Here is a 40,436-nt window from a genome sequence, read left to right as displayed (position 1 = left end):
GGGGTGGGGGTGCCAGACGTAAAGCGAAGCAGTCTGGCACCCCCACCCCGCAGGCCCGTCACCGCACCCCGACAGCCCCGCGCAGCGGCTCCGCACCGCGCAGCGGACCAAGCCAGCCCGCGCCGCGGGCGCAAAGACAGCAACCCCCACGGCGGGAAAGCCGACAACGTGGGAAGCAATCCGCTACGCGGACGGGCGCCCAAGCGCCCGATACGTCCATCCCGCCTTGCGCCACAAGGTCGGATCGAGGGCGTTGCGTCCGTCCAGGATGCTCCGTTCGGCGACGACCTCGCCGAGTACCGCGGGGTCGAGTTCCCGGAACTCGCGCCACTCGGTGAGGTGGAGGACGACGTGCGCGCCGCGCACCGCTTCCAGGGCGCTGTCCGCGTAGCCGAGGGTCGGGAAGACCCGCTGCGCGTTGGCCATGCCCTTCGGGTCGTAGACGGTGACCTGGCCGCCCTGGAGGTGGATCTGGCCGGCGACGTTGAGCGCGGGGGAGTCGCGGACGTCGTCGGAGTCGGGCTTGAAGGTGGCGCCGAGGACGGCGACCCGGGTGCCGAGGAAGCTGCCGCCGACCGCTTCGCGGGCCAGCTCGACCATGTGGGCGCGGCGCCGCATGTTGATCGAGTCGACCTCGCGGAGGAAGGTCAGCGCCTGGTCGGCGCCGAGCTCGCCGGCGCGGGCCATGAAGGCCCGGATGTCCTTGGGCAGGCAGCCGCCGCCGAAGCCGATGCCGGCGCGCAGGAACTTCTTGCCGATCCGCTCGTCGTGGCCGATGGCCTCGGCCAGCTTCACCACGTCGCCGCCGGCCGCCTCGCAGACCTCGGCCATCGCGTTGATGAACGAGATCTTGGTGGCGAGGAAGGAGTTGGCGGAGGTCTTCACCAGCTCGGCGGTCGGGTAGTCCATGACGACGAAGGGCGAGCCCTCGGCGAGCGGGGTGGCGTAGACCTCGCGCAGCAGCGCCTCGGCGCGCTCGCTGGTGACGCCGGCGACGATGCGGTCGGGGTGCAGGGTGTCCTTGACGGCGAAGCCCTCGCGCAGGAACTCCGGGTTCCAGGCCAGTTCGACGTCCGAGCCGGCGGGCGCGGCGTCCTTCAGGCGCCGCGCGAGCCGGGCCGCGCTGCCCACCGGCACCGTCGACTTGCCGACCACCAGCGCGGGCCGGGTCAACCGCGGTGCCAGCGCGTCGAAGGCGGCCTCGACGTAGGACATGTCGCAGGCGTACTCGCCGTGCTTCTGCGGGGTGTTGACGCAGACGAAGTGGACGTCGCCGAAGGCGCCGACCTCCTCGTAGGAGGTGGTGAAGCGCAGCCGGCCGGTGGAGCCCTCGATGCCGGCGACGTGGCGGCGGAGCAGCTCTTCCAGGCCCGGCTCGTACATCGGGACCTCGCCGCGGCGGAGCATCTCGATCTTCTCCGGCTGCACGTCCAGGCCGAGCACCTCGAAGCCCAACTCGGCCATGGCGGCGGCGTGGGTGGCGCCGAGGTAGCCGGTGCCGATCACGGTGATCTTGAGGGCCATGTGGGGCTCCAGACGTCGGGCGGAAAAAGCTGCCGACCGAGCATATCCGCGCACCGCGCGCCCCCTTCCCGCCAGCCGTGCGCACCAGGGCGGACTGTCGGCAACCTCACCTATCCGCGGCCCGGCATCGGCCCTAGAATCCCTTCTCAGTAAGGGTTACTTAACGGTAGTTAGCGCTGCCGACAGCTCACAGGGGAGTGAGAGACCTTGGCGTCAGTGGGAAAGAACGCAGCCGCTGATTTCGATCTGTACCGGCCGTCCGAGGAGCACGACATGCTCCGCGAGTCGGTGCGCTCGCTCGCCGAGGCGAAGATCGCACCGTTCGCCGCCGCGGTGGACGAGGAGGCGCGCTTCCCACAGGAGGCGCTGGACGCGCTGGTCGCCAACGACCTGCACGCGGTGCACGTGCCGGAGGCGTACGGCGGTGCCGGTGCCGACGCGCTGGCGACCGTGATCGTCATCGAGGAGGTCGCCCGGGTCTGCGCCTCCTCGTCGTTGATCCCGGCCGTCAACAAGCTCGGTTCGCTCCCGGTGATCCTCTCCGGCGGCGAGGAGTTGAAGAAGAAGTACCTGGCGCCGCTCGCCCAGGGCGACGCGATGTTCTCGTACTGCCTGAGCGAGCCGGACGCCGGTTCCGACGCGGCGGGGATGAAGACCAAGGCGGTGCGGGACGGCGACTTCTACGTCCTCAACGGCGTCAAGCGCTGGATCACCAACGCCGGGGAGTCGGAGTTCTACACCGTCATGGCGGTGACCGACCCCGAGAAGCGGTCCAAGGGCATATCGGCGTTCGTCGTCGAGAAGGGCGACGAGGGCGTCTCCTTCGGCGCCCCGGAGAAGAAGCTGGGCATCAAGGGCTCCCCGACCCGCGAGGTCTACCTCGACAACGTCCGGATCCCCGCCGACCGCATGATCGGCGAGGAGGGCACCGGCTTCGCCACCGCGATGAAGACCCTGGACCACACCCGCATCACCATCGCGGCCCAGGCGCTCGGCATCGCCCAGGGCGCGCTGGACTACGCCAAGGGCTACGTCCAGGAGCGCAAGCAGTTCGGCAAGCCGATCGGCGACTTCCAGGGCGTCCAGTTCATGCTCGCCGACATGGCGATGAAGCTGGAGGCGGCCCGGCAGCTCACCTACGCCGCGGCGGCCCGCTCCGAGCGCGTCTCGGCCGGCGCCAAGGGCGAGGACCTGACGTTCTTCGGCGCCGCCGCCAAGTGCTACGCCTCCGACGCCGCCATGGAGATCACCACCGACGCCGTCCAGTTGCTCGGCGGCTACGGCTACACCCGCGACTACCCGCTGGAGCGGATGATGCGGGACGCCAAGATCACGCAGATTTATGAAGGCACGAACCAGGTGCAGCGGATCGTGATGGCGCGCAACCTCCCGTAGCGGAGTCGTCGCCGCCCAACGGGACGGGCCCCGGCCGCAGTTGCGGTCGGGGCCCGTCTTTCGTCGTCCGTCCGGTCAGTTGCCGGTGACGGTGACCGGCTCGTCGTTGTTGAGCTGCTGGACGAGCTGCTTGAGCTTGGCCTGGTCCCAGACCAGGTTGCCGCCCACGCTGCCGGAGATCGGCATGTTCATCGACTTGCCGTCGCCGCCGGTGACGCCCTTCATCGCGAAGAACATCTGGCCCAGGTCCCACAGGCTCATGTCCTTGTCCACCTTCAGGGTGTCCAGGCCGGCGCCGAGCGTCGGATAGAACGTGAAGGGGTTGAGCAGGGTGCCCGGCGTGGCGGCCTGCTTGGCGACGGCGGCCAGGAACTTCTGCTGGTTCTTGGTGCGTTGGAGGTCCTGGGAGGCGAACGCGTGCCGGGTCCGGACGAAGGCGAGCGCCTGCGCGCCGGTGAGGGTCTGGGTGCCGGCCTTGAAGTCGGCGCCGGAGTCCTTGTCCTTGAACGCCTGGGGGATGTCCATCTCCACGCCGCCGAGCGCGTCGACGATGTTGGCGAAGCCGGCGAACCCGATCTCGACGTAGTGGTCGATGTGCAGGTGGGTGTTGTACTCGATGGTGCGCACCAGCAGGCTGGGACCGTCCTCGGCGTAGGTCGCGTTCAGCTTGGTGTGCCGCCCGGTCGCCGGGAACTTCTTGCCGGAGGTCGAGCCGACGTACGAGGGGATCTCGACGTTGGAGTCGCGCGGCAGGGAGATCAGCGTCGGGCCGTTGCTGCCGTCGTGCAGGATCAGCATCGAGTCGGTGCGCCCGCCGTCGGTGGGGCCGCCGGTGTGCAGCTTCTGCTTCATCTCGTCGGTCATGCCCTCGCGGCTGTCCGTGCCGACGATGAGGTAGTTGGTGCCGTCGCCGGTCGCGGGCCGGTCGATGACCTTGCTCAGGTCGACCTCGCGGCGCAGCTTGCCGTCCGCCCAGAAGTAGGTGCCGACCGAGGCGACCAGCACCACCACGACCACGGTGATCAGCGTCCACTTGATGCGGCGGCCCCAGCGCGGGCGCGGTCGGGCGCCCGGCCCGTCGCCGTACCCGTCACCGCCCCGGCCGCGGCCGCCGCCCCCGCCGTAGACCTGGCCGGTGTTGTAGCCGTCGTAGTCGTGCTGGCCCTGGGACTGCTGCGGCGGGACGCTCGCGCGGCCGCGCGGCGAGAGCGAGGGCGGGAGCGGGGGCTCGTTCCGGGGGTGGCCGGGGCCTGCGTCGCGCCGCACGTGGGGCATGGCGCGCGCACCCTCCGGCTCGGCGCTGCCACTGCCGCTGCCGTACCGGTTGCCGCCCGGCTCGCCGGACCGTCCTTGGGGCCACTCATTCATACGGGGAAGTGTGCATCCCCGTGGGGTCCGCCCCATAGGGCGGGTACGGGATCGGGCCGGGGCTGTTGCAGAGCTGATGCAAAGCGGCCGCGTGCTACCGGGCCATACCGCACGGGGCCCGACGATTCCGGCGCGACCAGCGGAATCAGCCATTCCGGATGGTTTCCGGCACCGCGGGGAGACCCCGCTCACACCGCCGGTGAGACCGGGGTCACGCCGCCGTGGGCCCGCCCCGCCGCCGCGCCGTACGGTCCCGTACGGCGCCGGCTTACGCTGTTCTCCATGACCGACCTCGTCACCACCAGCCCGGAGGACGGCCCTGCGGGCAAGGCCACCTCCGTCTCCCGCACCACGCTGTCGCACATCATGACCGCGGCCGACACCAACCTCCTGGGGACGGTGCACGGCGGGGTGATCATGAAACTGGTCGACGACGCCGCCGGCGCGGTCGCGGGCCGGCACTCCGGCGGCCCGGCGGTGACGGCCTCCATGGACGAGATGGCCTTCCTGGAGCCGGTGCGGGTCGGGGACCTCGTGCATGTGAAGGCCCAGGTGAACTGGACCGGCCGGTCCTCCATGGAGGTCGGCGTCCGGGTCCTGGCCGAGCGCTGGAACGAGTCCACCCCCGCCCAGCAGGTCGGCTCCGCCTACCTCGTCTTCGCCGCCGTCGACGAGCACGGCAAGCCCCGCCCGGTGCCGCCGGTGCTCCCCGAGACCGAGCGCGACAAGCGGCGCTACCAGGAGGCCCAGATCCGCCGGACGCACCGGCTGGCCCGCCGCCGCGCCATCAAGGAGCTGCGCGAGCGGCGCGCCGCCGAGGGCCTCGACGACGCCTGACCGGCCCCCCGCGCCACGGCCCGGGACCGGCCCTACGCCTCCTCGGGCGCGGGTGCCGGCGCGGCACCGACCGCCCGCGGGGGCAGCGCCCGACGGCACACCGCCGCCGCCAGCTTCGCCAGGAGGGCCAGCAGCGCGCCGGCCACCGTCCCCGCCGCCGCGCACAGCACGTCGTCGATGTCGGCCACCCGGCCCGCCCGCATCAGCAACTGCGCCAGCTCGATGACGAGGCTCAGCCCCACCCCGAACAGGAACGTGCCGGCCACCGACCACCGGGGCGCGGCGAACCGCAGCAGCAGCGACACCGGGACGAACAGCGCGGTGCCGGCGATCTGCCGCCGCACCACCATCGCCACCTCGCCCGGCTCCAACTGGGCGCCCAGCTCGAACATCCCCTCCCCGGGGCGCCACCAGAACGTCGCGTCGGAGCTGCCGACCGGCTGGGTGGGGACGAGCGTGACCACCAGGATCAGCAGCAGCCAGGCTGCCAGCAGGGCGCGGGCCGTGGTCCGCGGGGCGGGCCGGTGCGGGGCCCGCGCCGACCACAGCGCCAGCCCCAGGGCCAGGGCCAACGCCCCGAGCAGGAAGAGTGTCACCGTGGTGGGGGTGACGGCCAGCACGACCTGCCACATGGTTCGCACACACCTTTCCGGGCGCCGGACCCGCCGGCGTCAGCCGCAGCTCCACTTGGTGACGAAGACCGTCGCGGTGTGCTCCATGACGCCGCGGATGCACTCGTCGGGCAGCATCTCCACCCGCCCGCTCAGCCGCAGCGCCCCGCCCCGCGTCCGCCCGCTGCCGAACCAGCCGGGGAACGCGGTGATCTGGGCGTTCTTGCGCTGGTAGCCGAGCCGGACGGTGATCTCGCCGGGTACCGGGACGTCCCGCTGGTAGACGGCGGTGTAGACGCCGGTGGTGCCGACCGGGCCGCGCAGGCACAGCCGGCCGCGGACCAGCACCCCGCAGCCGGCCGGCTCGGCCGGCGCCGCCGGGGCCGCCGCCGCGGTGGCCGCGAGCAGCGCCAGCACCGCGGCCGCGGCGGCGGCCCGGGCCAGGTGCCGTCGCCGGTCCGGCCCGGCCGGCGACGGCCCCGCGGCGGTGCGACGGGGTGCGGGCACGGTCATCGGCACACCGCCTGGTCGCCGGTGATCGCCCCGAGGGCGCCGGGGGCCGGCGTCGGCTCCTCGGCCCGCACCGCCCGCACCCCACGGAAGTCCGTCCCGACGGTCACCCGCAGCACCGGCCCCTGCCCGTTCGCCGGGCGCAGCGCGGCGCCCGGCAGCGCGGCCGCCAGCGACCGCGCCGAGCGGTCCCAGCGCGGGTCGTAGGAGACCACCGTGCGTGGCGCGGCGCCGAGCGCGGAGTCGCCGGGGGCGTCGGCGGTGGCGAAGCCGGTGGCGTGCAGCTCCCGGGTGACCCGGGCGGCCAGCCCGCGCCGCCCGGTGCCGTTGTCGACCCGCACCCGGACCCGCTCGGGCGGCACCTCCACGACGGTGGCCGGCGTCGCGCGGTCCGGATGGACGGCGATCGGCCGGTCCTCGCGCAGCGCCCGGAACAGCCGCGGCGCCCGCACCGGGTCCCAGCGCACCGTCGACCCCAGCCCCGGCACGTTCTCCGCCTCGCCGCGCAGCGGCACCGAGGCGAACTCCGAGGACGCCGGACCGAAGCCGCGCATCGCCTGCGCCAGGTCGGTCAGGTCGCCCGCGCCGAAGCCCGCGTCGGCCCGTACGGAGGTCAGCACGGCGTCCGCGACCTCCTTGAAGCGGACCGGGTTCATCAGCACCCCGGACGAGGCGATCCGGTGCAACAGCGCGGCCAGGAAGCGCTGTTGGCGCTGCATCCGGCCCAGGTCGGCCGAGGCGTCGACGTGCCGGGTGCGGACGTACTGCAACGCCTGGCCGCCGTTGAGCCGTGACGTCCCGGCCGGTAGGTCCAGCCCTGAGTACGGGTCCTTCAGGGGGCGCACGGTGCACAGGTCCACCCCGCCGACCGCGTCCACGGTCCGCATGAAGCTGGTGAAGTCGACCTCCAGGTAGTGGTCGATGTGCACCCCCGTCATGTGCTCGACGGTGCGCACGGTCAGGCTCGGGCCGCCCTCGGCGTAGGCGGCGTTCAGCTTGAGCGCGTGCCGGGGGCGGCGCCGCCCCTCGGCGTCCTCGTGGGCGGGCACCTCGGCGTAGGAGTCGCGGGGGAGGCTGACGACGCTGGCGCGGCGCCGGTCGGCGGCCAGGTGCACCAGCATCAGGGTGTCGGTGCAGTGGCAGGGGTCGCCGCCCAGGTGGTACTTCCGCTTCTCCTCGTCGGTCAGCTTGTCCCGGCCGTCGGTGCCGACGACCAGGAACGTCAGCCCCGCGCCGGCGCCGGGCCGGTCGCTCATCCCCTGGAAGGCGTCGACCCGGCCGATGCCGGTCTCCACCCCGGTGACCATGGCGTGCCCCACCCCGCTCGCGGACAGCAGCAGCGCGGTCGCCGCGGCGCTGACCCGCAGCCCCCAACGGGGCCGGCCTGGGGAACGCCGACGCCCGCGCCGCCGCCGGGGACGCCGGCCCGGCACGGTGCGGGTGGTGGGGGACGGCGCGGTCACGGGCCACCTCCGCGGTGGACGGGGACGAGGGCAGCGGGGCCGGGCCACCGTAAGCCGGTACGATCTGCTGCAAAACGCCACACACCGGGCGGGCGTCGTGCGGCCACCCGGTTGCCGTCCGAGCCGGTCGCCCGTTCGCGGTACCGTGAAGCGGAATACCGCAGTCTCCCGGCGGGCGCCGCCGCCCTCTTCAAGGCGGTTCACCGCGGGCCGTACCCCCGAGGAACCATGCCCCAGCAGCAGCTTCCGGCCGTCTCCGTGATCATGCCGGTGCTCAACGAGGAACGTCACCTGCGCAATGCGGTCCGGCACATCCTGGCTCAGGAGTACGCCGGCGAGATGGAGGTGGTGATCGCCCTCGGCCCGTCCGCGGACCGCACCGACGAGATCGCCGCGGAACTGGTCGCCGAGGACCCCCGGGTGCACACCGTGCCCAACCCCACGGGCCGCACCCCCGCCGCGCTGAACGCCGCGATCAAGGCGTCCCGGCACCCCGTCGTCGTCCGCGTCGACGGTCACGGCATGCTCTCGCCGAACTACATCGCCACCGCGGTGCGGCTGTTGGAGGAGACCGGTGCCGCCAACGTCGGCGGCATCATGCACGCCGAGGGCGAGAACGCCTGGGAGGAGGCCGTGGCCGCCGCGATGACCTCCCGGATCGGGGTGGGCAACGCCGCCTTCCACACCGGCGGCGCGGCCGGCCCCGCCGACACGGTCTACCTCGGCGTCTTCCGGCGCGACGTGCTGGAGCAACAGGGCGGCTACAACGAGGAGTTCATCCGCGCCCAGGACTGGGAGCTGAACTTCCGGATCCGCGAGGCCGGCGGGAAGGTCTGGTTCTCGCCGGAGTTGAAGGTCCAGTACCGGCCGCGGCCCAGCGTCCGGGCGCTGGCCAAGCAGTACAAGGACTACGGGAAGTGGCGGCACGTCGTGGCCCGTTACCACTCCGGGTCGATCAACCTGCGCTACCTCGCCCCGCCGACCGCGGTCTGCGCCATCGCGGCCGGCGTGGTGGTCGGCGTGGCCGTCACGCCCTGGGGCCTCGTCGTCCCGGCCGGCTACCTGGCCGCGATCGCCGCCGGTTCGCTGCCGGCCGGCAAGGGGCTGTCGCTGAAGGCCCGGGCGCAGATCCCGCTGGCCCTGGCGACCATGCACATGTCCTGGGGCACCGGCTTCCTCACCAGCCCGCGCGCGCTGGCCAGGAAGGTCATCGCCAGCCGGCGGCCGGCCGTCCAGGCGCCCGTGACGGCCGCGGAGTAGCGACGGCGGAGCGGTGACCGCGGGACGGGTGCGCGCCCCGACAGGGCGCGCGCCCGTCGCGTCAGAAGGTGTACCGGGTGTTGACCTGCATGCAGGCCGAGGAGTCCTTCTCGGCGTTCAGCGGGTCGGCGCTCTTCGGGGCCCGGTGCGCGGCGGCCGTGCCGTCACCGCCGGCGCCGCCGGACGCGGCGGGGTGGTCCGCGCCGGTCCGCCAGTCGTTGCCGACCACCAGGCGCAGCGCGGTCGTTGACGACGACGGGCGCACCGCGCCCTTGGGCAGCCCCAGCGCCTTGGCCAGCGCCAGGGCGTCGCCGCGTTGGGAGGCGTCCTTGTAGAGCAGGGCGGTGTCGGCCTGGCTGGTCAGCCGGGAGTCCGTGCGGGCGGCGGCGTAGCCGAGCGCGGTCAGCCGGCCGTGCACGACGTTGGCGCGGCCGGGGGCCGGGCCGCGGGTGCCGTCGGTGCCGTTCTGGACGACAACGTCCAGCTTGTCCTTGGGAGTTGACGGCTTCGGGTCCGGCTCGGGCTGCTGCTTCGGGCCGCCGGCGTCCCTGCCGTCCAGCGCGGCGTCGTTCCGCAGCATCGCGAAGGTCGCCTCCGCGTCGCCGGGCCTGGGCAGCACGTACCGCTCCCCGCGCCCGTACTGCCAGGGCATGGTGACCATCGTGACGCGCCCGGTCGGCACCCGCTGGAGGTCGCCGCCCAGGTCGTAGAGCTTCTTGACCGAGCCCAGCCCCTCGTCGACGGTGAGCGCGCTGGTCGCGGCCTCCGCCAGGTCCCGCAGTTGCACCGGGTCGGTGAGCCTGGTGCCCCGCTTGAGCTGGCGGATCATCGAGTTCATGTACATGTGCTGGGCCCTGGCCCGGCCGATGTCGGTGTTGTCCTCGAAGCCGTAGCGGGTGCGCAGCCACTGGAGCGCCTGGACGCCCTTGACCGCGTGGGTGCCCTTGGTCAGCCGCAGGCCGCTGCCGTGGCCCCGGCTGTCGTGCGAGTAGACGTTCCGGTCGACGCAGACCGGCACCCCGCCGACCGCGTCGGCCATGTCCACCACCCCGGAGAAGTCGACCATCATGAAGTGGTCGACGTAGATGCCGGTCAGTGCCTTCCAGGTGGCCACGGTGCAGCCCGGGCCGCCGTGTTGGAGCGACTCGTTGATGGCCCCGGTGGTCTGCGGGTAGACGTGTCCGTCCTTGGGGTCGGTGCACTGCGGGATGGTCACCCGGGTGTCCCGCGGGATGGAGATCACCGACATGTTGCTGCGGTCGGCGCTGACGTGCAGCAGCATCTGGACGTCGGCCAGCGGCTTGCGGTCCGCGTCCTGACGGGCCCCGCCCAGCTCGATGTTCTTCTCGGTGTTCCGGCCGTCCGACCCCAACAGCAGGATGTTCAGCGGGGTTTGGCCGAACGCGTTGGGCTCGGGCTTCTTCAGCCCGCCCGGGCCGAGGTCCAGCGCCTCCTTGCGGAGGTTGGCGTTCAGGTGCTGGTAGTAGAGGTAGCCGCCGACGGCCCCCGCCACCAGGAACAGGCCGAGGGCGAGCGCCGTCCAGCGCAGTGCCCGGCGACGCGGGCGGCGCCCGGCGCGGTGCCCGCCGGGCGGGTTCTGGGGCGCCGCGCCCCTGCCCGGGTCCCACCCGGGCGCGTCCGGCGGCAGCCCCTTGTCCTCGTAGCCGCCGTCCGCCCAGCCCAGCCGCTGTGGCGCCGGTTCCCCGTCCCGTACTCCGCTCTGCCGCATGCGGCATCCCCCGTGTTCTTCCGGTGCGCCCGGGGGTCCTCGGCGGGCCGCCCGGCTACTTCGCGCAGATGTTCTTGTCACCTGCACTGACGTGCTGCACCCCGTCCGGGGTTTCGGTCGGCGCCTCGATCGGTGAACCCGGCGCGGTGAAGTCCTTGCCCAGTACCAGCTTCATCGGGACCCGCGGGCCGGCGTCCGTGGCGGTCTTCTTCAACGCGCTCTTGGGCAGCCCCATCCACTCCGCCAACGTGGCGGCCTGGTCGGCCTGGTTGGGCGCGTACTCCAGCCGCGTCGCGGCCAACTTCTCCGGCGCGTTGCCGGCGTTGGTGGACAGCCGCGCCGCCTTGGAGTTCTGCAGCCAGTCCACGGTCTCCTGGGCCGCGCCGAACGGCCCGCCCCCGTTGGACACATCGACCCGCACCAGCTCCGGCGGCGCCTTCTTCACCGGCGCCGCGTCCTTCTTCGCGCCGCCGCCCTTCCCGGCGCCCTTGGCCAACGGGTGGTCCTGCTGCACCATCTTGAACAGCGGATCGGCCTTGGCGGTGTCCAGCACGACGGTCGCCTTGTCCCGCGGGTTGTCCAGCACCGGGACGGTGGCGAAGGTGATCTTCTCCAGGTCCACCCGCTTCAGGTCGTTGCCGAAGTCCAGCAGCTTCGACGCGCTGCCGATGCCGGTGTCCACCGTCAACGCCTTGGTCGCCGCCTGCGCCACGTCCAGCAGCTTCCCCGGGCTGCTGAACGCGCTCGACTTCAGCTTCCGGATCAGCGACCCGACGAACTGCTGCTGCAACTCGATGCGGCTCAGGTCGCTTCCGGTGCCCACCGCGTGCCGGGTCCGCACGAACGCCAGCGCCTGCTCGCCCTTGACCACGTGCCGACCGGCCGTCAGCTTCAGGTGCGACTTGGGGTCGTTTATGTCCTTGCCCGCGCACACCTCGACGCCGTCCACCGCGTCCGAGAGGTCCTTGACGGCGTTGAAGTCCGCCATCATGAAGTGGTTGACCTGCAGCCCGGTCAGCTTCTCCACGGTGCGCCAGGTGCAGCCCGGGTCCCGACCCTCCTGACCCAGGCTGGTGTTGAACCGCACCTGCTGCTGCCCGGGGATGACCTTGGTCGAGCCGTCCGGCTGCTTCGTCGGGCAGTCCGGGATGTCGGTGATCAGGTCGCGCGGGATGCTCAACGCCGAGGCGTTGGAACGGTCCTTGGAGACGTGGATCAGGATCGTGGTGTCCGCGTGCCCCAGGCTGCCGCTGTCGCCGTAACCGGTGTCGCCCTTGCCGGTGCGCGCGTCGGTGCCGATGACCAGGAGGTTCACCGGACCGTCGGTGACCGCCGAGTTCTCCTCGCCGACGTCGACCTTCTTGATGTTGCCGTCCAGTTGCTCGAAGACGATGTACGCGGTGCCGCAGCCGGCGACGAGGACGAACCCCACCACCCCGGCCGTCCAGTACAGCGCCTTCCGCTTCGCCGACTTCTTCGGCTTGGGCCGCCGCCGGCCCGCGGCGGCGCCGGCCACCGCCGCGCTCCCGGACCGGCCCGCGGCCCGGCGCGCCGCCCGTCCGCCCTTCGGGGCCTCGTCGTCGCCGTCGGCCTTCTGGCCGGCGCGTTGGACCGGCAGCGGACGGGTGTCGGTGTCACCGCCCGCCGTGCCGGGATCCGCCTCGGCACGTCTGCCGGGCGCCTTGCGGTCGTCGGGCCGAGCCGGGCCCCGACCCGACGGGTCGAGCCGCAACTCGTAGTTGCCGGTGTTCGGGTCGAACACCCACTGATCAGCGGGGTCGACGTTGTTGTCGCCCGCCTGCCCACGGCCTTGCGCGTCCACGGTGCCTTGAGTCCTCCGTCGGTACCACGCGGCGCCGTCCCCTCAAGGCGCTCGGTCGATCGTGCGATACGTGGTTCGGTACTTGGGTCTTTTCGGTACTTGGTGCTCGGTCATCGGCCAGCTGGTGGGGCGGACCGGATCGCTCACACTATCCGCCCAGTTCAGCGTCGGGCGACGCGCGTGACACATTCCACGTTCCTACAACTGGGCAATCCGCCCATTCCCTTCGCCGCCGGCGCGGTTATTCGCAGCCGCCGCGTTCCGCGGTACTCCCGGGAAAGGACGGCACCGAACTCGACTCCGGCGCGGGCCGTGTGCCGCGCCCGGACGGCTTGTCGTCCGCGGCGGCACGGGCGGGATCCGGCGCCACCGCCACCGGTCGATCCTTGCGCAATTGCGCGAACAGCCGGTCCGCGTCGGGCTGCACCAGTTGATCGCGATTCGGGTCCTCGGGGTACACGGTGCGCGGCACGGTCAGAAACTGCACCCGCGAGGTGGGAATGGAACGCACGCTCCGGACCAATTCGTACATCCCCCGAAGCGAAGCCAGTCCGGAGTCGGTCGTCAACGAACTCGTCGCGGCATCCATCACCGGATACAGCCGCATCGGATTGAGCAGCACGCCATTGCTCTGCACTTTCTTCACCAATGCGGCCAGGAACTGCTGTTGCCGCGCCATCCGCTGGGTGTCGCTGCCGTTGCCCAGACTCTTACGGGCCCGCACGTAACCGAGCGCCGCCTCCCCGCCCAACGTCTGCCGACCGGCCGGCAACGACACGTGCGCCTCCTCGTCCCGGACGGGCCGCGCCAAGCACACCTGGACGCCGTGTACCGCGTCCACCATGTTCTTGAAGCCGACGAAGTCCACGATGATGTGGTGGTCGATCCGGATCGACGTCATCCGCTCCACCGTGCGGATCGCGCAGGCCGCCCCGCCGTAGGCGAACGCCCAGTTGAACTGCACCACTTGGGGCGCCGACTCCGTCCCGTCGGACCGCCGGCAGTGCGGCACCTGGGTCATCAGGTCGCGCGGGATGCTCACCGCGGTGGCGCTGCGCCGGTTCGCCGCCAGGTGCAGCAGGATCGTGGTGTCCGAGCGCTGGGTGCCGGTGTCCTCCCCGTACGCGCCGTTCCCGCCGCCCCGGTTGTCGGAGCCGATCAGCAGGATGTTCTGCGCGTTCTTCGGGCCCGCCGGCGGCCGCTCCGACTCGTACTTCTGCAACTCCCGTTCGGTCGCGCTGTCGGCCCGGATGTTGTTGTTGAGGCGGGTCCAGATCGCCCAGCCCAACCCGGCCGAGGCGAGCACCGCGACGACCAGCGCCAGCGCCGCGGCCCGCAGCCAACGGCGGTGCCGCGGTGGCGGGGTGCGCGGCGGTCCCGGCCGGTCGGTCGCCAGCTGGCCGACCGGCCGCGCGGGCCACCCGGGGAACCGCGCCGGCCGCCCGGCGCCCGGCGCCCCGCGCCCGCCGCCCCCGCGACGGCGACGGCGTTCGGGCGGGATGTCGGGGCTCTCGGTCACGTGGGCGTCTCCCTCGCGGAAGTCGGCGGGACGCTCCGCGCCGGGCACCGCCGGGGAGGAGACCGCCGGACCCCGCGTCGGGGAGTGACGCACGCACAGCGCGTACGTACACCGAGCATGGCCCCCGCCGGGCGGACCGGCCCGCCCGGCGGGAATCCGCCTGCGCCGGACGGGGGAGCGGGCGGCCCGGCCGCCCTTTTCAGGAACGCGGCGCGGTGAAGGTGACCTTCTCGGTGGCCGCCCGGGCCGCCAGCGCCTCGTCGGCCGCCCGCTCCGGGTGCCGGCAGAGCACCACCGAACCGCCCGTCGCCAGCGGCGCGTACAGCCCGAACGACAGCCCCCGCCAGGTGTCGTACGCCAGCCCCGACAGCACCCGGGGCGCCGCCGGCAACCCGGCCGCCGTGGCGTCGGCCAGCGCCCGCCGACCGATCCCGGCACCGGTCAGCTCCCCGCCGTCGACGACCAGCGCCGGCGCCCCCGGATCCACCGGCACGAACGGGGCGAACCGGTCGCCCTGGCCCGGGACTTCCACCGCGTAGTCCGCGAAGCCCGCCGGCGGCTGCGGGAACCGGCCGCCCAACGGGCGCAGCGCCAGCGCCACCCGCTCCCCGGAACAGGCCCGCGCCGCATCGAGGGTGTCGGGGCCGCTGACGACCAGGTCGGCCGCGCCCGGGTCGCCGCCGACGTCCGCGACCACCCCCACCGAGGCGCAGGCCAGCAGCCACACGGCGGTCTGCCAGTGCGCGGGCAGCAGCAGCGCGAGCCGGTCGCCGGGCTCGGCGGCCAGATCGCCCTGGAGGTAGTTGGCGGTCTTCGCCACCCAATTGGCGAAGGTCGCGACGGACAGTTCCACCCGCTCGCCGGTGGCGTCGTCGTAGAAGGTCAGCAGCGGGCGGCCCGGGTCCGCGGCCAGCGCGGAACCCAGCAGGTCGGCAGGGGTGCGATCGGTGGCGTTCATCGGCGCCAGGGTACGCGCGGCGGCCGCCGACGGTCAGTCCGGTGGCGGCGCGGCCGGGCCACCGGTTCGGCCGATGCCCCGTCAGACCAGCGTTGGCGGGCGGCCCTCGGCCGTGCCCAGGATTTCCCATGCGCCCCTTCTTCGCGACCTGCCTCGGCGCCGCGTGCACGGCCGCCCTCGCCCTGCCCCCCACCCCGGCCGCCGCGCGCCCCGCGCATCCCGCCGCCGGGCCCGGCAGGGCGCGCGTCGGCAACCTGCCGGGCGCCACCCAGTCACTCCCGCTGGACGCCCTCGGCCGGGCCGCCCCGCGCGCCCCCGCCGCCCCACGGCGCTCCGTCGTCCGGGAACTGACGGCCCGCACGGTACGCCCGTTCTCCCTCGTCGGCGTCGTCTGGGACGACGCCTCGGTGGCGCTCCGGGGCCGGGCCCAGGTCCGCACCCGGGCCCGCGGCAGCGGCACCTGGTCCGGCTGGCAGGAGCTGACCAACGCCAGCGACGACGCCCCCGACCCGGGCGCCGAGAAGGCCCGCGACGGCAGCGCGGCGCGCGGCAGCACCGCCCCGCTGTGGGTCGGCGCCAGCGACGCGGTCCAACTGCGCCTCACCCTCACCCCGGGCGCGGGCACCGACCCGGCCAAGGGCGCCGACGCCGCGTCCGTCGCCGTGCGCGCCCCCGTCGTCCTGCCGCACGGCCTGCGGCTCGAACTCGTCGACCCCGGCCCCAACACCTCGGCCCTGCGCGGCGGACCGCCCGTCAGCCCCGAGGCCGCCGCCAGCGCCGCCGCCAACGCGCCGCTGGCCGCACCGGGCGCCACCGAGATCCCGGCCGCCGACCAGGCCGCCGCCCGGGCCGACATCGCCGCCGCCGGCGAGCCCGCCCCCAACGGGCCGGCGCACATCGGCGCCCGCCCCCGCATCGTCACCCGGGCCGGCTGGGGCGCCGACGAACGGCTCCGCGAGGCCCGCTTCGTCTACACCCACGCCGTCCGCGCCGCCTTCGTCCACCACAGCGCCACCGGCAACAACTACACCTGCGCGCAGGCCCCTTTGGTGATCCGCGCGCTGTACCGCTTCCACGTCAAGAGCAGCCACTGGCGCGACATCGGCTACAACTTCCTGATCGACAAGTGCGGCACCGTCTACGAGGGCCGCGCCGGCGGCGTCGCCAAGCCGGTCCTCGGCGCGCACACCCTCGGCTTCAACAACGACAGCACCGGTATCGCTCTGCTGGGCAGCTTCCAGAAGACCGCGCCGCCGCCGCCCGCCGTCGAGGCGCTCGGCCGGCTGGCGGCCTGGAAACTGGGCCTGCACAACGCCGATCCGCGCGGCCGCACCCCGATGACGTCCACCGGCGGCAACCTCTACCGCAAGGGCGCGGTCGTCCGACAGCACGTCATCTCCGGCCACCGGGACGGCTTCAAGACCGAATGTCCCGGCGCCCTGCTCTACGCCGACCTCCCGGCGATCCGCCAGACCGCGGCCCGCCTCCAGGGCCGCTGACCACCGCGCACCGGACCGTCGACAACGCCCCGCCACCGGGCCCCGTTCGCCGTGAAACTCGTCACCCGCTGGTCACTTCGCCGTCATCCGCGGCACTGAACCGATCGCCGCCCCGGCCCGTCCTAGGGACCGCAAACGCCCCGCCGGCCCCCGTCGCCCGGCTCCCGTCCCGGCGTCCCGCCGAGGGCGGCCGGCGGACCGTCTGCCTACACTGGTCCGCCCACCGGCCGACCACCCCACAGCGAACTGAGGACACAGTGACCGAAGCGATCCTCCTGGTCGGCGGCAAGGGCACCCGGCTGCGCCCGCTGACGGTGCACACGCCCAAGCCCATGGTCCCGGCCGCCGGCGTGCCCTTCCTCACCCACCAGCTCGCGCGCGCCCGCGCCGCCGGCGTCGAGCACGTCGTGATGGCCACGTCCTACCTCGCCGAGGTCTTCGAGCCGTACTTCGGCGACGGCTCCGCGCTCGGCCTGCACCTCGAATACGTCACCGAGGTCGAGCCCCTGGGCACCGGCGGCGCCATCCGCAACGTCGCCTCGCGGCTGCACTCGGCCCCCGACGACCCGGTGCTGATCTTCAACGGCGACATCCTCACCGGCCTCGACATCCGCGCCCTGGTCGACACCCACCGCACCGCCGGCGCCGACGTCTCCCTGCACCTCACCCGCGTCGAGGACCCGCGCGCCTTCGGGCTGGTCCCCACCGACGCCACCGGCCGGGTCACCGCCTTCCTGGAGAAGCCGCAGACCCCCGAGGAGATCGTCACCGACCAGATCAACGCCGGCGCCTACGTCTTCAACCGGTCGGTCATCGACACCATCCCCACCGGCCGCCCGGTCTCCGTCGAGCGCGAGACCTTCCCCGGCCTGCTCGCCGAGGGCGCCCACCTCCAGGGCATGGTCGACTCCACCTACTGGCTGGACCTCGGCACCCCGCAGGCGTTCGTCCGCGGCTCCGCCGACCTGGTCCAGGGGCGCGCCCCGTCCCCGGCCGTCCCCGGCCGCTGCGGCGACCGCCTGGTCCTGGAGGGCGCCGAGGTCGCCCCGGACGCCAAGCTGACCGGCGGCACCGCCGTCGGCCCCACCGCCCGGATCGGGGCCGGCGCCCAGGTGGACGGCAGCACCGTCCTGGACGGCGCGGTGATCGAGGAGGGCGCCCGGATCCACGACTCGCTGATCGGCGCCGGGGCCCGGATCGGGGCCCGTACCGTCCTGGACGGCGCGGTGATCGGCGACGGCGCGGTGGTCGGCGCCGACAACGAGCTGCGCGGCGGCATCCGCATCTGGTGCGGCGCCGAGATCCCGGCCGGCGCGGTCCGCTTCTCCTCCGACCAGTGACGACGGGCCGTCGCCCGGCGGCCCGTCCACAGCCGCGACCGGGCCCGCGCCCGATCGCCTAACCTGGCCCCATGCCCGCCCGCACCTGGGTACCGCCCGGCCCGTACGACCTGCACCGCACCCTCGGGGTGCTGCGCCGCGGCCCCGGCGACCCCGCGTTCGCGGTCCGCGGCGACGAGGTCTGGCGCGCCTCCCGCACCCCCGCCGGCCCCGGCACGCTGCGCTTGGTCGCCCGCCCCGCCGAGGGGACGGTCGCGGCGACGGCCTTTGGCCCGGGCGCGCAGTGGCTGCTGGAGAAGGTGCCGGAGCTGCTGGGGGAGTGCGACGAGCCGGAGCAACTGACCGCCCGGCACCGGGTGGTGCACGAGGCGCGCCGCCGCCACCCCGGCGTCCGGCTCGCCCGCACCGGCCTGGTCCTGGAGTCGCTGATCCCCTCGGTGCTGGAGCAGAAGGTCACCAGCGACGAGGCGTACCGCGCCTGGCGGTTGCTGCTCCAGCGGCACGGCACGCCCGCCCCCGGCCCCTGGGACCGGCTGCGGGTGATGCCCGACCCGCGCGCCTGGGCGCTGATCCCGTCCTGGGAGTGGCACCGCGCGGGCGTCGACGCCAAGCGGTCGTCGGCGATCCTGCGCGCCGTCCGGGCCGCGGCGCGGATGGAACAGGCCGCGGGCATGGAGCTCGCCGACGCCACCCGCCGGCTGACCGCGATCCCCGGCATCGGCCCCTGGACGGCCGCCGAGACCCTCCAGCGCGCCCTGGGCGCCCCCGACGCGATCACCGTCGGCGACCTGCACCTGCCGCACATCATCGGCTATGCGCTGACCGGCCGCCGCGGCACCACCGACGAGGAGATGCTCGACCTCCTCGCGCCCTACGAGGGCCAACGGCACCGCGCGGCCCGGCTGATCCTGCTCTCCGGCCTCGTTCCGCCGCGCCGCGCCCCGCGCTTCCCGGTGGGCGACATCGCCCGGCTGTGACCGGGGCGACGCCGCCCACCGCGCGGCGTCGGCGGACGGTGACGCGTCAGCGGACGGTGACGAAGTCGTCCACCGGCCGCGCCGGCCGCTCCCGGGGCGGCGCCGCCGGCCGTCCGATCGCCACCGCCCCCATCGGCTCCCACTCCGCGGGCAGTTCCAGCACCTCCCGGACCACGTCCCGACAGAACATCGTCGAGGAGATCCACGCCGACCCCAGCCGCTCACCGGCCAGCGCCACCAGGAAGTTCTGGATACCGGCGCCCTGCGCGACGACGAACATCTCGCGCTCGGCGGCGCCGCGCCGCGCGTCCGGGTAGACGTGCGACCCGTCCAGCACCATGCACGGCACCGCCAGGTACGGCGCGTCGCGCAGCACGTCGCCGCGGCGCACCCGCCTGGCGATGGCCTCCTCCGACCTCCCGTCCGCGCCCAGGTCCGCCACCCAGGCGTCCCGCATCGCGTCCAGCAGCCGGGTCCGGGATTCCGCCGACTCCAGCAGGACGAACCGCCACGGCGCGGTGTGGTGCGGCGCCGGCGCGGTCAGCGCGGCCGCCACCGCGCGCCGCACCGCGCCCGGGTCCACCGGACCGTCGGTGAACTCCCGCACCGTGCGCCGCAGCGTCACCGCCTCCCGCACGGCCTCGGAGGTGCCCAGCCGGAACATGTCGTTCGCCGGGTTGCGCACCAGCGCCCGGGCCCCCGGCACCTCCCCCTCGTCGGTCTCCGGCTCCTCGCCCACGACGTGCGGCAGCCCGCGCACCACCGCCACCGGCAGCGCGGTCGCCTTGCCCTTCACCAGGTCGCCCGCGGCGGTCAGTTCGTCGGCGGTGGCCACGATGGTGGCGCTGAGCGGATTGCCGTACGCGTCGGTGCCGCCGCGCAGGTCGTCCAGGACCCGCACCCCGGCCGCCCCGATGGCGACGTCGGTGAGCCCGCTGCGCCACGGCCGCCCGAAGGTGTCGCTGATCAGCACCCCGACGTCCACGCCGAGCGTCTCGCGCAGCCCGGCGCGCAGCGCACGGGCCGAGGCGTCGGAGTCCACGGGCAGCAACAGCACCGTGCCGGCAGGGGTGTTGGAGGCGTCCACGCCGGCCGCGGCCATCACCAGGCCCTGGGGGTTCTCCACGATCCGCAGGGTGCCGCGGCGGGCCACCACCCGTACCGTCTCGGAGTCGATCGCCGCCTCGCGGTCGGCGGCCTCGACGATCCGCCCCTCGGCCTTGCTGACGATCTTCGAGGTGACCACCACCACGTCGCCGTCGGCGAGTTGGGTCGCGCCCTCGGCCGTCGTGGCGGCCGCGATCAGCTTGACGAGGTCGTCGCCCGGCCGCACCTCGGGGATCCCCGGCAGTGCCCACACCCGGTAGCCGGGCTCCGTACCCGCCCCGGTCATGCCCGCACCTCCGCGGCCAGCGCCAGCGCCTCACGGGCCATCGCCGCGGTCGCGTCCAGGTCGGTCATCATCAACGGCACCGCCCGGCAACGGATCCCCGCCGCCTTGACCTCGGCCACCGCGCCGGCGTCCACGTCGTCCACGAGCCAGCCGTCCAACAGGCCCGCGCCGTAGTGCTGGGCCACCGCCGCCGCGGTGGACCGGACGCCGACCGCCTCCAGCACCTTGTCGGCCATCCCGCGCACCGGCGCGTCCCCGACGATCGGCGACAGCCCGACCACCGGCGCCCCGGACGCCGCGACGGCCTCCCGGACGCCCGGCACGGCCAGGATCGTGCCGACGCTGACGACCGGGTTGGACGGCGGGAAGAGGATCACGTCGGCCTCGGCGAGCGCCTCCAGCACGCCGGGCGCCGGCTTGGCCTCCTCGGCGCCGACCGGCACCACGGCCAGCGCCGGCACCGAGGCCCGCATCCGCACCCAGTACTCCTGGAAGTGCACCGCCTTGCGCTCGCCGTTCTCGTCCTCGACGGCCACATGGGTCTCGACCCGGTCGTCGGACATCGGCAGCAGCCGCACGCCCGGCTGCCAACGGTCGCAGAGCGCCTCGGTGACGGCGCTCAGCGGATAGCCGGCGCCCAGCATCTGGGTCCGCACGATGTGGGTGGCGAAGTCCCGGTCGCCCAGCCCGAACCACTCCGGCCCGACGCCGTACGCGGCCAACTCCTCCTTCACCCGGAACGTCTCGTTGGCCCGTCCCCAGCCCTGGTCCTCGTTGATGCCGCCGCCGAGCGTGTACATCACGGTGTCGAGGTCCGGACACACCTTCAGCCCGAACAGATGGATGTCGTCACCGGTGTTGCCGATGACGGTGACGTCCGCGTCCGGAGCCGCTGCCTTCAGTCCCCGCAGAAAGCGGGCGCCGCCGATACCGCCGGCCAGAACCACAATGCGCATGCCCATAAGCATGTCAGCCGCGGGCGGTTCCATGAGGGGCGGTGGTCGGGCTACGGGCTACGGACCGGGCGCGGGGCGTCAGTTGGCCGCGGGCTCCTGGGCGGGGGCCGCCCCGGCCGGGCGGAGCCGACCGCGCGGACGCATCGGCATCTCGGTCAGGCCCGGGAAGTAGACGTGCAGGCTGACGGCCGGCACCAGCGCGTCGTTGACGACCTCGTGGACGTAACCGGGGGCGAAGACCTTCTGGTTCCCGGCCGTCAGGCCGCGCGGCCCGTCCGCGGTGTGCTCGGTCAACTCGCCCTCCAGGACGGTCAGTACGCCCGACGACGGCCCGTGGTCGTGCCGGCCGCTGCCCTGCCCGGGCAACCAGCTCAGCAGCCACACCTCGTACCGGGGGCCGGTGCGCAGCCGGTGGTACCAGCGGGTGGTGGCGTCGTAGCGGACCAGGGGCGCCCAGGCGTCGCGGTCGGCGGCGATCGAGCGGGCCAGGCCCGCGAAGCCGGCGACGGTGCTGGGGTGGGCGGGGACGGGCGGCAGCAGGTGGGGGAGGGCGAGCGGGTCGCCGGCGATCTGGACGTCGCTGTTCATGGACGGGTTCCTCGGCGGGAGTGCGGGACGTACGCGCGAAACCCCGCGGGGCGGGGCGGGAGGGGGTGCGGCACGGCGCGGGCCGTTTCCTTGTGGGGGCACGGCGCGGTGGTCGCGGAGAGGCGGTGCGCTGCGGGTGCCTCCCAGCGGTGGCTGGGGAGGGGTGTGCCGAGCGCGGCGGCTGGAGCTCAGTGGCTACGACAGCTCGAACAGCGACAGCGGGCCTGCACGGCGCAGCGGGACCCGTAGGAGCGGGTCAGTCGGTGCGCGGAGGTCGCTGGCATGCGGACAAGGAGACACGGGGCGGCAGCGCGATGTCAAACGGAGGCCGCGGGGGTCGGCGGCGTTCACCTCATCCGGTTACGCCGTTCGGAGAAAGGTTTGTGCGACCCCCGGTGAGGAGAAGCGGACCAGCAACCGCACCCGGGGCGGCCGTTGTAGAGCTGTGACCCCGCTGTGATCTTCCCCGCTCCGACGCGCGAAGTGCAACGCAAAAGGTGTCCGGTGGCGTCTCACTCGGTGAGAAGGAGGCCACGGGTTGATTGCCCGGTGAAGTGTCCTAGTTTTGGATGATTTGAACACTTTCCGCATACGCTTGGTTCCGCAGAGTGAATAAGAGGCCCAATAGCAGATCTCGGCTTGACTGGCCCGGATCAGCACACTTGTAATTTCACTCGTGTCGTTCAGCCGATTTCGATCACGGCTTGATCACGGGGACGTAAAGACAGACGAGGGGCGCACATGACCGAGCTGTTCCAGGAATTGCTGGTCGAGGAGGCGGACGAGGAGCTCGGCTGGCAGGAGCGCGCACTGTGCGCCCAGACCGACCCCGAGTCCTTCTTCCCGGAAAAGGGTGGCTCCACCCGCGAGGCCAAGAAGGTCTGCCTCGCCTGTGAAGTCCGGTCCGAGTGCCTCGAATACGCCCTCGCCAACGACGAGCGCTTCGGTATTTGGGGCGGTCTGTCCGAGCGCGAGCGCCGCCGCCTCAAGAAGGCCGCCGTCTGACCGTGGCAGCCCAGCACCCCGCACCCCGCGGCCGTGCCGACCGCGCAGCCGCACCTCCCCAACTCCCCATATCCGCCTATACCGAACGCACCGCCTCCGGCGCCCTGTCCGCCGGAGGCGGTTTGCTGTGTACGGAGCCGATCGGTGCCCCGTCGCGAACCATTAGTGTGGGGCCCCGTCCGAGACACGCCCGCACCGCCGGCGCGGGGTGCGCGTGTCCCTCGTAGTCCGTCGCAGTGTCTTCCGGGGGCGGGGGCCTTGAGCGACTTCGCCGCGGGCCCCGAACTCCCGGGTCCGGAGGGCCCGTACCTCGATGTCCGTGCACAGCCAGTCGGCGGCCCAGCCCGCCCCCTACGCAACCGCCGCACCGGAGTTCCCGCGGCACGTCGTCACCGCCGTGATCGTCTCGCACGACGGCGGCCGCTGGCTGCCCGAGGCGCTTGCCGGGCTGCTCGGCCAGGAGCGACCGGTGCAGAACGTCATCGGCGCCGACACCGGTAGCGCGGACGACTCCGCCCAACTGCTCGCCGAGGCGATCGGCGACGACCGCGTGCTCCACCTCGCCCGCCGCTCCGGATTCGGCACCGCCGTCGACGAGGCGGTGCGCAGCGCCCCGGTCCTCGGCCCCGACGACCTGCCCTACCTGCGCCGCCCCAGCGGCTGGGACCCCGTCAGCCGCACCTGGCACGACGAGGCGTACGACATGCCGGAACTCCCGCACGGGGAGCCGGTCCAGTGGCTCTGGCTGCTGCACGACGACTGCGCGCCGGCGCCCGACGCGCTCGCCGAGCTGCTGCGGGTCGCCGACGCCAGCCCGTCGACCGCCGTCGTCGGTCCCAAGCTGCGGAGCTGGTACGACCGCCGGCAGTTGCTTGAGGCGGGCGTCAGCATCGCCCGCAGCGGCCGGCGTTGGACCGGGCTGGACCGCCGCGAGCAGGACCAGGGCCAGCACGACCAGGTCCGCCCGGTCCTGTCCGTCTCCACCGCCGGGATGCTCATCCGCCGTGACGTCTACGAGCAGTTGGGCGGCTTCGACCGCCGACTGCCGCTGATGCGCGACGACGTCGACCTGTGCTGGCGCGCCCAGGCCGCCGGCCACCAGGTGCTCATCGCCCCCGACGCGGCGCTGCGGCACGCCGAGGCAGCGGCCCGCGAGCGCCGCCCCATCGACTGCGTCGGCCGTTCGGTGGCCCGCCCGTCGCCCGACCACCACCCCTCATCGAAGCGCTTCGCGCTGCGTGGTTCCACCCCGCACCGCGTCGACAAGGCCGGCGCGGTCTACACCCTGCTCGCCAACACCCGTGGCGCGCTGCTCCCGTACACCCTGCTGCGGCTGCTGATCGGCACGCTGCTGCGGGTCGTCGCCTACCTCGTCGGCAAGGTCCCCGGGCAGGCCCTGGACGAACTGGCCGGGCTCTTCGGCACGTTGCTGCGCCCCGGGAAGATCCTCGCGGCCCGTAAGCGACGCGGGAAGCCGACGGTCGACGCGGGCGAGCTGCGGTCGCTCTTCCCGCCGCCCGGCGCGACCGTCCGCGCCACCGTCGAGCAGGTCGCCGGCAACCTCGCCGGCCGCGCCGCCCCCGACGTCGCCTCCGCCGGCCGGCACGGCGCGGTGGAGTCCGGGCCCGGCGGCGACGACGCCGACTACCTGGAGATCGAGCAGTTCGCGCGGCTCAAGCGGATCGCCCGCCGCCCCGCGCCGGTGCTCTTCCTCGTCCTGCTGGTCGTCTCGCTGATCGCCTGCCGGGGGCTGCTCGGCGGCGGTTCGCTGGTCGGCGGTGCCCTGCTGCCGGCGCCCGGCGGCCTCGGCGCGCTGTGGTCCTCGTACGTCGACAGCTGGCATCCGGTCGGCGTCGGCGACACCGCCGCGGCACCGCCCTACCTCGCCGTGCTCGCCGCGCTCTCCACGCTCTTCCTGGGCAGCACCGGCTTCACCCTGACCCTGCTGCTGGTCTGCTCGGTGCCGCTGGCCGGCCTCACCGCCTACTTCGCCTCCCGCCCCCTGGTCGCCTCCCGGCTGCTGCGGGCCTGGGCGAGCATCGCCTACGCCTTCCTGCCCGCCGCCACCGGCGCGCTCGCCGGCGGCCGCCTGGGCACCGCCGTCCTGGCCATCCTGCTGCCCCTGATGGCCCGCGCCGCGGTCGCCGCCAGCGGGCTGCGGCTGGCTCCCGGCACCCGGCCCAGTTGGCGCGCCGCCTGGGCGTACGCGCTGCTGGTCACCGTCACCACCGCCTTCACCCCGATCGTCTGGCCGATCGCGGTGCTGCTCGGCGTGGGCCTGCTGGTGCTGCGGTTCCTGGACGGCAACCGCGGCCTGCTGGTGCCCTACCTGCTGCGGTTCCTGGCCGTGGCGCTGGCCCCGCTGGTGGTGCTGGCGCCCTGGTCGCTGTCGCTGCTCGCCGACCCGTCGCGGTTCTTCCGCGAGGTCGGCCTCGACTACGGCGCCGGCTCCGCCTCCGTCCTGGACCTCGTCGGGATCAGCCCCGGCGGCCCCAAGGCCGTCGGCGGGCTGCTGCTCCTCGGCGTCGTGCTGGCCGCCCTCGGCGCGACCCTGCGTGACGCCCGCCAGACCGCGATCCGCACCGCCTGGGCGGTCGCCCTCGTCGGGCTGCTGTGCGCGGCGCTCGGCAACGGCTCCGGCTGGACCGGCCCGGCGCTGCTCGTCTACGGCCTGGCGCTGCTGTGCGCGGCCGCGCTCGGCGCCGAGGGCATCCGCACCCGGATGACCGCGCTCGGCTTCGGCTGGAAGCAGCCGGCCGCCGTGCTGGTCGCCCTGGCCTGCCTGATCGCCCCGCTCTACGCGGCGGCCAGTTGGATGATCACCGGGGCCGCCGGCCCGGTCCAGCGGCGCGACGCCACCCAGGTCCCGGCGTTCGTCGCCGAGGAGGCCACCACCACCGACCGGGCCCGCACCCTCGTCCTGGACGGCACCCCCGGCCACGTCGAGTACTCCCTCGTGCGCGGCGCCGGCGCCCAGCTCGGCGACGCGGACCTGGCCGCCGAGGCCGGCCCGGACGCCCGCCTGGACGCCGTCGTCGCCCACCTCGTCGCCGGCTCCGGCGCCGACCAGACCGACCGGCTCGGCGGCTACGCGGTCCGCTACATCCTGGTCCGCAAGGGCGCCCCGCGGGAGATGGGCCGCGTCCTGGACGCCACCCCGGGCCTGACCCGGCTCAGCCAGGAGGACGGCAGCGCCCTGTGGCGGGTCGACCAGCGCGTCTCCCGGATCTCGATCGTGCCCGGCCAGACCAAGGAGGGCACCGCCAGCGGTGACGCCGTCGCCCCCGTCCCGGTGCCGGCCGGGCCGGTCGACGCGCACACCACCAAGGTGCCGGCGGGGCCCGCCGGCCGGATCCTGCGGATCGCGGACGCCGCCGACGACGGCTGGCACGCCTCCCTCGACGGCACCCCGCTCAAGCCCGTCACCGTCGACGGCTGGGCCCAGGGCTTCCAACTGCCCTCCAACGGCGGCCGGTTGGACCTCACCCACGACAACCCCCTCGGCCACACCCTCTGGCTGTGGTCCCAGGGCCTGCTGGCGCTGGTGCTGGTCGTGATGGCGCTGCCGGGACGCCGGCGGGAGATCGACGACGACCTGCCCGAGGAGGCCGCCGCGGCCGCGGTCGCCGCCCCGGTCGCGGGGGAGGGGCGCCGGGCCCGCCGGCTGCGCGCCCAGGCCGAGGCCGCCGGCGCCGACGCCCCGGTCGCCCGCAGCGACGAGGAGCCACCGGCCGCCGCGCCGGCCCCGGACCAGGACCCGGTCGCCGACCCGTATGCCGCGGTCCCGCCCCAGCCCTCCTACGAGGGCTGGGCCCCCGCCCCGGACCCGGCCGCCGACCAGCAGCCCTACGCCCCGGTGGCCGACCCGTACCAGCCCGGGTACTACGACGGCCAGCAGCAGCCCGCGCCGGCCGACCCCTACCAGGCGGGCGGTTACCAGAGCGGCTACCCGACCGACCCGTACCAGGCGGGCGCCTACGACCCGTACGGCTACGGCGGCCAGCAGTCGGCCTACCCCGACGCCGGCCCACAGGCGCACCCCCAGCAGCCCCAGCACCCCGAGCACCCGCAGCACTACGACGGCACGACGTACCCCGGCGCCTTCCCCGAGCCGCGCCGTGACGGGAGCGACCAGCAGTGAAGCGCACCATCCTGTCCCTGACCGCCGCGGCCGCCGCGCTGGCCGCGGTCACCGGCGTCGCCGCGGTCGCGGCCCCCGGCGGCGGCACCGCCGCGGCCCCCACCAGCGGCACCCGGCTGCCCGTCCAGCGGTCCACGCTGGTGTGCCCGGCGCCCAGCTCCTCGGAGGTCGCCGACACCACCTACACCGCCTTCGCGCCCCCGGGGGCGGCGGCCGGTGCGGACACCAAGAAGGGCACCGCCCAACTCCAGCCCACCGGGACGCTCGCCGACAGCCACGGCAACCCGGCCGGCAAGGGCGGCAAGGACACCAAGGGCAAGGGCAAGGGCGGCGCCGCGGATCAGGGCGGGGCGCCGACGACCGTCCCGCCGGCCGACAGCAAGCCGGTGGTGCCACTCCAGGAGGCCGGCAAGCCCGTCACCGCCAGCACCGACAGCGCCGACGCCCCCGCCCTGACCGGCTCCGCCGACGGCGTGCTGGCCCCCGGCTGGACCGTCCAGCAGACCACCAGCATCGCCGCCGGCTCCGGCCGCGGCCTCCAGGGCCTGAGCTGCACCGCCCCCGACACCCAGTTCTGGTTCCCCGGCGTCAGCACCGCCTCCGGGCGCACCGACTACGTCCACCTCACCAACCCCGACAGCGCGCCGGCCGTCGTCGACCTCGAAATGCGCGGCAAGGACGGCCCGTTGACCGGCAGCGGTGGCGGTGAGGACATCACCGTGCCGCCGCACACCACCGTCCCGGTGCTGCTCTCCACCCTCACCGGCGGCCCCGCCGACGGCGCCGCGCTGCACGTCACCGCCCGCTCCGGCCGGGTCGGCGCCGCCGTCCAGGCCGCCGACGCCAAGACCGGCGGCGACTGGCTGCCGCCCGCCGCCGACCCGGCCCCCGAGGCCGTCCTCCCCGGCATCCCGTCCGACGCCACCGACGTCCAGCTGGTCGCCGTGGCCCCCGGCAACTCCGACGCCGACCTCAAGGTCCAACTGGCCACGCCCACCGGCCTGATCACCCCGACCGGCCTCGACAGCCTGCACGTCAAGAGCGGGATGACGGCCACCGTCGACCTCAAGGACGTCACCAAGGGCGAGGCCGGCTCGCTGGTCCTCACGCCCAGCGGCGACGGTTCCGCGGCACCGGTCACCGCGGCGCTGCGGGTCGTCCGCGGCAAGGGCGACAACCAGGAGATGGCGTTCATCCCGGCGACCCGGCCGATCGAGGCCCGCGGCACCGCCGTCGACAACCGCGCCAAGGGCAGCACGCTCACCCTCGTCGCCCCCCAGAAGGGCAAGGACGCCAAGGTGAAGGTCACCGCGTCGGCCGGCAGTGGCGGCGGCACCCCGACCAGCAAGACGTACACGGTCAAGGGCGGCACCAGCCTCGCCGTCCAGCCGCCGCAGCCGACGGGCCTGAAGGGCTCCTACGCGCTGACCGTCGAGCCCCAGTCCGGCAGCGGCCCGGTCTACGCGGCCCGGATGCTGGAGGTCCCGCAGGGCGGGCTGCCCGCCTTCACCATCCAGCCGCTGCCCGACGACCGCGGCTCGGTGCTCGTCCCGACCGCCGGCCAGGACCTGTCCCTGCTCGCCCGCTGACCCACCCGTCGCCGACCACCGCGCCCCAACGGCGCCGCTGGGCGGCGACACCCGCGCTGGACCCGCGCCGCCGGCTCACTCCTGCCCGTAGCGCGGGTCCACCGACTCCGGCGCGAGCCCCAGCAGCTCGGCGACCTGCTCGACGACGACCTCGTGCACCAGCAGCGCCCGCTCGTCGCGGCCCTTCGTGCGGATCTCCACCGGCCTGCGGTAGATCACGATCCGATCGCGATATTCGTCGCCGGCCGGCAGCACCCGGCCCAGCGGCACGACGTCGTCCTCCAGGAGCGGATCCACCCCGCCGTCCGGCCCGAACCCCGGTACCTCCAGCACCAGGAAGTCGACCTGTGCGAGCTGCGGCCAGCGCCGCTCCAGCCGGTCCCGGGAGTCGTAGACCAGGTCCGCGAACGCGTCGCCGCGGCTCACCGACAGCGGCACCTGGGGAGGGGCGATCGGGCCGCGCATGCCACGGCCGTGGCGGTCGCGGCGCCGGGGCCGGGGCTCCGCAGGACGGGGAGGTACGGGGCTGTCCATCAGATCGAGCGTAGCCCTCCCGGGACGACCGGCACGGCGTTGTGCGACAACTCGCCACTTGTCGCCGGCTGACCGGACCAGGCCCGGTTCGGTCCGTTTGCCGCACCGCATTCGACCACCCAACTCCCACCGTCCGACGCGGAATGACGCGAAATGCACTACCTGGTGGTGGGATGCCCTCGGGATCCCGCCCACCGCACGGCCTCGGCGGTCACCTCCGTACCGCCCCCCGGCCGGGGGGGTGCAGGTCAGACGCATCGGACGAAGCGGGACGACACGGTTGGGTGAGCCGAGGGAGAGTCGTCGCGGCCCGCTCAAGAGTGCGGTACCGTCCAACGTCGTGAGCCCTGTACGTCGCTGTTCGCGCACTGCGTGCGGCCGCCCCGCCGTCGCAACGCTGACGTACGTCTATGCGGACTCGACCGCCGTGCTCGGACCGCTCGCCACCTACGCCGAACCGCACTGCTACGACCTGTGCGCCGAGCACTCCGAGCGGTTGACCGCCCCCCGCGGCTGGGAGGTCGTCCGCCTCGCCATCGACCCCGGACCCGCGCGCCCCAGCGGCGACGACCTCGAAGCGCTGGCCAACGCCGTCCGCGAGGCGGCCCGCCCCCAGGAGCGCGCCGCCGGCGGCACCGACACCCCCGCCCCCACGGGCCGCGACGGCCACCCCATGGAGGTCGCCCGCCGCGGCCACCTCCGGGTCCTGCGCTCGCCCGACTCCTGAGCACCGGGCCGTCACCGGCCCGCCCGCCCCCGTACCCGGCTGGTTCACGGCCCCCGTACAGAACGTACGGGTAGGTTTGTGACCCCCGTAGGCGACCCCAGGAGGCTGGCGTGACTGACCTGTCGCAGATCGTGAAGGCGTACGACGTGCGCGGTGTGGTCCCCGACCAGTGGGACGAGGCGCTGGCCGAGCTCTTCGGTGCGGCCTTCGTCCAGGTCACGGACGCCGACGCGATCGTCATCGGCCACGACATGCGGCCCTCCTCGCCCGGCCTGTCCCGCGCCTTCGCCCGCGGCGCGGCCGCCCGTGGCGCCGACGTCACCGAGATCGGCCTGTGCTCCACCGACGAGCTCTACTACGCCAGCGGTGCCCTGGACCTGCCCGGCGCGATGTTCACCGCCTCGCACAACCCGGCCCAGTACAACGGCATCAAGCTGTGCCGGGCCGGCGCCGCCCCCGTCGGCCAGGACACCGGCCTCGCCGAGATCCGCGCCCTGGTCGAGCGCTGGACCGAGCAGGGCGCCCCCGAGCCGGCCGCCCGCCCCGGCACCGTCGCCCAGCACGACGTCCTCGCCGACTACGCCGCCCACCTGCGCTCCCTGGTGGACCTCACCGCCATCCGCCCCCTGAAGGTCGTGGTGGACGCCGGCAACGGCATGGGCGGCCACACCGTCCCCACCGTCTTCGAGGGCCTGCCCCTCGACCTCGACGCCCTCTACTTCGAGTTGGACGGCTCCTTCCCCAACCACGAGGCCAACCCGCTCGACCCCAAGAACATCACCGACCTCCAGGCCCGCGTCCGCGCCGTCGGCGCCGACCTCGGCCTCGCCTTCGACGGCGACGCCGACCGCTGCTTCGTCGTCGACGAGAACGGCGACCCGGTCTCGCCGTCCGCCATCACCGCCCTGGTCGCCGCCCGCGAACTGGCCAAGCACCCCGGCGGCATCGTCATCCACAACTGCATCACCTCCTGGTCCGTCCCGGAGGTCGTCAAGGAGCACGACGGCGCCCCCGTCCGCACCCGCGTCGGCCACTCCTTCATCAAGGCCGAAATGGCCCGCACCGGCGCCATCTTCGGCGGCGAGCACTCCGCCCACTACTACTTCCGCGACTTCTGGAACGCCGACACCGGCATGCTCGCCGCCCTCCACGTCCTCGCCGCCCTCGGCGAACAGGCCGGCCCGCTGTCCCAGCTCGTCGCCCAGTACGACCGCTACGCCGCCTCCGGCGAGATCAACAGCACCGTCGACGACCAGGCCGGCCGCCTGGCCGCCCTCAAGGCCGCCTACGAAGGCCGCGACGGCATCACCCTCGACGAGCTCGACGGCCTCACCGTCACCGCCGCCGACTGGTGGTTCAACGTCCGCCCGTCCAACACCGAGCCGCTGCTCCGCCTCAACGCCGAGGCCCGCGACCGGGCCACCGTCGACCGCATCCGCGACGAGGCCCTCGCGATCATCCGCGGCTGACCCCGCGCCGCCCCGCGGGAGGGCCGCCCGCCCGGCCCTCCCGGTAGCCCCGCCCCCTCCGGGCAAGCCCCGGGCCCCACTCCGGCGGTACGCTGGCCACGCCGCAACCACGCCGAAGGAGCCCCGATGCCGGTCGACGCCAGCCTGATCCAGATCCTCGCCTGCCCGGCCTGTCACGCACCGCTGGAGGACCGCAGCGCGGCCGACCCGGCGGAGCTGGTCTGCACCTCCGGCGCCTGCGGCCTCGCCTACCCGGTCCGTGACGGCATCCCCGTCCTCCTCGTCGACGAAGCCGTCCGCCCCGCCTGATCCGGCACCACCCGCCCCACCGGCGATCGGAGGCCGCGCCACCATGCTCGACGAGTCACTCCTCGACGCTCCCGAGGCGCTGGCCGGCGCCGACCGCTTCGGCCTGCTGCGCGGCGTCGCCGAATCCGGCGCCCGGGTCCGCACCGCGGCCCGCAGCGCCGCCGAGTCCGGCATCCCCGAGCTGACCCCCGACGGCCGCCCGCGCGCCGTCCTGGTCGCCGGCCCCGGCCCGGCCGCCGCCGGCGTCGCCGACCTGCTGCGCGCCCTCAGCGGCGGAAGCTGCCCGGTCAGCCTCATCCAGCCCACCGGCGTCGCCCCCGTCCCCGGCGCGCTGCGCTGGACCCTCCCCGGCTGGGCCGGCCCCCTCGACCTCCTCCTGGTCGCCGGCCCCGACGCCGCCGACCCCGGCCTCGCCGAACTCGTCGAGCAGTCCTACCGCCGCGGCTGCGCGGTCGTCGCCGTCACCCCCGCCGGCGGCCCACTCGCCGACGCCGTCGTCCAGGCCCGCGGCCTGGCCGTCCCGCTGGCCACCACCGACTACGACACCGAGTTCGACGTCGAGGGCGCCCCGCCGGCCGCCCCCGGCACCCTCTGGTCCGTCCTCATCCCGCTGCTGGTGCTCGCCGACCGGATCGGCCTGATCAGCGCCTCCGTGGACGACATCGGCAAGCTCGCCGACCGCCTCGACGAGGTCGCCGAGCGCTGCGGCCCGGCCATCCCCACCTACACCAACCCCGGCAAGACCCTCGCCGCCGACCTCGCCGACGCGCTCCCGCTCATCTGGACCGAGGGCCTGATCGCCGGCGCCGTCGGCCGCCACTTCGCCACCGAACTCGCCGGACTGGCCGGCCGCCCCGCCCTCGCCGCCGACCTCCCCGAGGCGCTCACCACCCACCGCACGCTGCTCGCCGGCGCGTTGGCCGCCGGCGCCGACCCGGACGACTTCTTCCGCGACCGCGTCGAACAGCCCGCCGCCCTGCACGCCCGGGTCGTCCTGCTCCGCGAGGACGCACCGGGCCCGCTCTCCGCCACCCGCGCCGCCCAGGAACTCGCCGACGAACGCGACACCCCCCTCAGCGCGCTGGAGCCGACCGCCGGCAGCGACCTGGAACGCGCCGCGGAACTCCTCGCCATCGCCGATTTCGGCGCCGTTTACCTGGCGCTCGCCGGCACCGAGTGATCATGGCTCCGGCGGGGCCCGCAGGAGACCGCCCGCCCCCGAGCGCCTAGCGAGCAGGGCCCCGCGCCTCGCCGAACCACTCACGCAACGTCAGGAAGCAGTCGCCCCATGGACCGCCTCGTCAACACCGTGCGCCCCTATGCCTGGGGCTCCACCACCGCCCTCCCCGACCTCCTCGGCGTCCCGCCCACCGGCGAGCCCCAGGCCGAGCTGTGGCTCGGTGCCCACCCCGGCGCCCCCTCCCGCCTGGACCGCGGCGACGGCCCGGTCTCCCTCGCCGAGGTGATAGCCGCCGACCCCGGGGCCGAACTGGGCGCCGCGACGGTCCGCGCCTTCGGCCCCCGGCTGCCGTTCCTGTTCAAGATCCTCGCCGCCGGCGCCCCGCTCTCCCTCCAGGTCCACCCCGACCGCACCCAGGCCGAGACCGGCTACGCCGCCGAGGAGGCCCGCGGCGTCCCCCTCGACGCCCCGCACCGCAACTACAAGGACCCGCACCACAAGCCCGAGCTGATCTGCGCCCTCACCCCCTTCGACGGCCTGTGCGGCTTCCGGCACCCGGCCGAGGCCGCCGACCTCCTGGAGGGCCTCGACGTCGCCGACCTCAAGCCGTACGTCGACATCCTGCGCGCCAGCCCCGAGGAATCCGCCCTGCGCGAGGTGCTCACCGCCGTCCTCGGCGCCGAAGGACACGCCCTCGCCGAGACCGTCGAACGCGCCGCCACCGCCGCCGCCCACCTCGCCCCCAAGGGCGGACCGCACGCCGAGGCGTACGCCGCCTACGCCGACCTCGCCCACCACCACCCCGGCGACCCCGGCATCCTCGCCGCGATGCTCCTCAACTACGTCCGACTCCAGCCCGGCGAGGCGCTGTTCCTCGGCGCCGGCATCCCGCACGCCTACCTCAGCGGCCTGGGCGTCGAGTTGATGGCCAACTCCGACAACGTGCTCCGCTGCGGCCTCACCCCCAAGCACGTCGACGTCCCCGAACTCCTGCGCGTGGTCCGCTTCGAGCCCCGCGACGCCGGCGTGCTGCGCCCCGAGGACGTCGACGGCGAGGAGGTCTACGACACCCCCATCGACGAGTTCCGCCTCTCGCGCTTCGTCCTGGCCCCCGGTGGAGCCCCGCGCCCGCTGCCCGCCCGCACCCCGCAGATCCTGCTCTGCACCGCCGGCACCGTGCGCCTCACCAGCGACACCGGCACCACCCGGGAGCTGATCCTGGCCCCCGGCGGCTCCGTCTTCGCCCCCGCCAGCGAACACCTCACCGCCTCCGGTGACGGCACCCTCTTCCGCGCCACCGTCGTCGTGTGACGGTCCGTCCGGCATCCGGCCGCCCGTCGTCCCCCGCCGACCCGGCTGCGACAATGACCGCCGCAACCGCGTTAAAGGAGCGGTAAAGCCCGGTCTACGGAAGGGACCTGCGCACCCATGAGTGCATCCGGCGGTACCAAGGCGATCGTTGCGGCGCTCAGCGCCAACCTGGCGATCGCCGCAGCCAAGTTCGTCGCCTTCGCCTTCAGCGGCTCGTCCTCGATGCTGGCCGAGGGCGTGCACTCGATCGCGGACTCCGGCAACCAGGGCCTGCTGCTGCTCGGCGGCAAGCGGGCCAAGCGCGCCGCCACCGCGGAACACCCCTTCGGTTACGGCCGCGAGCGCTACATCTACGGCTTCCTGGTCTCCATCGTCCTGTTCACCATCGGCGGCGTCTTCGCGCTCTACGAGGGCTGGGAGAAGATCCAGCACCCGCACCCCCTGGACAACTGGTACTGGCCGGTCGGCGTCCTGCTCTTCGCCGTCATCGCCGAGGGCTACTCCTTCCGCACCGCCGTCAAGGAGTCCAACACGCTGCGCGGCCAGCAGAGTTGGACCCAGTTCATCCGCCGGGCCAAGGCCCCCGAACTCCCCGTCGTGCTGCTGGAGGACTTCGGCGCCCTGATCGGTCTGGTCCTCGCCCTCGGCGGCGTCGTCCTCACCCTCGTCACCGGCAACAGCGTCTGGGACGGCGTCGGCACCATGGCGATCGGCGCCCTGTTGGTGCTGATCGCCCTCGTCCTCGCCGCCGAGACCAAGTCCCTGCTGCTCGGCGAGGCGGCCGGCCCGGACCAGGTCGCCAGGATCCGCGCCGCCCTCGTCGACGGCGACGTCGTCACCCGCGTCATCCACATGCGCACCCTCCACCTCGGCCCCGAGGAACTCCTCGTCGCCGCCAAGATCGCCGTCGAGCACGACGACACCGCCGCCCAGATCGCCGACGCCATCAACGCCGCCGAGGCCCGCATCCGGGAAGCCGTCTCCATCGCCCGCGTCATCTACCTCGAACCCGACATCTACGACGAGCGGGCCGCCACCGCGCCCCCCGGCACCAACTGACCACCGCGGGCCCCGCCCCCGAGGGAGGCGGGGCCCGCGCCGTCCCCCCAGGGGCCGCCCTTCCCGCGCCACACGGAACAAGCCAACCAACCGCCCGACGAAGCCAAGCCGGCGAAGAAGACCATGCGGTCTGGGGCCACGGACCGGATCGGTGTAAATTCGACCCCAGTGCCAGACGTCGCTGCTGATGGCGGTCGGGCGGCCCGCACCGCGGGCCGACCGAGGGAGAGAGGGCCTCCGACGGACTGCGCTGCGGCAAGGGGAGAGGTGTACCCGCCTCCCCGTAGGCTCGCCTACGCCCGGAGAACCCCGGGGCCCCGACCCGCGCCGCAGACTGCCCGAAATGCCCGATCAACCTCGACTCCGAGGAGCAGCCCGTATGACCACAGCAGCCACCGGCCAGGACTTCAAGGTCGCCGACCTGTCCCTCGCCGCCTTCGGCCGCAAGGAGATCACCCTCGCCGAGCACGAGATGCCCGGCCTGATGGCGATCCGCAAGGAGTACGCCGCGCAGCAGCCGCTGAAGGGCGCGCGGGTCACCGGCTCGCTGCACATGACCGTGCAGACCGCCGTGCTGATCGAGACCCTGGTCGCCCTGGGCGCGCGGGTGCGCTGGGCGTCCTGCAACATCTTCTCCACCCAGGACCACGCCGCCGCGGCCATCGCGGTGGGCCCGAACGGCACGCCTGAGAACCCCCAGGGCGTCCCGGTCTTCGCCTGGAAGGGCGAGTCGCTGGAGGAGTACTGGTGGTGCACCGAGCAGGCGTTGACCTGGGCGGACGCTCCCACCGGCGGCCCGAACATGATCCTGGACGACGGCGGTGACGCCACCCTCCTCGTCCACAAGGGCGTGGAGTACGAGAAGGCCGGCCAGGCGCCGGCGGTGGAGTCCGCGGAGAGCGAGGAGCACGCCGCGATCCTGGCGCTGCTCAACCGCACGCTCGCCGAACAGCCGCAGAAGTGGACGAAGTTGGCGTCGGAGATCCGTGGCGTCACGGAGGAGACCACCACCGGTGTCCACCGTCTCTACGAGATGCACCGCGACGGCGTCCTGCTGTTCCCGGCGATCAACGTCAACGACGCGGTGACCAAGTCGAAGTTCGACAACAAGTACGGCTGCCGCCACTCCCTCATCGACGGCATCAACCGCGCCACCGACGTCCTGATCGGCGGCAAGACCGCCGTCGTCTGCGGCTACGGCGACGTCGGCAAGGGGTGCGCCGAGTCCCTCCGCGGCCAGGGCGCCCGCGTGATCGTCACGGAGATCGACCCGATCTGCGCGCTGCAGGCGGCGATGGACGGCTACCAGGTCACCACGCTGGACGACGTGGTGGAGACGGCCGACATCTTCATCACCACGACGGGCAACAAGGACATCATCATGGCCTCGGACATGGCCAAGATGAAGCACCAGGCGATCGTGGGCAACATCGGCCACTTCGACAACGAGATCGACATGGCCGGATTCGCGAAGATCCCGGGCATCGTCAAGGACGAGGTCAAGCCGCAGGTGCACACCTGGACCCACCCGGACGGCAAGGTGCTCATCGTGCTGTCCGAGGGCCGGCTGCTGAACCTGGGCAACGCCACGGGTCACCCGTCGTTCGTGATGTCCAACTCCTTCGCGGACCAGACGCTGGCGCAGATCGAACTGTTCACCAAGCCCGAGCAGTACCCGACCGACGTGTACGTGCTGCCCAAGCAGCTGGACGAGAAGGTCGCCCGGCTGCACCTGGACGCGCTGGGCGTCAAGCTCACCACCCTGCGCCCGGAGCAGGCCGAGTACATCGGCGTCGAGGTCGAGGGCCCGTACAAGCCCGACCACTACCGCTACTGAGCCGCCGCCGGTCCGCCTGCGGACCGGCACCCGGCACCCCCAGCAGCCGCTGGCACCAGGCCCTCGCCCTCCGGGCGGGGGCCTGGCCCGCAGAACCCCCGGAAACCCCCGCGCCACCCGCGCACCGCCCCACCCCCCGCTCCCAAGGACTGCACCCCCATGCCCCGCGGCCACTACTCCCTGCACGACCCGCACGACCACACCCCCCTCGGCGAAGAACACTTCCACTGCGCCACCGGCCCCTCCGGCTGGCGCTACGTCTCCCAGACCCTCAACACCGCCGGCGAACACACCGGCTCCGTCGACCTCACCCTCGACGCACTCGGCCGCCCCCTCCGCCTCGAACTGCACGCCGCCGCCTGGCAGGTCCGCGGCGCCGCCCTCGACGGCGTCACCTGGGTGCGCACCGACCCCACCGGCACCCACGCCACCGAGGGAAACGTCCCCGCCCACGCCTTCACCGGCGCCTCGCCGGCGTTCCTCGTCGCCACCGCCCGGCTGCTGCGCCTCACCGCCGGCGCCGGAGCCACCCGCGTCCGCCTCGTCGCCTTCACACCCCCCGTCCTCGCCCCCCGCACCCTCGACCAGTCCTGGGCGCTGCTCTCCAGCACACCACACGCCACTGACAACGCCCCGCTGATCGCCGACGAGTACCAGGTCACCGACCTCGAAACCGGCGAACAGCACGCCGTCCACCTCGCCGGCGACGTCGTCCTCGCCGCCCCCGGCATCGAACTCGAATCCCTCGACTCGCCGCCCTCGACGTTCACCTGACGCGGGGGAGGGGACCGGGACCGCACACACCACACCGCGAGCCGAAGCGCCACCGCGGACGAACACGAGCCGGCGGACGGGCAGTTGGCTGCCACGTACCCTGCCGCCCCCACCGGCCGCCCGCCTCCTCCGTGCCTTTGCGTTTCCGCCTCACGCCGGCGGCGCGAACCCCGTCCCGCCGCCCGCCGACGACCGCCCCCGCGGCCCGTCACCCGGCACGCCCTCTCCCGCCGGCCGGGCCACCCCGCCAGCCACCGCCTGCCCTGTCGTCACGGCACCCCCGGGCGCAGCCCACGCCCCACCGGCCACCACCGCATCCGTCTCCCCCGCGGACGACGTCCCCACCACAGCGCCACCCGCCGGCACCCCGCCCCCGGGGACCACGCCCCCAGGCACGACCTCCGAAGCCACCCCCGGAACCGCTCCCCCCGGAACGTCACTCCCCCCGAACGCCCGCCGGGACTCCCGCCCCTGCCGCTCGCGCACCACCGCGGCCAGATACACCACCGGATCCACCCCCGCCGGCACCTCCGCCCCCGCGAAGCCCCGCAGATCCCCGGCGAGCCGCCAGGCCACCGCCGCGCCCGCCTGCGGATCCAACTCGCCCAGCCGCCCCAGGCATTGCCGCACGGCCAGCCACCACCCGTCCGGGACCCGCGACAGATCGAGCCCCCCGACCTCCCCTGCCAGCCACGGCGGCGGCTCCGGCAACTGCACGCCCGCACCCTCCGCCTCGGGCACCCGCTCCCGTATCACCAGCGTCCCGGCGAACACGTCGCCCAGGCGTCGCCCCCGCGCCGACACCAGGGACGCCACCGACGCCAACACCCCCATCGTCATCACGATCTCGACGGCCCCCATGGCACCCCGCACCAGCGCGTGCCGGAACCGGATCGGCCCCCCGTCCTCCCGGACCACCCGCAGCCCACAGATCAGCTTCCCCAACGACCGCCCGTGGCTCAGCGTTTCGACCGCGATCGGGACCCCCACCTGCAGCAGCACGAACGTCGCCACCTGGACGGCCGCCAGCACCGCACTGTCCATCGAGGACGCCGCGCTCAGCATCACCAGCGTCACCGCGATGTACGTCCCCCAGGCCACCGCGAGATCGACCGCTATCGCCAGCCCCCGGCTCGCCAACCGCGCCGGCCGCAGCCCGAGCACCACCGCTTCCCCCGTCACCAGCTGACTCACGCACCCACTCCCTCTCGTCTCCTTCTTGACGGGCCACCACCCCGCGGCCCACTCGTCCCACGCGGTCCCACCCCCGAAGGCCCGGGGCCCGCGTCCGGCCAGTCTGCCAAGCTGGCCCGGCACCCACCCACCGCGCTGCGAGGAGCGAACCGTATGGACCTGGATGTCTTCGTCACGGCCCACGGCGCCGAATGGGACCGACTGGAAGCCCTGTTGCGCCGCAAGCGCCACCTCACCGGCGCCGAGGCCGACGAACTCGTCACCCTCTACCAACGCACCACCACTCACCTCTCGCTCCTCCTCTCCAGCGCCCCCGACCCCGCCCTGACCGGCCGTCTGACCTCCCTCGTGGCCCGCGCCCGCAGCAAGGTCACCGGCGCCCGCAAGGCGTCCTGGCGCGACGCCGCCCACTTCTTCACCACCTCGTTCCCGGCCGCCGTCTACCGCCTGCGCCGCTGGTGGATCCCCACCGCGGTGCTCTCCCTCACCGCCGCCGCCCTTCTGGCCTGGTGGATATCGGCCCACCCGGAGGTCCAGGCCACCCTCGGCGCCCCACAGGACCTACGCGAGATGACCCGCCCCGGCGGCGAGTACGAGGCGTACTACTCCAACCACCCCGCCGCGGCCTTCGCCGCCCAGGTATGGACGAACAACGCCCAGGCCGTCGCCCTCTGCCTGGTGCTCGGCGCCTTCCTCGGCCTCCCCGTCCTCTGGGTCCTCCTCCAGAACATGCTCAACCTCGGCGCCGGCCTGGGCCTGATGTCCTCCGCAGGCCGCCTCGACACCTTCCTCGGCCTCCTCCTCCCGCACGGCCTCCTCGAACTCACCGCCGTCTTCGTCGCCGCCGGAATCGGCCTCCGCCTCGGCTGGACGGTCATCGACCCGGGCCCCCGCACCCGCCGCACGGCCCTGTCCGAAGAGGGCCGCTCCGCCCTGGGCGTGGCCATCGGCCTCGCCGCCGTCCTCTTCGTCTCCGGCATCCTCGAAGGCTTCGTCACCCCCTCCGCCCTCCCCACCTGGGCCCGCATCAGCATTGGCGTCCTCGCCGAGCTGGCGTTCCTCACCTACGTCTACGTCCTGGGCGGCCGCGCCGTACGCGCCGGCGAGACCGGCGACATCGCCCCCACCGACCGCGACGCCCTCCTCCCCACCGCCGCCTGACGTGTGCATACCCCTGATGACCTGCTAATCTCCTTTTCATCCCGGCAACCCGTTGACACGGGTAGCAGGGGGAGGTAGATTCAAACGGTTGCAACGAACTGGACAAGTTCGATCGCGACGGTTAGTCTCAATCTCCGCTCCGGCCGCACCTTTCAGATCGGCGGAGCGCACCGGCCTTTTACTGGAAGTCTCACTCGATCATTCGGGTCGATCTTCTTCTGGTAAAGTCGGAAAAGCCGAAAGGCAAGCCCCTTCGGCGGGCAATTCAGAACGAAATTCGAACCAGTCGCTCAGCGGCCGGAAACGAAAGAAGATCTGATAAAGTCGGAAAGGTCGAAAAGCGAAAGCGAAGCGGCCGAACCCCGCTCCAACAGGGGGCCGGATGCGGAAACGGATC

At 73.9% G+C, this 40,436-nt stretch carries 33 protein-coding genes; 18 read left to right on the top strand and 15 right to left on the bottom strand.

Annotated elements, in window-relative coordinates; genetic code table 11:
• Window positions 1-183: 183 nt before the first annotated feature.
• Window positions 184-1,524 carry a UDP-glucose dehydrogenase family protein gene (locus ACIQU6_RS37635; RefSeq protein WP_403486240.1) on the bottom strand — a complete coding sequence of 447 codons (1,341 nt, stop codon included), beginning with the start codon at window positions 1,522-1,524 and terminating at the stop codon, window positions 184-186.
• A 216-nt stretch (window positions 1,525-1,740) separates the two neighbouring features.
• Here ACIQU6_RS37635 and ACIQU6_RS37630 point away from each other — a divergent pair, with 216 nt between their 5' ends.
• Window positions 1,741-2,919 (top strand): acyl-CoA dehydrogenase family protein, encoded by a 1,179-nt coding sequence (locus tag ACIQU6_RS37630; RefSeq protein ID WP_403486239.1) that lies wholly within the window; start codon window positions 1,741-1,743, stop codon window positions 2,917-2,919.
• A 75-nt stretch (window positions 2,920-2,994) separates the two neighbouring features.
• On the opposite strand, the gene ACIQU6_RS37625 is transcribed toward ACIQU6_RS37630, so the two are convergent.
• Window positions 2,995-4,287, bottom strand: coding sequence for an LCP family protein (locus ACIQU6_RS37625; protein WP_403486238.1), 1,293 nt, complete (start codon window positions 4,285-4,287; stop codon window positions 2,995-2,997).
• A gap of 282 nt (window positions 4,288-4,569) precedes the next feature.
• Between ACIQU6_RS37625 and ACIQU6_RS37620 the strand changes: the two genes are divergently transcribed.
• A complete protein-coding gene (locus tag ACIQU6_RS37620; protein ID WP_403486237.1) occupies window positions 4,570-5,124 on the top strand; it encodes an acyl-CoA thioesterase in 555 nt (184 codons plus the stop codon).
• A gap of 32 nt (window positions 5,125-5,156) precedes the next feature.
• Here the strand turns inward: ACIQU6_RS37620 and ACIQU6_RS37615 are convergent, their stop codons facing one another.
• The 3 genes from ACIQU6_RS37615 to ACIQU6_RS37605 are packed head-to-tail and all read right to left on the bottom strand — an operon-like array spanning window position 5,157 to window position 7,708.
• A complete protein-coding gene (locus ACIQU6_RS37615) occupies window positions 5,157-5,756 on the bottom strand; it encodes a VanZ family protein (protein ID WP_403486236.1) in 600 nt (199 codons plus the stop codon).
• 39 nt (window positions 5,757-5,795) lie between these two features.
• The gene (locus ACIQU6_RS37610; protein WP_403486235.1) at window positions 5,796-6,248 is read right to left on the bottom strand and encodes a hypothetical protein; all 453 of its coding nucleotides are present in this window, start codon (window positions 6,246-6,248) and stop codon (window positions 5,796-5,798) included.
• Window positions 6,245-7,708 carry an LCP family protein gene (locus ACIQU6_RS37605; protein ID WP_403486234.1) on the bottom strand — a complete coding sequence of 488 codons (1,464 nt, stop codon included), beginning with the start codon at window positions 7,706-7,708 and terminating at the stop codon, window positions 6,245-6,247. Before ACIQU6_RS37605 ends, ACIQU6_RS37610 begins: the two co-directional genes overlap by 4 nt.
• Before the next feature lie 228 nt (window positions 7,709-7,936).
• On the opposite strand from ACIQU6_RS37605, the gene ACIQU6_RS37600 reads away from it, so the two are divergent.
• Window positions 7,937-8,968 (top strand): glycosyltransferase family 2 protein, encoded by a 1,032-nt coding sequence (locus ACIQU6_RS37600; RefSeq protein ID WP_403486233.1) that lies wholly within the window; start codon window positions 7,937-7,939, stop codon window positions 8,966-8,968.
• A 61-nt stretch (window positions 8,969-9,029) separates the two neighbouring features.
• Here the strand turns inward: ACIQU6_RS37600 and ACIQU6_RS37595 are convergent, their stop codons facing one another.
• The 4 genes from ACIQU6_RS37595 to ACIQU6_RS37580 all read right to left on the bottom strand — a co-directional run bounded on the left by ACIQU6_RS37595 (window position 9,030) and on the right by ACIQU6_RS37580 (window position 14,996).
• Window positions 9,030-10,697, bottom strand: a complete 1,668-nt coding sequence (locus tag ACIQU6_RS37595; protein ID WP_403486232.1) for an LCP family protein — start codon at window positions 10,695-10,697, stop codon at window positions 9,030-9,032.
• Window positions 10,698-10,752: 55 nt separating this feature from the next.
• On the bottom strand, window positions 10,753-12,519 hold the full coding sequence (locus ACIQU6_RS37590; protein ID WP_403486231.1) for an LCP family protein: 1,767 nt from the start codon (window positions 12,517-12,519) through the stop codon (window positions 10,753-10,755).
• 241 nt (window positions 12,520-12,760) lie between these two features.
• Window positions 12,761-14,038 (bottom strand): LCP family protein, encoded by a 1,278-nt coding sequence (locus ACIQU6_RS37585; protein WP_403486230.1) that lies wholly within the window; start codon window positions 14,036-14,038, stop codon window positions 12,761-12,763.
• A 199-nt stretch (window positions 14,039-14,237) separates the two neighbouring features.
• Window positions 14,238-14,996, bottom strand: a complete 759-nt coding sequence (locus ACIQU6_RS37580) for a TIGR03089 family protein (RefSeq protein ID WP_403486229.1) — start codon at window positions 14,994-14,996, stop codon at window positions 14,238-14,240.
• Between the two features lie 128 nt (window positions 14,997-15,124).
• Here ACIQU6_RS37580 and ACIQU6_RS37575 point away from each other — a divergent pair, with 128 nt between their 5' ends.
• The 3 genes from ACIQU6_RS37575 (at window position 15,125) to ACIQU6_RS37565 (ending at window position 18,812) form a co-directional block, all read left to right on the top strand.
• Window positions 15,125-16,495 carry a peptidoglycan recognition protein gene (locus ACIQU6_RS37575; protein WP_403486228.1) on the top strand — a complete coding sequence of 457 codons (1,371 nt, stop codon included), beginning with the start codon at window positions 15,125-15,127 and terminating at the stop codon, window positions 16,493-16,495.
• A 257-nt stretch (window positions 16,496-16,752) separates the two neighbouring features.
• Window positions 16,753-17,835: a sugar phosphate nucleotidyltransferase gene (locus tag ACIQU6_RS37570; protein WP_403486227.1), complete on the top strand. Its 1,083-nt coding sequence runs from the start codon at window positions 16,753-16,755 to the stop codon at window positions 17,833-17,835.
• A gap of 71 nt (window positions 17,836-17,906) precedes the next feature.
• Window positions 17,907-18,812 (top strand): DNA-3-methyladenine glycosylase family protein, encoded by a 906-nt coding sequence (locus ACIQU6_RS37565; RefSeq protein ID WP_403486226.1) that lies wholly within the window; start codon window positions 17,907-17,909, stop codon window positions 18,810-18,812.
• A gap of 46 nt (window positions 18,813-18,858) precedes the next feature.
• Here the strand turns inward: ACIQU6_RS37565 and ACIQU6_RS37560 are convergent, their stop codons facing one another.
• From ACIQU6_RS37560 to ACIQU6_RS37550, 3 genes are all read right to left on the bottom strand, one after another.
• The gene (locus ACIQU6_RS37560; protein WP_403486225.1) at window positions 18,859-20,205 is read right to left on the bottom strand and encodes a coenzyme F420-0:L-glutamate ligase; all 1,347 of its coding nucleotides are present in this window, start codon (window positions 20,203-20,205) and stop codon (window positions 18,859-18,861) included.
• Window positions 20,202-21,161 carry a 2-phospho-L-lactate transferase gene (gene cofD / locus ACIQU6_RS37555; RefSeq protein ID WP_403486224.1) on the bottom strand — a complete coding sequence of 320 codons (960 nt, stop codon included), beginning with the start codon at window positions 21,159-21,161 and terminating at the stop codon, window positions 20,202-20,204. The genes ACIQU6_RS37560 and cofD overlap by 4 nt, the downstream gene beginning before the upstream one ends.
• 78 nt (window positions 21,162-21,239) lie before the next feature.
• Window positions 21,240-21,749, bottom strand: coding sequence for a cysteine dioxygenase (locus ACIQU6_RS37550; RefSeq protein WP_403486223.1), 510 nt, complete (start codon window positions 21,747-21,749; stop codon window positions 21,240-21,242).
• A 741-nt stretch (window positions 21,750-22,490) separates the two neighbouring features.
• On the opposite strand from ACIQU6_RS37550, the gene ACIQU6_RS37545 reads away from it, so the two are divergent.
• The 3 genes from ACIQU6_RS37545 (at window position 22,491) to ACIQU6_RS37535 (ending at window position 28,484) form a co-directional block, all read left to right on the top strand.
• On the top strand, window positions 22,491-22,754 hold the full coding sequence (locus ACIQU6_RS37545; RefSeq protein ID WP_003983763.1) for a WhiB family transcriptional regulator: 264 nt from the start codon (window positions 22,491-22,493) through the stop codon (window positions 22,752-22,754).
• A 313-nt stretch (window positions 22,755-23,067) separates the two neighbouring features.
• A complete protein-coding gene (locus ACIQU6_RS37540) occupies window positions 23,068-26,895 on the top strand; it encodes a glycosyltransferase (protein ID WP_403486222.1) in 3,828 nt (1,275 codons plus the stop codon).
• Window positions 26,892-28,484 carry a DUF5719 family protein gene (locus tag ACIQU6_RS37535; protein WP_403486221.1) on the top strand — a complete coding sequence of 531 codons (1,593 nt, stop codon included), beginning with the start codon at window positions 26,892-26,894 and terminating at the stop codon, window positions 28,482-28,484. The genes ACIQU6_RS37540 and ACIQU6_RS37535 overlap by 4 nt, the downstream gene beginning before the upstream one ends.
• A gap of 75 nt (window positions 28,485-28,559) precedes the next feature.
• Here the strand turns inward: ACIQU6_RS37535 and ACIQU6_RS37530 are convergent, their stop codons facing one another.
• Entirely contained in the window at window positions 28,560-29,018 is a 459-nt protein-coding gene (locus tag ACIQU6_RS37530) for a metallopeptidase family protein (protein ID WP_403486220.1), read from the bottom strand.
• A 280-nt stretch (window positions 29,019-29,298) separates the two neighbouring features.
• On the opposite strand from ACIQU6_RS37530, the gene ACIQU6_RS37525 reads away from it, so the two are divergent.
• The 8 genes from ACIQU6_RS37525 (at window position 29,299) to ACIQU6_RS37490 (ending at window position 37,684) form a co-directional block, all read left to right on the top strand.
• Complete coding sequence (locus tag ACIQU6_RS37525; protein WP_383423839.1) at window positions 29,299-29,745, top strand: DUF3499 domain-containing protein; 447 nt, start codon at window positions 29,299-29,301, stop codon at window positions 29,743-29,745.
• Between the two features lie 110 nt (window positions 29,746-29,855).
• Window positions 29,856-31,214 (top strand): phosphomannomutase/phosphoglucomutase, encoded by a 1,359-nt coding sequence (locus ACIQU6_RS37520; RefSeq protein WP_403486219.1) that lies wholly within the window; start codon window positions 29,856-29,858, stop codon window positions 31,212-31,214.
• Window positions 31,215-31,340: 126 nt separating this feature from the next.
• Complete coding sequence (locus tag ACIQU6_RS37515; RefSeq protein WP_403486218.1) at window positions 31,341-31,523, top strand: Trm112 family protein; 183 nt, start codon at window positions 31,341-31,343, stop codon at window positions 31,521-31,523.
• Window positions 31,524-31,566: 43 nt separating this feature from the next.
• A complete protein-coding gene (locus tag ACIQU6_RS37510; RefSeq protein WP_403486217.1) occupies window positions 31,567-32,703 on the top strand; it encodes an SIS domain-containing protein in 1,137 nt (378 codons plus the stop codon).
• A 108-nt stretch (window positions 32,704-32,811) separates the two neighbouring features.
• Window positions 32,812-34,014 carry a mannose-6-phosphate isomerase, class I gene (manA, locus tag ACIQU6_RS37505; RefSeq protein ID WP_403486216.1) on the top strand — a complete coding sequence of 401 codons (1,203 nt, stop codon included), beginning with the start codon at window positions 32,812-32,814 and terminating at the stop codon, window positions 34,012-34,014.
• Between the two features lie 117 nt (window positions 34,015-34,131).
• Complete coding sequence (locus ACIQU6_RS37500) at window positions 34,132-35,073, top strand: cation diffusion facilitator family transporter (protein WP_403486215.1); 942 nt, start codon at window positions 34,132-34,134, stop codon at window positions 35,071-35,073.
• Between the two features lie 379 nt (window positions 35,074-35,452).
• Complete coding sequence (gene ahcY, locus ACIQU6_RS37495; protein ID WP_403486214.1) at window positions 35,453-36,910, top strand: adenosylhomocysteinase; 1,458 nt, start codon at window positions 35,453-35,455, stop codon at window positions 36,908-36,910.
• A gap of 159 nt (window positions 36,911-37,069) precedes the next feature.
• Window positions 37,070-37,684 carry a hypothetical protein gene (locus ACIQU6_RS37490; protein ID WP_403486213.1) on the top strand — a complete coding sequence of 205 codons (615 nt, stop codon included), beginning with the start codon at window positions 37,070-37,072 and terminating at the stop codon, window positions 37,682-37,684.
• A gap of 150 nt (window positions 37,685-37,834) precedes the next feature.
• On the opposite strand, the gene ACIQU6_RS37485 is transcribed toward ACIQU6_RS37490, so the two are convergent.
• Window positions 37,835-38,878, bottom strand: a complete 1,044-nt coding sequence (locus ACIQU6_RS37485) for an RDD family protein (RefSeq protein WP_403486212.1) — start codon at window positions 38,876-38,878, stop codon at window positions 37,835-37,837.
• A 153-nt stretch (window positions 38,879-39,031) separates the two neighbouring features.
• On the opposite strand from ACIQU6_RS37485, the gene ACIQU6_RS37480 reads away from it, so the two are divergent.
• Window positions 39,032-40,039, top strand: a complete 1,008-nt coding sequence (locus ACIQU6_RS37480) for a stage II sporulation protein M (RefSeq protein WP_403486211.1) — start codon at window positions 39,032-39,034, stop codon at window positions 40,037-40,039.
• A gap of 198 nt (window positions 40,040-40,237) precedes the next feature.
• On the opposite strand, the gene ACIQU6_RS37475 is transcribed toward ACIQU6_RS37480, so the two are convergent.
• The coding region (locus ACIQU6_RS37475; protein ID WP_403486210.1) for a hypothetical protein at window positions 40,238-40,436 on the bottom strand (199 nt) is incomplete at its 5' end.

The organism is Streptomyces sp. NPDC090442 (assembly GCF_044769405.1).
Taxonomy (GTDB): Bacteria; Actinomycetota; Actinomycetes; order Streptomycetales; family Streptomycetaceae; genus Streptomyces.
This window is presented reverse-complemented; position numbering and strand designations above follow the sequence as displayed.

Coding starts and splice junctions, on each gene's coding strand:
- ACIQU6_RS37550 (WP_403486223.1), bottom strand. CDS start 21,749: ATGAACAGCGACGTCCAGATCGCCGGCGACCCGCTCGCCCTCCCCCAC.
- ACIQU6_RS37575 (WP_403486228.1), top strand. CDS start 15,125: ATGCGCCCCTTCTTCGCGACCTGCCTCGGCGCCGCGTGCACGGCCGCC.
- manA (WP_403486216.1), top strand. CDS start 32,812: ATGGACCGCCTCGTCAACACCGTGCGCCCCTATGCCTGGGGCTCCACC.
- ACIQU6_RS37500 (WP_403486215.1), top strand. CDS start 34,132: ATGAGTGCATCCGGCGGTACCAAGGCGATCGTTGCGGCGCTCAGCGCC.
- ACIQU6_RS37515 (WP_403486218.1), top strand. CDS start 31,341: ATGCCGGTCGACGCCAGCCTGATCCAGATCCTCGCCTGCCCGGCCTGT.
- ACIQU6_RS37490 (WP_403486213.1), top strand. CDS start 37,070: ATGCCCCGCGGCCACTACTCCCTGCACGACCCGCACGACCACACCCCC.
- ACIQU6_RS37560 (WP_403486225.1), bottom strand. CDS start 20,205: ATGACCGGGGCGGGTACGGAGCCCGGCTACCGGGTGTGGGCACTGCCG.
- ACIQU6_RS37615 (WP_403486236.1), bottom strand. CDS start 5,756: ATGTGGCAGGTCGTGCTGGCCGTCACCCCCACCACGGTGACACTCTTC.
- ACIQU6_RS37530 (WP_403486220.1), bottom strand. CDS start 29,018: ATGGACAGCCCCGTACCTCCCCGTCCTGCGGAGCCCCGGCCCCGGCGC.
- ACIQU6_RS37635 (WP_403486240.1), bottom strand. CDS start 1,524: ATGGCCCTCAAGATCACCGTGATCGGCACCGGCTACCTCGGCGCCACC.
- ACIQU6_RS37595 (WP_403486232.1), bottom strand. CDS start 10,697: ATGCGGCAGAGCGGAGTACGGGACGGGGAACCGGCGCCACAGCGGCTG.
- ahcY (WP_403486214.1), top strand. CDS start 35,453: ATGACCACAGCAGCCACCGGCCAGGACTTCAAGGTCGCCGACCTGTCC.
- ACIQU6_RS37620 (WP_403486237.1), top strand. CDS start 4,570: ATGACCGACCTCGTCACCACCAGCCCGGAGGACGGCCCTGCGGGCAAG.
- ACIQU6_RS37540 (WP_403486222.1), top strand. CDS start 23,068: ATGTCCGTGCACAGCCAGTCGGCGGCCCAGCCCGCCCCCTACGCAACC.
- ACIQU6_RS37545 (WP_003983763.1), top strand. CDS start 22,491: ATGACCGAGCTGTTCCAGGAATTGCTGGTCGAGGAGGCGGACGAGGAG.
- cofD (WP_403486224.1), bottom strand. CDS start 21,161: ATGCGCATTGTGGTTCTGGCCGGCGGTATCGGCGGCGCCCGCTTTCTG.
- ACIQU6_RS37565 (WP_403486226.1), top strand. CDS start 17,907: ATGCCCGCCCGCACCTGGGTACCGCCCGGCCCGTACGACCTGCACCGC.
- ACIQU6_RS37610 (WP_403486235.1), bottom strand. CDS start 6,248: ATGACCGTGCCCGCACCCCGTCGCACCGCCGCGGGGCCGTCGCCGGCC.
- ACIQU6_RS37580 (WP_403486229.1), bottom strand. CDS start 14,996: ATGAACGCCACCGATCGCACCCCTGCCGACCTGCTGGGTTCCGCGCTG.
- ACIQU6_RS37625 (WP_403486238.1), bottom strand. CDS start 4,287: ATGAATGAGTGGCCCCAAGGACGGTCCGGCGAGCCGGGCGGCAACCGG.
- ACIQU6_RS37480 (WP_403486211.1), top strand. CDS start 39,032: ATGGACCTGGATGTCTTCGTCACGGCCCACGGCGCCGAATGGGACCGA.
- ACIQU6_RS37600 (WP_403486233.1), top strand. CDS start 7,937: ATGCCCCAGCAGCAGCTTCCGGCCGTCTCCGTGATCATGCCGGTGCTC.
- ACIQU6_RS37510 (WP_403486217.1), top strand. CDS start 31,567: ATGCTCGACGAGTCACTCCTCGACGCTCCCGAGGCGCTGGCCGGCGCC.